Consider the following 55,477-nt stretch of genomic DNA (forward strand, 5'->3'; position numbering starts at 1 on the left):
CGGCGGGGCGCGCTGGCCGGCCTGGCCGGCGGGGCCGGGGGGGGGGGGGGGGGCCCCCCCGCCCCCCCCCCCCCCGCCCCCCGCCCCCCCCCCCGGGGGGGGGGGGGGGCCCCCGCCGCCCCCCCGCCTCCAGGCCGTTGCGGTGTGCGTTTCGGGCGCGCGCCCGGTGACGGGTGCGACCCACGCTCGTCATCCCGGGGAAACACGGGCTGCATAGCGTCCGGAGGACAGGGAAATCCACCACCGGAGGGGACGCCATGACGACCACGAAGACCAGTGCGGACGGGGTGGACTCCGTCCCGCCGCTCGCACGACTCCTGCCGCTCGGCCTGCAGCACGTGCTCGCGATGTACGCGGGGGCGATCGCCGTGCCGCTCATCGTCGGCGGTGCACTCGGCTTCGACAGCGCCGACCTGGCGTTCCTCATCAGCGCGGACCTGTTCGTCGCCGGACTGGCCACGATCGTGCAGTCCGTCGGCTTCTGGCGCTTCGGCGTCCGGCTGCCCCTCGTGCAGGGCGTCACGTTCGCCGCCGTCGGCCCGATGATCGCGATCGGCACCGAGCACGGCATCACCGCCGTCTACGGGGCGACGATCGCGTGCGGTGTCTTCATGGTCGTGATCGCGCCGTGGTTCGCGCAGCTCGTGCGGTTGTTCCCGCCGATCGTCACCGGCACGGTCATCCTGATCATCGGGCTGTCGCTGATGAGCGTCGCCGCTGGCTGGGTCACCGACGGCGGCAAGGACGGTGCGGCCGACCCGCTCGACGTCGCGTTCGCCGCGGGGGTGCTGCTCGCGATCGTCCTGGTCGAGCGGTTCGCGCCGCGGGGGCTCTCTCGCGTCTCGGTGCTGTTCGGGCTGCTGCTCGGCACCGTCGTGGCGCTGTTCGTCCCGGGCATGGTCGACGGATCGGGCATCGGGAGCGCCTCGTGGTTCGCCTTCGTCACGCCGTTCCACTTCGGGCTGCCGACGTTCGACCTCGCCTCGATCGTGTCGATGCTCGTCGTCGGGCTCGTGATCATGACCGAGACCACCGGCGACATGATCGCCGTCGGTGAGGTCACCGGGCGGCCGGTCTCCAAGCGGACGCTCGCCGACGGGCTCCGCGCGGACGGCCTCGGCACGGTCGTCGGCGGGGTGTTCAACACGTTCCCGTACACGGCGTTCGCGCAGAACGTCGGGCTCGTCGCACTGACCGGCGTGCGTTCCCGGTACGTGGCGACGGCGGCCGGCGGCATCCTCGTGGTGCTGGGCCTCGTGCCGAAGGTCGCCGCGGTCGTCGAGGCGATCCCGCACGCGGTGCTCGGCGGTGCCGGCGTCGCGCTGTTCGGCATGGTCGCGGCTTCGGGCATCAGGACGCTGTCGAAGGTGCGGTTCGACAACCGGAACGTGCTCGTGGTGGCGCTGCCGCTCGGGATCGCGCTGCTGCCGACCGTCGCCCCGGAGATCTACGGGCGGTTCCCGACCTGGTTCACCTTGATCTTCGACTCGGGCATCTCGGCCGGGGCGGTCGCGGCGATCCTGCTCAACCTGCTGCTCGGGTCGCGTTCCGTGGCCGAGCGGTACGGCGAGGACCCGGCGGTGGGCTCGTACGACGGGGTGCGTTCCACGGCGCCGATCGCCATCACCCGCGAGTCCGACCCGGTCTGACCCGTTCGGCCACGGCCGGGCGTCCGGTCCTGCGGTTCTGGTCCGCCGGGCACGCGAGTGGGCGGAACATGCCCCCGATCTCATGGCTTGGGCGCATGTTTCGCCCGCTCGCGTGCGTCGAGGCTCGTGCATGCCACGCCAGGCATACGACGCCCCGCGTGACATGAGCGCAGTGGAGCGCGCGGACCTCCGCCGGGGCCGACGCTCGGGTCAGCTCCCTCGGTACGTGCTGTAGGCGAACGGGCTGAGCAGCAGCGGCACGTGGAGGTGCGCGGTGCCGCTGACGGTGAAGGCGACGACCACGAACGGGTGGAACGCCGGGACCCCGACGGCCCGGTGGTACGCGCCGGTGTCGAAGCGGAGCTGCAGGTCGCCGCGAGGCAGGACGTCCGGCCCGAGCGCGGCGCGCCCGTCGGTGTCCGTCGTGCCGGCGGCGATCACGTCACCGTCGACGGTGGTCAGCACGAGGTCGATCCCGGCGGCCGGAGTACCCCGCGTCGCGTCGAGCACGTGCGTGGTGAGGTGCGGGACGGCGAACGTCGCACGGATGCGGTGCACGGCGATGTCGGCGAGGGCTGCAGCGGCCTCGTCCGTCTCGGTCTCGCCGTCGTTGCCGAGCCGTCGTTGGAGTTCGGCGAGGAGTTCCTCGGGCGTCCGTCCGGCAGCCCGCACGAGGAACACTCGTCCGAACCGGCGCTCGTACTCGGCGTTGCCCGCGGCGATCGCCTCGGCGACGTCACCGGCGGCGGACCGCATCGACGACTGCTCCCGAGCCGAGGAGGCATCGACGGCACGCTCACCGATCCGCGGGTGCTGGGCCAGTGCTCCGTCGAGCTCCGTCGCGCCCCACGCACCTGCGGCGGCAGTGGCTCGATCGATCAGCGCCGACACGCTGCCGAACGGCCGCGCGGCCACGAGCGTGTCGACCCACGCGGGCACGTCCGCCCACCCCGCCGCTGTCGCTGCGGCATCGGGGGCGGTCGCGTCGTTGAAATCGCCGAGGTCCATCCCCCCACGCTACGGAACGCCCGTTTCACGGGCATTACGCGGCGGTTTCCCCCGGAACGCGACCAGCGGCCCTGGAACGGGCCGGTCTGCCGGACTGGAGGCGCGGGTCGGCCCCGCCCCGCGCCTCCAGGCCGTCATCCGGTCGCGCTGGGACTACACCTCGGCGGCGAAGGACGCGGCGCGGAGCTGCAGGTCCTCGATCCGCTGGAGGCGGGCGGCCTCGACGTCGTAGCCCTCGTACGCGGGCGGCGGCAGCTTCCGGACGTTCCGGGAGCACTGGAACTCCTGGCAGACGAGCGTGCCGACCGTGTTGCCGTTCCGACCGGCCTTGCCGGACCGCTTGGCGCTGTAGAACACGACGTCGTTCGGGAGCTTCACGTCCTGGCACCACGAGCACTGTGCACGGGACCGCGACGAGGCCTCGGCCTGCCGGAAGAGGATCCCGACGAGGTCGCCCTCGAGCGTGGGCACGACGGCGTACGCGCGCCGACCGATCTTCGGGTCGCGCCAGCCGAGGTAGTCGAGCGCGTCCCAGTCGATCGTCTCGAAGTCGGCGGGCAGGGTGAGGTCGGAGGTCTCCTTGCGGGAGGCGTTCACGAAGGAGGTACGCAGGGTCTTCTCGCTGATGGGCAGCATGGTCGTTCGCTTTCGGGAGGGCCCGGGGCACGCGGACGCATGCCGCACCGGGCGGAGGGTTCAGGGTTCGATGACGGCGGCCACACCGAACGGTGCGACCGGGGGCATCACGCCCTGATGCCGGCGTTACGGGCGCCGACCACCTCCTGGAAGCTCACCCGACCAGCCTACGACGACGTGTCAAGCCGGGCGTGTCGCGGCAGTCGCGGACGGGGTCTCCGGCACCGCGGTGACCAGCACCAGTGCGCCCTCGTACGTCGGCTGCACGCGGAGCGAACCGTGGGCACGGTCCCAGTCACCGGACTCCAGCGCGGTCCGGAGTGCGGCGACGGATCGTCGTGCGGTCATCTCGTCGACGAAGCTCCACGCCGAGTTGGCCTGCCGGGCGCCCGGGTCGAGGAGCCGCTCGGGCCGGGCGTAGTACGCCTCCGAGAACCCGTCGACGCAGGTGAAGGGGATCGGCAGCGGGGTGCTCGTCACGGTGTCCTGGCCGAGCGCGTCGGCGATGCGGGTGCGCGAGGGGTAGCGCCGTGCCTCGGTGGCCATGACCTCGGGCGCGTACTCGGCGAGCCAGTAGTCCTCGACCCGGTCGGGGTCGCAGGTCAGGATGACGATCGGACCCCGGGTCACCCGACGCAGCTCGGCCAGCCCGCGCTCGAGGTCGCCCCACTGGTGCACGGAGAACGTCGTCATCGCGGCGTCGAACGTGTCGTCGGCGAACGGCAGGTCCTCGGCTGTGGCGTCGATCGCCGTCGCGAGGGACTCCGGCCGCTGAGCGCGCATCGACTCCGACGGCTCGACCGCGGTCACCTCGCGGTCGGTCGGCTCGTAGGAACCCGCACCGGCACCGACGTTGAGGACGGTCCGCGCGTCGCCGAGCGCCGCTGCGATGGCCCGGGCGAAGGACGGCTCCGGTCGGCGGTACTTCCGGTAGTCCTGCCCGATCCGGGCGTAGTCGGCATCCCCCGCTGAACCGTCCGTCGTCCTCGTCACGACCCCAGCCTACGGACCGTGGCTGTTACGGTCGGGGCATGGTCTCCGGGGGATTCGCCGTCGTCAGTGTCCTGTACATCGCGTTCTTCGTGGCGCTGGCCGTGCTGACGGTCGCGCTCATCGTGCTCGTGTTCGCCGCGATCCGCGTGCTGCGGTTGTCCGCGACGGAGCGACAGCTGCGCATCGAGCGGCTGCGGTACCAGGCGGTCGTCGACGGCATCGACGACGGCGGTGCCAGCCCGGACACGAGCGGCCCGGACGCGAGCGGTCCGGCGGCGCCCACCGCCTGACGACGGCGGCCACGGCGACGACCGGTCAGTCGACCGGTTCGCTCTCCGACTCGCGGAGCGCCGCGTACTGCTCGGCGCGCTCGGTCGCCGCCCACGACCCGAGGAGGGCCAGGGACCGCTCCGACTCGCTGCCCGGTTCCGCCGAGTACGAGAACATCACGAGACCGGGATCGGCGACGAGCTCGAGTGCCTCGTAGTCGAGCCGCAGTTCGCCGACGATCGGGTGCAGGATCCGCTTCTTGCCGGTGCGGTGGGTCCGGACGTCGTGCGCAGCCCACCAGGTGCGGAACTCCTCGCTCCGCGTCGACAGCTCACCGACCAGCGTCACCAGGCCGGGCTCGCACGGGTTCGACACCGCGGCCGCACGGAGGATCGCCACCGCGTCCCGAGCGGTCTGCGCCCAGTCCGGGAAGAACTCCTTCGCCGCCGGGTCGAGGAACGTGAAGCGCGCGGTGTTCACCGGGCGTCCGGGGCCAGCGAACATCGGCGCGTACAGGGCACGGCCGAGCTCGTTCGTCGCGACGACGTCACCGCGCTCGTTCCGCACCCACGCCGGCGCTCCGGTGATCGAGTCGAGCAGCCGCTGCACGCCCGGGCGCACCCGGGTCGGCACGTTGCGGTGCATGACCTTCACGCCGGCGTTCGCCAGACGCGCGAGGTCCCACAGGTGGACGCGCTCGTCCTCGTCGAGCTGCAGGGCTCCGGCGAGCCCCTCGAGCACGCTGTCGGAGACGCCCTTGAGCGAGCCCCGTTCGAGCCGCGTGTAGTAGTCGACGCTGACGCCGGCGAGCATCGCGACCTCGTGGCGACGCAGCCCCGGCACCCGCCGGACCCCACCGCCGAACGAGGGCATGCCGACCTGCTCGGGGGTGAGTCGTGCCCGCCTCGAGGACAGGAAGTCGCGGATCTCGTTGCGCACGTCGATACCCATGCGACGAGCGTACGTCCCGAGGCTGGTACCGAGGCAGGCCCTGCCCGTACCCGCCACGGGTGGACCGGAGGCGCGGCCCGGTGCGCGAAAGCGACACATCGCGCTCGGGACAACGAGCGTGTGCGCCGAAGCGACAGATCACCGCGAACGGTTCGCGGCGATCTGTCGCTTTCGCGGGATGGCACGGACGGGCGGACTGGAGGCGCGGGGCGGGGCCGCCACGCGCCTCCCGTCCGCTACGCGGTTGCGCTGGCCGTGATGCGCACGCGCGCCACGCGGTGACCGTCCATGGCGGTCACCTCGAGACGGTGGCCGTCCACCTCGACGACGTCCCCCACCTCGGGCACCCGGTCGAGGGCGACCTGCACCAGGCCACCGACGGTCTCGTAGTCGCCGTCGGGCAGGGCCGGGCCGCCGTCGGCGACGAGGTCCTCGAGCACGGTCGCCCCGTCGACGCCGTCGAGCTCTGCCGTCGGCTCGTCGTACTCATCGCGGATGCGTCCGACGAGGTCCTCGAGCAGCGCCTCGAGCGTCACCATGCCCGCGCTGCCGCCGTACTCGTCGACGACCAGGGCGATCTGGTGTCCCTCGGTGCGCATGTCCGCGATCGCACTCGACAGCGACTTCGTCTCCGGCAGCGCGAGCACCGGTCGGACGAGCGTCGACACCGGGGCCGTCGGGTCGGCCGGCCGCAGGAGGTCGCGCAGGTGCACGAAGCCGTCGACGTGGTCCCGTGTGCCGTCGGTGACGAGGTACCGGGTGTGTCCGAGGTCGATGGCGTGGTCGGTGGCCGCGGCGATCGAGGTGCCGGCGTCGATCGTCGACACGTCGTACCAGGGCCGCATCGACTCGCGGAGGATGCGGTCCCCGGCGTCGAGCGCGCTCCGGGCGATCCGGCGTCCCTGCGCGTCGATGGCGTCGTGGTCCTCGACGAGCCCGCGGAGTTCCTCGGTGCTCATCGACTCGCTCCGGGCGTTCGGGTCACCGCCGAGCAGTCGCACGACGGTGTCGGTCGACTTCGAGAGGAGCCAGATGACCGGGCGCATGAGCGTGGCGAACCGTTCGAGCGTCGGTGCGACGGCCATCGAGAAGCCCTCGGCGCGCTGCAGGGCGAGCCGCTTCGGCACCAGCTCGCCGAACACGAGCGACAGGTAGGCGATGACGAGGGTCATCAGCACGAGCGCCACCGTCTCGGCCACACCCTGCTCGAGTCCGAGCCCGGTGAACAGCGGGGCCACGTCGGGGGCGATCGACGACGCCCCGTACGCGGCGGAGAAGAAGCCCGCGACCGTCACGCCGATCTGCACGGCGGACAGGAAGCGGTTCGGGTCCCGTCCGAGCTCGGCGACGCGCATGCCCCGGGAGCCACGACGCTCGAGCTGCTGCAGCTGCGACTCACGGAGCGAGACGAGGGCGATCTCGGCGGCGGCGAAGACACCGCCGACGAGCACGAAGAGGACCACGAGCCCGAAGGCGATCCAGGTGTCGACGCCCATCAGCGGGCTGCCGGGTCAGATCGGCGACGGGCGGGCGGTCTGTGACAGTCGTCCATGCCTGTGACTCTGCACAGGAAAGCTGATCAAGCGGTGAGGGAACGCCCGATGCGCGCTTCGAGCCAGGCCTCGGGGTCGATCGGCGTGATGCCGTCCATCCAGACCTCGAGGTGCAGGTGCGCCCCGGTCGAGACGCCGGAGGACCCGACCTTGCCGATGAACTCGCCCGCCTCGACGGTGTCGCCGACCTTGAGCGGGGAGGACCCCGGGATCATGTGGCCGTAGAGCGTGGAGACCTCGCGGCCGTCGACCACGTGGTCGATGATCACCGCGGTCCCGTACGAGAAGTAGGTGCCCGAGACCCGGACGGTGCCCGCGGCGACGGCGCCGATCGGTGCACCCATGCCGGGGTTGAAGTCGAGGCCTTGGTGCAGCGACGAGCACGCGCCGCACGGTGCCGAGCGGTACCCGAAGCCCGAGCTCATCCGGACCGGTCCGGGGAACGGCGACCGGATCTCGCCGCCGTAGGACACCGACGTGCCCGGTGCTCCGGCGGAGCCGCCGCCGACGGTGAACTCGTCACGATCGAGGGCGCTCGCCGAGATCGCCTTCGTCACGGCGTAGTCCTGCGTGCGGACGGACGGGGCGAGGGTCGCGGTCGCCATCGAGGTCCCGGCGCTGGCGTGCGCCGGCATCGCCGACGCGGCGAACATCGCCAGGGCCGCGAGGGCGCTCGTGAGGGTGATCCGGCTGGCGCGGTACGACCGGGAGGCGCGGGGAGCGCTGGGCGCTCGGGTCACGCTGGGTGCGGGGCGGCGGACGACGTGCTGGATGCGTGCGTCGACGTGCTCGGTGGTGGCGCGGGCGGCGGCGGCGCGACGGCCGGGGCGCTCGGGCTTCGCGGGTCGCTCCGCCGCCGTGCGCTCCGCCTTCGTGGGGCGGTCGCGGCGGGCGGGCTTGCGGGCGGCTGCGCGCTCGGCCTCGAGGGCGGCGCGACGGGACAGGTGCACCACCGGGGTGTCCGGGTGCTGGTCGAGTTCGCGTGCAGTCGTCATGGCCGCCCACCATTCTGCACGACTCTGTCGCTTTGTACAGGTCCTTTCGTGATCTCTTCGTTACCGAGGGCCTGGGAGGGTCCTGATGCGTCCGCCTGCCCCGGCCGCGGACCCTCGGGGATCGGTAGTGTCCGCAGTGAGCGAGCGGAAAGGACCCTCCACATGGCCCGAACGCCGCGAGAGCGGCACGAACCCGTCGACCTGGCGTCGGCGCACGTCGTGCTCGCAGGGACGCAGGAACTCCTGCCGGTGCTCCGGACGGCGGCCGTGCGCGCCGGGGTCGACGCAGCCCGGATGCGCGTGGTCGGTGTCGACGACCTGCCGGATCCCGGCGAGACCTGGGACGCGGAACTCGCCGTCATCGCCATCCGTCGACCGGGCAGCGACCCCGCGTTCCACCGCGCACAGGAGGCAGCGGAGATGATCGATTCGCTGCTCGCCCCGCACGCGGTCCGGATCGTCGTCACCGTGTCCGGCCTGACCCGGCTCGCGCCCAAGCTCGAACGGACGCTGACGTCCGAGGTGCTGCACCAGATCGGCGCGGCGTCGGCGCCGTCCGGCTTCGAGCGGCCGTTCCGGAACTTCCGGATGCGGCTCGGGCTCGCAGCGCTGAAGACCGCCGGGGTCCGGGTCTTCCGCGTCCGCATCGGCGAGTGATCGCGAGCCGCCTGACCCTCAGCGGGCAGGCGCGCCCCTGAGCTCGAGCGCGATCTGTTCGGCGTCGAGGTTCTGCAGCAGGGACTCGAGCACCTCGGCGTCGAAGCTCCCGTCGTCGCGGGCGTCGAGGATGGCGGCTCGCTGGGCCTCGAGCACCGCGAGTCGTCGGGCCTTCTCGCGACCCATCCACGCCCGGAGCTGGGCGGGGTCGGCTGCTTCGAGCTCCTCGCGCGCACGGGGTCCGGCCTCGCTCGTTCCCGGCACCTGCTCCGCCGCCGTCCGCATGAGGTCGAGGAGGCGCCTGCGCTCCTCGGTGTCCTTCGCGGCGGTGTCCGGCGCCGGAGCGGCGATCCGTCGGAGGAGCGGTCCGATCGTGCCGCCCTGGATCACCAGCGACAGCAGCGCGACCGCGAAGGCGATGAACACGAGCAGTGACTTCTCCGGCGTGCCGTCGGGCAGCGTCTGCGCCGCGGCGACCGTCACCGCACCGCGCATGCCCGCCCAGACGACGGCCGTGCCCTCACGCCAGCCGAGCGGTGCCTTCGTGTAGTACGCGATGTCCGCCAGGGTTCGGCGGACCCGTGTGGAGAACCGGTCGAGCTCCCGCTCCGACGGGGCGCGGTTGCCGGGACGGTGCTCCCGGATGACCTCGCTCATGGCGTCGCGGTCACCGGCGTGCATCTCGGCGAAGCGCTCCTGCATGCGCTCCCCGCGCTTGGCGCTCGACGACAGCGCGAACAGCAGTGGCACCACGTACGCGGCCCGGACGGCCACGGTGAGCACGAGCGCGCCGACGGCGATGAGGAGCGCCGGCCCGATGCCGCGGTGGTCGTCCTGGACGTCCCCGAGGATCGACGCGAGTTCGAGTCCCATCGTGAGGAACACTGCGCCCTCGAGCATGAGTTCGATCGTCTGCCAGTTCTGTGCGTCCGACAGACGGTGCCCGGGCGGGAGCTTCCGTGGGCCCACGATCCCGGTGAACAGCCCGGCGACGACCGCGGCGACGAGCCCGGACCCGTGCAGGAGCTCGGTCGGCACGGCGGCGACGAACGGGACCGCGAACGAGAGCGCCGTGTTGACCGCCGCGTTCGGGACCCGGGCGCGGACGTACACGTTCGCCCAGCCGACGAACCAGCCGATCACCACGGCGATGGCCACGGCCTTCGCGAAGTCCCCGAGCGCGCCCCAGAACGAGAACGACGCGGCCGCGGCGACGATGGCGGTCCGCAGGAGCACGAGCGCGGTCGCGTCGTTGAGGAGCGATTCGCCGTCGAGGATCGAGATCGCCCGGCGGGAGATCGAGGTCTGCTTGACGATCGAGGTGGCCACGGCGTCGGTCGGGCTCACGATCGCCCCCAGTGCGATGCCCCACCAGAACCCGAGCCCCGGGATCACCCAGGCGAAGAACAGCCCGAGGACGAGGCTCGACGCGATGACGAGCAGGACCGACAGCCCGCTGATGGCGCCGAACTCGCGCCGGAAGTTCATCGACGGCATCGACACCGCCGACGAGTAGAGCAGCGGCGGCAGGACCCCGGCGAGGATCCACTCCGGGTCGATCTCGGCGTTCGGGATCCACGGCACGAGGCTCGCGACGATCCCGACGGCGACGAGCACGAGCGGTGCGGCGACACCGATGCGCGGACCCAGCACGGCGGCGCCCGCGATGGCGATGAGGGCGATGACGCCGATGACGAGGAATTCGGTCACGCACCCAGACTGACACCGTTCGGGCGGTCAGTCCCGGTCGGGCTCCGCGCTGTGGACGGCCGAGGCGTTCACCGCGTGCTGTGGAGGAGCGATGTGCGCGACGACGGCCACGCTCCCGACGGCGAGGACGAGGGTGAGCGTGCCCGCGGTCACGGCGGTCCCGATCCGCCGCAGCCGCGAGCCCGACCCGCGGTCCCGTGGCGCGAACCGGGCGACACCACGTCGCGGCTCCGGTCCGACCAGCCAAGGTCCCGAGCCGTCCTCGTCGTACGAGAACGGACCGGAGCCGTCGGGCGCGTACCGGTACGGTCCGCTGCCGTCGACGGCGTACGCCGAGCGCAGGTCCTCGGCGGTCCACCCGAAGTCCGACGGTGTCTGCCGTGTCGTGGACATGCGCGCCTCCTGCGGTCGTGTGGTGCGGAAGACCATTGCAGGCGACGTTCCTATGTGTCGACAGTGCGCCTCCAGGAAGAACGCCGAGTACCTGCTCGGCGCAGGCCGCACCATGTATCTTGATGTCGAGACATCCTGCGCCACGAGTACCGTGGACGTACCGACGGTCGAACAAGGGAGTACCCGCCAGCATGGCCAAGATCATCTACACCCTCACGGACGAGGCACCGTTCCTCGCCACCCACTCCTTCCTCCCGGTCATCCAGGCCTTCGCCGGCACCGCAGGTGTCGAGGTCGAGACCCGCGACATCTCGCTCTCCGGCCGGATCATCGCCCAGTTCCCGGAGCGGCTCACCGCTGAGCAGCGCCTGGACGACGCCCTCGCCGAGCTCGGCGACCTGGCGAAGACGCCCGAGGCGAACATCATCAAGCTGCCGAACATCTCGGCGTCCATCCCGCAGCTCAAGGCCGCGATCAAGGAGCTCCAGGCGCAGGGCTACGACCTGCCGGACTACCCCGACGAGCCGAAGACCGACGACGAGCGCGACGCCCGTGCCCGCTACGACCGCACCAAGGGCAGCGCCGTGAACCCGGTGCTGCGCGAGGGCAACTCCGACCGTCGTGCGCCGCTCTCGGTGAAGAACTACGCGCGCAAGCACCCGCACCGGATGGGTGCGTGGTCGTCCGACTCGAAGACGAACGTCGTGACCATGGGCGTCGACGACTTCCGCTCGAACGAGCAGTCCTGGATCGCCCCGGCGGACGACGTCCTGACGATCGAGTTCGTCGGCACGGACGGCGAGACCACTGTCCTCAAGCAGTCGATCCCCGTCCTCGCGGGCGAGGTCGTCGACGGCACCGTGCTGCACGTCCGCGCGCTCGAGGCGTTCCTGAAGGACCAGATCGCCGCGGCGCAGGAGCAGGGTGTCCTGTTCTCGGTCCACCTCAAGGCCACGATGATGAAGGTCTCCGACCCGATCATCTTCGGGCACGTCATCCGCGCGTTCTTCCCGAGCGTCTTCGAGCGCTTCGGTGCCGACCTCGTCGCCGCCGGGCTGAACCCCAACGACGGCCTCGGCTCGATCCTCGCCGGCCTCGACGCCGTGCCGAACGGTGCCGAGATCAAGCAGGCGTTCGCGGACGGCATCGACGCCGGCCCCGAGCTCGCGATGGTCGACTCCGACAAGGGCATCACGAACCTGCACGTCCCGAGTGACGTCATCGTCGACGCCTCCATGCCGGCGATGATCCGCACCTCCGGTCACATGTGGGGTCCGGACGGCGACGAGCACGACACCCTCGCCGTCATCCCCGACTCGAGCTACGCCGGCATCTACCAGGTCGTCATCGAGGACTGCCGCGCGAACGGCGCGTTCGACCCGGCCACCATGGGCTCGGTGCCGAACGTCGGCCTGATGGCGCAGAAGGCCGAGGAGTACGGCTCGCACGACAAGACGTTCGAGGTCCCGGCAGCGGGTCGCGTGCGCGTCGTCACGAGCGGCGGCGAGACGGTCATCGAGCACGACGTCGAGGCGGGCGACATCTGGCGTGCCTGCCAGACCAAGGACGTCGCGATCCGTGACTGGGTGAAGCTCGCGGTCACCCGTGCGCGTGCCTCCGAGACCCCCGCCGTGTTCTGGCTCGACGAGACGCGTGCGCACGACGCGAACCTCATCGGGCTCGTCCGCACCTACCTCGGCGAGCAGGACACCGACGGGCTGCAGATCGAGATCCTCTCCCCCGAGGACGCCATGCGCTTCTCGCTCGACCGCATCCGTCGCGGCGAGGACACCATCTCGGTCACGGGCAACGTCCTCCGCGACTACCTCACCGACCTGTTCCCGATCATGGAGCTCGGCACCTCGGCGAAGATGCTCTCCGTCGTCCCGCTGCTCGGCGGTGGTGGCCTGTTCGAGACCGGTGCCGGTGGTTCGGCGCCGAAGCACGTGCAGCAGCTCGTGCAGCAGAACTACCTGCGCTGGGACAGCCTCGGCGAGTTCCTGGCGCTGGCGGTCAGCCTCGAGCACCTCGCCGGGGTGACGGGCAACGAGCGGGCGAAGATCCTCGGCGAGACCCTCGACCGTGCCACCGGGACGTTCCTCGAGCAGGACAAGTCCCCCGGTCGCAAGCTCGGCTCGATCGACAACCGCGGCAGCCACTTCTACCTGGCGAAGTACTGGGCAGAAGAACTGGCGGCGCAGACCGCTGACACCGAGCTCGCAGCGGCGTTCGCGCAGATCGCGTCGACGCTGGGCGAGCAGGAGGACACGATCGTCGGCGAGCTGAACGGCGTCCAGGGGCACCCGGCGGACATCGGCGGGTACTACCGCCCCGACGACGCGAAGACGAGCGCCGTGATGCGCCCGTCCGCCACGTTGAACCAGGTCCTCGCGGCCCTGTAGCCGCGCGAAAGCGGACGGGAGGCACGGTGCCAGCTGGCACCGTGCCTCCCGTCCGTCGGTGGCGACCACCGCATCGAGTGAGCGGAGATCGTCGGGTCCGGGCCGCGCACCCGACGATTCCTGCTCACTCGATCGTCATCGTCCGGGCGGGCCGACCGCCAGCAGCGCCACGAACACCAGGGCGACCGCCACGACGCCGATGCCGATCGACACGGCGGGGCGGCGCACCACGAAGAACAGCAGGCGGTCCCAGAAGCCCGCGTGGCCCTCGGCACCGCGGCGCCACGGACCCTCGAGCATCCCGCGCCGGGCCACCGCGACCTCGAACGGCACCGTCGCGTACGGCACGACGGCACTCGCCCACCCGAGCACGAGCGCCCCGAACGACCACCGCTGGTTCACCGCGACGACGGTCGTGACGACGAGGTAGGCCAGGAAGACGAACCCGTGCACCCCGCCGCCGATCCGCACGCCCCAGTCGCCGGCGTCGAGTCCGTACTTCACCACCATCCCGGCGATGAGGAGCGTCCAGGTCACGAGTTCGGCCACCGCGGCGGCGCGGAACAGGGATCGGGGAGTCATGCCGACATCGTGACCGAACCGGCCTGGAGAACCCCCGACACTCCGGCGGTCGTATCGATTCGACGCCCCGGGCGGCTAGCGTGGGAGCCATGTCGACGCCGACCGAATCCCGTCCCCTGAACATCGTCGTCTGGAACGAGAACGTGCACGAGACCCGCGGCGACGCGACGGTCATCGGGCACTACCCCGACGGCATGCACACCGTGATCGCCGCCGCACTCCGCGAGCACCACCCCGAGGCGACCGTGAGCACCGCCACGCTGCAGGAGCCGGACCACGGCATCACCGCCGAGCGCCTCGCCACCACCGACGTCCTGTTCTGGTGGGGACACGCCGCGCACGACGAGGTGAGCGACGCCGTCGTCGATCTGGTGGTCGACGCCGTGCACGCCGGGATGGGCCTCGTCGTCCTGCACTCCGGGCACTACTCCAAGCCGTTCAAGCGCCTGATGGGCACGACCTGCTCCCTGAAGTGGCGCAACGACGGCGAACGCGAACTCGTCTGGACCGTCGCTCCCGAGCACCCGATCGCCACCGGTGTCCCGCACCCGATCGTCATCGAGCGCCAGGAGATGTACGGCGAGTACTTCGACATCCCGCGCCCCGACGAGGAGGTCTTCCTGTCGACCTTCGCCGGCGGCGAGGTCTTCCGTTCGGGCGTCGCGTACCGGCGCGGCCTCGGGAAGGTCTTCTACTTCTCCCCCGGCGACCAGGAGTACCCCGTGTACCACCACCCGGACATCCAGCGCGTGCTGTCGAACGCGGCCGCCTGGGCGGCGCCGGTGTCCGAGCGACGCGAGCTCACCGCCGACCCCCACCCGCGGGACTGGTTCCTGGGCGAGGGTGCGGGTAGACAGGACGGGTGACCCACCTCGACGCCGCAGCGCACCGAACGGCAGTGGTCGAGGCGCTCGGCGTCCTCGGCAGCGGCCCCGAGGAACGCTTCGACCGCATCACCCGCATGACGCAGGAGGCCTTCGGCGTCCCGCTGACCTTCCTCAACCTCGTGCACGACGATCTCGTCACGGCGCAGTCCACGCAGGGCTGGCGGCAGGGCGGGAGCGCTCCGGCCGAGCAGGTCTTCTGCTCGACGACGGTCCTGACCGACGAGCCGATGGTGGTGCCGGACGCCACGCTCGACCCGCGGTTCGCGCACCTCGCGGCGGTGACCGAGCAGGGCATCCGGTTCTACGCGGGCGCGCCCCTGTCGATGCTCGACGGGACCCGGGTCGGCACGCTCTGCATCATGGACGCGAAGCCCCGCGACCTGACGGCGGAGGACCTCGACCTGCTCCGGGACCTCGCGCGGTGGGCAGAGCGCGAGCTCGGGCACTCGATCGAACGCGACCGCGTGCGGCGGGTGATCGACGGTCTCGTCCCGGAGCCCATCACGGTGCCCGGGTACGCGCTCGACACTCTGTCCGTCCCTCGGGAGGACTCCGGTGACGTCGCCGACTGGCGACTCGCGGCCGACGGCCGGTTGCACCTCACCGTCGGTTCGGTCCCGGCGGCGGGACGCGCGTCCGCGCTCCTCGCCGCAGCGGTCCGTGCCGCGGTCATCGCCCGCACGGACGTCGCGATGGGTGAGGCGATCGTCGGCTTGGAGGCGCAGGTCGCCGCCGACCTGTCGGCTGCGGACACCGTGGGATCGCTCTTCCACCTGCGGCTCGACCCGACGTCGGGTCACGTCGACCACGGGGACGCCGGGCACGGCCTCGCGGTGCTCCTCCGCGCCGACGGCACGGCCGAGGCGCTGCGGTCGCACGACCTCCCGATCGGCCTGCAGCCGGACACGATCCCGCGGACCCCGGGTTCCCTGGAGCTCGCGAGCGGCGACCGGATCGTGCTGTGCACCGACGGGGTCCTGGCGGAGGTGGGCGACCTCGAGTCCCTGGTCGAGCTGGCCGGGGCCGTGGGCGACGGCACCGACCTGGTCGACCGCGTCCGTGCGGTCGCGACGGGCGGGACGCTCATCGTCCTCACCCGGAACTGAGGCTCAACGCCGCGCGGGCTTCGCGGTGAGCGACACGACGAGCAGGGTGGCGAGCATCCCGAACCCGGCGAGCTCGATGCCGAGGCCGGCGAGCTGCCAGTAGGCGCTGCCCACGACCTGCGGCTGCGTGATCGACTCCGGCCACCAGGGGTCGATGAGCGGGAACGAGCCGGGGAACGGGTCGAGACCGAACACCACGAGGCCGCCGATCAGCAGCACGACGCCGAGCGCCGCCATCGCCCCGCGGGAGCGCCCGAGCATGTGGACGACGAGTGCCGCCGCGATGCCCGCCAACCCGACGACGGCGATCAGGAACGCCAGCACGACGATCGTCTGCGGCGCCAGCGCGACCCAGTCGAGCACGGCGATCGGCAGCAGCAGCCACCGTCCGGTCCGTGCCCACCGTGCCGGGCTCCGCCATCCGTCCATGCCGGGAACCGTACGACAGGCCGCGTGGGAGAACCCCGGTGATCAGCCGGGAGTCCCCCTCGGTACGATTGCAGGATCATGGCGCAGGACGGTCGCACGCGGCAGCAGCGGGCAGTCGCCACGCGAGCCGCGATCATCGACGCGGCAGCGGGTGAGTTCGACGAGCGGGGGTACGTGGGCGCCTCGATGGACGCCGTCGCCGAGCGCGCGGGCCTGACGAAGGGCGCGCTCTACTTCCACTTCACGTCGAAGGCCGACCTCGCGGGTGCGGTGATCGCCCGGCAGCACGAGGTCTCCCGCGCGTACGGCGAGGCCGCGTTCGCCCGAGGCGACACCCCGCTCGAGGTCCTGATGTGGATGTCGCAGGGCCTCGCCTCGCAGATGGTCCACGAGGTCGTCGTGAGCGCCGGCATCCGACTCTCCACCGAGGCGGCGACGGCGGACGTGGCCCGGCAGGACCCCTACACCGACTGGATCGCGGTGGTCACCGACCTCGTGCGCCAGGGCGTCGATGCCGGCGAGGTCGACCCCGCGTGGGAACCGGAGCTCGTCGGCCGCGTGGTGATCCCCGCCTACACGGGCGTGCAGACGGTGTCCGACGTGCTCGCCGACCGTGCCGACCTGTACGAGCGGCTCCGCGAACTCTGGACGGTCCTGCTCGCCGCGATCGTCACCGAACGGGTGCGCCCGGAGATCCCGCGGCTCGTCGGGCTGATCGCCCCGATCACCCCCGGGGACTGAGCCCGTCCGAGCGACGCGGGTCCCCCCAGGGACACCCACGTCACCACTCCCCCTGAGGATACCCAGCGGTCGGTTTCCGCTCTCGCCCCCGTTCACGGGGCTGTACCCACACGGCTGTGCCCGCGGGCCCGGGCGCGGTCGGGCTAGCCTGACCCGATGGCCACCCCCGCTGCCGAGGTCGACGTCGACGTCACGCTCGTCCGGGCACTGCTCCGCGACCAGCACCCCGACCTCGCGGACCTCCCGCTCGAGATCGTCGCGAACGGCTGGGACAACGTCGTCCTCCGGCTCGGTGACCTGCTCGCCGTCCGGCTCCCCCGCCGCGCAGCGGCCGCGGAGCTGATCGAGCACGAGCAGCGGTGGTTGCCGGAGATCGCCCACCGGGTCGCGGCCGTCGTGCCCGTCCCCGATCCGGTCCGCACCGGACGCCCCGCGCTCGGGTACCCGTGGTCGTGGAGCGTCGTCCGCTGGCTGCCCGGGACGCCCGCCGGTGCCCGTCCCGGCGGCGTGCGCGTGGGCGAGGCGCTCGCCGCGTTCGTCGAGCTCCTGCACGTCCCCGCACCGCCCGACGCACCCGTCAACCCGGTCCGCGCCGTGCCGCTCGCGACGCGCAGCGACAGCGTGCTGACGCGACTCGCGACCGCGGACGTGCCCCGGGCCGGAGAACTCGCGGCAGTCTGGCGGGCCGCGGCGGCGCTGCCCGCGTACGCCGGGCCTCCCGTCTGGGTGCACGGCGACCTGCACCCGTTCAACGTGCTCCTCGAGGAGTCGCCGGACGGCGACCGCCGCCTGGCGGCGATCGTCGACTTCGGCGACGTCACGGCGGGCGATCCGGCGGTCGACCTCGCCACCGCCTGGCTGGTGCTCGACCGGGAGGCGCGGCGCACCTTCCGCGCGCACGTCACCGCCGACGACGACACCTGGGAACGGGCGCGTGGCTGGGCCGTGTCCATCGCCTCGGCACTGCACCTGTCCGACGACCGCACGTTCCGTGCCGTCGCACGCCGGACGATCGACGCAGTGCTGGACGGCTGACTCCGCCCGGGGCTATCGTGACCGCACCAATCCGTGCACGTGAAGATCGGAGGGGCCGTCATGACCCTCGAGTTCCGCGTCCAGCACGACGTCGCCACCGACGCCTCTCCCGTCCCGTCCGCCCCCACCCGCACCGGTCTCCGCGGGCTCCTCGACCGGTACGCCGCGCGCCGGGCCGCATCCCGTGTGCGTCGCGCCGAAGCCCGGTTGCAGGAGCTCGGCGACCTCGAACGGCTGCTGTCCGTCGCGCGCGGCGTCATCGAGCGGGGGTGGATCCAGCACGCGTGGTTCGCGTACCTCGACGAACACGGGCGCATGCGCAAGGCGTCGAGTGCCGCGGCCATGGACGTGCAGGGTCGCCCGCTCGTCGCCGCGTGCCTCGTCGGCTCGGTCGTCTCGGCCGCCGGCGGTCCGCACGCCGTGCACTCGCAGCAGGTCCAGCGGGCGCTCGACCTCGTCTGGCACGCCCTCGCCGTCGAGGAGGGTCAGCCGGTCCTCTGGTGCCCGGCCCCGGACGTCCGGATGGGCCGGGTGCGCGACCTGACGAGCTGGAACGACGCGCCGTCCCGGAACTCGGGTGAGGTCGCCGGCCTCCTGCTCACCGCCGAGCGCGTCGCCGTGCAGGAGTCGGAGCGCGTCCGACAGCGTGCGGTGGCACGATCGAGGGCATGAGCAGCGCCGACGCCGTCCCCGAGGTCCACCCCGCAGCGGCGGGTCCGTCGCTGGCGTCCAGCGGCGGCTCGCTGTTGTCGGACGAGGGGTCGGCGCCGGTCCTCGATGCAGCCGCGTACAAGCGGACCCTCCACCGGTACCTGCAGAAGCACCGGGACGCGCTCCTCGCGAAGCTCGACGGCCTGGCCGAACGGCAGGCCCGGTGGCCGGTGACCCCGACCGGGACGAACGTGCTCGGGCTGGTGAAGCACGTCGCCGGCGTGCAGGCCGGGTACTTCGGCGAGGTCTTCGGCCGCCCGCTGCCCGACCCGCCCGCCTGGCTCGAGTCCGAGGACGGCGACGACATGTACGCGACGCTCGACGAGACCCTGGACGACATCGTCGCGTTCCACCACCGCAGCGCCGCGCACGCCGACGCCACCATCGAGGCGCTCGACCTCGACGCCCTCGGGGTCGTCCCGTGGTGGCCGGAGGACCGCCGACAGGTGACGCTGCACCGGATCCTCGTGCACATGTCCTACGAGACCGCCCGGCACGCGGGGCACGCCGACATCGTGCGCGAGATGCTCGACGGGCTCGCGGGCGACGGGGACGGCAACCTCGCCGAGAAGACCCCGGACGAGTGGGTCGAGTGGCGTGGGCAGCTCGTCGACATCGCCGAGCGATCGGGCCTCCGCGACCTCGCGTGATACCCGACCGTTGCTCGTCATCGTTACCGTTCTCCCAGTGATGCCCTGCTCCCTCCCTGAGTAGCCTCGAAGCCACTTGTGCCCCGGCCCGTGGGCACTTCGGCCGACCGGAGAGGAGCGCTTCCGCGTGTTCCAGTACATCGGGGAGCGGTGGGACCAGATCTGGTTCGCGTCGTGGCAGCACTTCTCACTGGTGGTCCAGTGCACGGTGCTCGCGACCCTCATCGCCGTGGTGCTCGCCACACTCGTCTACCGCAGCCCACGGCTCACGTCCGTCGCGAACGGGGTGTCGGCCATCGGCCTGACGCTGCCGTCCTTCGCCGTGATCGGCCTGCTCATCGTCCCGCTCGGGTTCGGCGTCGTGCCGTCGGTCGTGACCGTGGTGTTCTTCGCCACCCTGCCGATCCTCCGCAACGCCGTCGTCGGCCTCGCCGAGATCCCCCCGACGGTCGTCGAGTCGGCCCGGGGCATCGGCATGAGCCGCTTCCGGACCCTCGTCCAGGTCGAGCTCCCGATGGCGTGGCCGATCATCCTCAGCGGCGTGCGGGTGTCGGCGCAGATGGTGATGGGCATCGCCGCGATCGCCGCGTACGCGCTCGGCCCCGGTCTCGGCGGCTTCATCTTCTCCGGGCTGTCCCGCCTCGGCGGCGCCAACGCCCTGTTCTCCGTGACGGTCGGGGTGGTGGGGGTCGTCCTGCTCGCCCTCGTCCTCGACCTGCTCCTCCTCGGCCTCGGCCGCCTGACCATCTCGAGAGGTATCCGTGTCCAGCACTGACTCCGCCACCACCACCGCTCCCGCTGCTCCTGCCGGGGACGTCACCGGCCGCAGCATCCTGCTCGACGAGGTCACCAAGCGGTACCCCGGGCAGACGAAGCCCGCCGTCGACGGCATCACGCTCGAGATCCCGGCCGGCAAGATCGTCATGCTCGTCGGCCCGTCCGGCTGCGGCAAGACGACCACGCTGAAGATGATCAACCGCCTCATCGAACCGACCGAGGGCCGCATCGTGGTCGGCGACGACGACGTCACCGGCATCGACGCCGACGAGCTCCGTCGCCGCATGGGCTACGTCATCCAGGCCGGCGGGCTCTTCCCGCACATGACCGTCGCCGCGAACATCGCGATCGTCCCGAAGATGCTCGGCTGGTCGAAGGAGAAGATCGCGGCGCGCGTCGACGAGCTGCTCGACCTCGTCTCGCTCGACCCCGACACCTACCGCGACCGCTTCCCCCGGGAGCTCTCCGGCGGCCAGCAGCAGCGCGTCGGCGTCGCCCGGGCGCTCGCCGCGGACCCGCCCGTCCTGCTCATGGACGAACCGTTCGGTGCCGTCGACCCGATCACCCGGCAGCGCCTGCAGGACGAGCTCCTCCGCATCCAGGAGGAGTTGCACAAGACGATCGTCATCGTCAGCCACGACTTCGACGAGGCCGTGAAGCTCGGCGACTGGATCGTCATCTTCACCGAGGGTGCGCACATCGTGCAGTACGACACCCCGGAACGGATCCTCGCCGAGCCGGCCAACGAGTTCGTGGAGAACTTCATCGGGTCCGGCGCCGGACTGAAGCAGCTCACGCTGAACCGGGTGCGCGACGTCGAACTCGCCCCCGCGGTGACCTGCTCCCCCGGCGAAGACGCCAAGGCCGTGCTCCAGCGCATGAACGAGGCCGGCGGCCACCAGCACGCGGTCGTCGTCGATCGTCGCCAGCGTCCGATCGGGTGGCCGACCCGGCGCCAGATCGAGCGCCTCGACCGCATCCCGGAGGGCATCGAGCCCGAGCTGCCCGTCGTGGGCGAGGCGGCGACCCTGAACGACGCACTCGACACCATGCTCGTGTCCAGCGCCGGCGCCGCGCTCGTCACCGGACGTGGCGAGGCGTTCCGCGGCGTCATCACCGTCGAGACCGTGATGGAGGCCATCACCCGCTCGCGTGCTGCGGCCGCGGAGGACCAGGCGTACACGCCGGTCGGGACGAACACCAACCCGATCGAGACGATGCCGTCCGGCCCGACCATCGCCTCCAGCGGGGAGGACCTGTGAGCGCGGTCGCCGCCGGACCGGCCACCGGTGCCAGGACCGGCTGGAAGGGGCTGCTGGTCCAGCCGATCGCGATCCTCGTGGTCCTCGCCGCGTTCGCGGTCTGGCTCGCCACCGCGGACCTGACCCCGACCGAGCGGACCACCCTCAACCCGGCCGACATCCTCGCGCTGACCGGGCAGCACCTCGTGCTGACGCTCGAATCGACCGTCCTGGTGCTCGTCATCGGCATCCCGCTCGGCGTCCTGCTCACCCGCGGTCCGCTCCGCCGGGCGAGCGTGTACGTCCTCGCCGTCGCGAACTTCGGGCAGGCGGCTCCGGCGGTCGGCCTCATCGTGCTGCTCGCGGCGTGGCTCGGCCTGAACTCGTGGTCGGCGGTCGTCGCCCTCGTGCTCTACGCCATCCTGCCGGTGCTCCGGAACACCATGATCGGCATCCAGAGCGTCGACTCCCGGCTGGTCGAGGCCGGTCGGGGCATGGGCATGAGCGCGTTCAGCGTCCTGATGAAGGTCGAGCTGCCGCTGGCCGTCCCCGTGATGCTCTCCGGCATCCGCACCGCCCTCGTGCTGCTCGTCGGCACGGCAAGCCTGGCGACCTTCGTCGGCGCCGGTGGCCTCGGGCTGCTCATCACGACGGGCGTGAACCTGTTCCTGCCGAAGGTCCTCGTCTCCGGGGCGCTGCTCGTGGCGCTCCTCGCCCTGTCCATCGACTGGCTCGGCCGCGTGGTCGAGACCGTCGCACGACCGAAGGGACTCCGATGAACCGCCGACTCCGCCGGACGGCCGCCGTCGTGGTGGCCGGCGCCACCGCCCTCGTCCTGGCCGGCTGCGGCCTGCAGCCCGCGACCTCGTTCGTCCCCGCGGCGGACCCCGGATCGATCAAGCGCATCGACGACCTGCCCGACGGCGCGCACATCACGGTCACGTCGAAGAACTTCACCGAGCAGCTCGTGCTCGGCAAGATCGCCGTCCTCGCCGCGAAGGCCGCCGGGTTCGACGTGACCGACGAGACGAACGTGCCGGGCAGCGTCGCCGTCCGCGAGCTCATGACCTCGCACGGTGCGGACTTCACGTACGAGTACACGGGCACGGCCTGGCTGACCTTCATGGGTCACGCCGAGGGGATCCCGGACAAGACCGAGCAGTGGGAGGCGGTCAAGAAGGAGGACGCCGGCAACGGGCTCACCTGGCTGCAGCCCGCGCCGATGAACAACACCTACGCCTTCGCCGTCCGCGACGAGGCCGTGTCGGAGCTCGGGAACATCAAGACCCTCTCCGACATCACGAAGCTCCCCGTCGACCAGCGGACCTTCTGCGTCGAGTCGGAGTTCAACTCCCGTGCCGACGGGTTCAAGCCGATGCTCAAGAAGTACGGCCTGGAGCTCGGTGGCTCCGGCGACAACGGCATCCCGACGAGCAACGTCAGCATCCTCGACACCGGCACCGTGTACACCGCGACCGATCGCGGCAAGTGCAACTTCGGCGAGGTCTTCACCACCGACGGCCGCATCAAGTCGCTCGGACTCACCGTGCTCGAGGACGACAAGGGCTTCTTCCCCGCGTACAACGTCGCCCCGGTGCTCGACACGGCGACGCTGAAGGAGTACCCGCAGCTCGAGGGCGTCTACGACCAGATCTCGCCGAAGCTCACGGACTCCGTCCTGCAGGAGCTGAACCGGCAGGTGGACGTCGAGGGCCGGGAACCGGCCGACGTCGCCTTCGACTGGATGGTCAAGGAGGGTTTCATCACGAAGCCGTGACGGCTCTCGACGTGGGGACACGACGGACTGGAGGCGGGGGGGGGCCGGGGGCCCCCCCCCCCCCGCCCCGGGGGGGGGGGGGGGGCGGGGGGGGCCCCCCCCCGGGGGGGGGGGCCCCCCACCCCCCCCCCCCCCCCCCCCCCCCGCGCCCCCCCCCCCCCCCCCCCCCCCCCGGGGGGGGGCGGGGGGGCCCCCCCCCCCCCCCCGCCTCCAGTCCGTCTGATCGCTACTGGGCCGTGATGCGCGACGCGGTGTCGCGGATGGTCGCGACCACGCGCTCGCGGACCTCCTCGGGTTCCGATCCCTCGTGGCGCGCCGAGCTGCGCAGCCCGGTCATGCACATGCCGAGCAGCATCTCGGCCGCCTGCGGGGTGGCCGCCTCCGGACCCCAGGCGGGGTCCCGCTCGAGGATCGTGCGGACGGCCCCCGTCATCGCCTCGGCCACCGTCGTCATCCGCGAGACCTGCCGGCGCATGAGCTGCGGGAAGCGCACGATGACCTCCTTCCGGGCGAGCCGCTCGTGCTCGTCCCCGAACGAGGAACCGAAGACCAGGAACGCCAGGTCCACGACGGCCTGCGCTGCTGGTTCCCCCGCGACCGCGGCCAGGTGTGCGTCGAGCGTCTCCGGCGTGAGGTCGAGCTCGGTGTGCCCGAGGACCGCGTCCTCCTTGCTCTCGAAGTAGTTGAAGAACGTCCGCGGTGAGACCTCGGCCCGCGCGGCGATCTGTTCGATCGTGGTGTGGTCGATGTCCTGTTCGAGCGCGAGGGAACGGGCGGCCTCGGCGATGCGGAGCCGGGTCTCGAGGCGTTTGCGGTCGCGGAGGCCCATCTCGGAGGCGGGCGCGGTGTCGGGCATGGCCCGACTGTAACCGGAACGTCACATCGTTTACAGCAAACGCAAACTTGCAGTCGTGCAGCGGACAGTACGGTGGGCGCATGACCACTCCCGTGCTCGAGGCGCGTGACCTCGCCAGGACCTACGGCCGCGGCGCGACGCGGTTCGATGCGCTCAAGGGGGTGTCCCTGCAGGTGAACCAGGGCGAGAGCCTCGCCATCGTCGGCAAGTCCGGCTCGGGCAAGTCGACCCTGATGCACCTGCTCGCCCTGCTCGACAAGCCGTCGGCCGGGCAGATCCTGCTCGACGGCACCGACGCCGCGACGCTCAGCGCCCGGCAGGTGAACCGCACGCGGAACAGCACGTTCGGGTTCGTCTTCCAGCAGTTCTTCCTGACGCCGAAGACCTCGGTGCTCGACAACGTCGTGCTGCCGCTGAAGATCGCCGGCGTCACCGGTGCTGAGCGGAAGCGCCGTGGGATGGCCGCGCTCGACGCCCTCGGCCTGGCCGACAAGGCGAAGAACGACGCGAACGACCTGTCCGGCGGGCAGAAGCAGCGCGTGGTCATCGCCCGGGCGCTCGTCGGCGAGCCGAGCGTGATCTTCGCGGACGAACCGACCGGCAACCTCGACACGAACACCGGCCAGGTGGTCGAGGACATGCTCTTCGGGCTCCAGCGGGACCGCGGCATCACCCTCGTGGTCGTCACCCACGACGAGGAACTCGCCGAACGCTGCGACCGGCGCGTCAACGTGCGCGACGGACTCATCGTCGGCGGGTCGGACGACACGCCCACCGCCAGCGCCGCCGTCGACCAGCAGGCCACGCACGGAAGGCACTCCGCATGAACTTCCTCGACCTCCTGAGGACCGCCGTGGCGAACACGTTCCGGTCGAAGCTGCGCACCACCCTCACCGTGATCGCGATCTTCATCGGCGCGTTCACGATCACGCTGACCTCGGCGATCGGCACGGGCGTCAGCAACTACATCGACACCCAGGTCGCCTCGATCGGTGACACCGGGTCCCTGACGATCACGAAGACCGTCGAGTCCTCGACCGACAGCGGTCCGGCGAAGTACGACCCGGACGAGTCGAGCCAGAGCGTCAACCGCGGCCCGGCGTCGTTCGCGTACCTGTCCCAGTCGGACGTCGACAAGATCAAGGACGTCTCCGGTGTCCGGACCGTCCGTCCGGCCGTCGCCCTCAGCACCAAGTGGGTCGAGTACGACGGGAAGGGCAAGTACGTCGTCGACGTCGCGGCCAACGCTGGTGAGCTCGACGCCGACCTCGCCGCCGGCAAGCAGCTGGACGACGCGTCCTCCGCAGGCAACCAGGTGCTCCTGCCGACGAACTACCTGAAGAACCTCGGGCTCGGCAGCGCGAAGGCGGCCGTGGGCAAGCAGCTCACCATCGCCGTCGACGACTACCAGGGCACCGAGCACACCCTGACCGCCACGGTCGCCGGCGTGCAGAACGAGTCGCTGTTCGGCGGCGGGGCCGGTGCGAACGCGACCCTGACCGACGCGATGCAGGCCGCTCAGGAGACCGGGAAGCCGACCTCCATCGCCACGTCGTACGCCAGCGCGACGGCGACGCTCGACTCCGGCGCGTCCGCAAGCACCGTGAAGAGCGCCCTCTCGAAGGACGGCTACACGGGCCAGACGATCCAGGACCAACTCGGCCAGTTCCAGACCGTGATCAGTGGCATCGTCGGCGTCCTGAACGCCTTCGCCGTGATCGCGCTGGTCGCCGCCGGCTTCGGCATCATCAACACGTTGCTCATGAGCGTCCAGGAGCGCACCCGCGAGATCGGCCTGATGAAGGCGATGGGCATGGGCGGCGGCAAGGTCTACACGCTGTTCTCGCTCGAGGCCGTGTTCATCGGGTTCCTCGGCAGCGCGATCGGTGCCGGGGTGGCGATCCTGCTCGGCACCGGGATCTCAAACCTGCTCGCCGGCACCGTCCTGAAGGACCTCCCGGGCCTGCAGATCATGCAGTTCGCACCGTCCTCGGTGATCACGATCATCCTGGTCGTGATGTTCATCGCGTTCCTGGCCGGCACCCTGCCCGCGCGTCGGGCCGCCCGGCAGAACCCGATCGAGGCGCTCCGGTACGAGTAGGCGCTCGCGTGCCTAGGCTCTGAGGGGTGGCGGCGTTCGGGCGGGACCTCGGGGACGGGTACACGCTCACCCTGCGCGACCTGACGACCGTCCGGCCGCTGCACGAGCTGGTGGTGGCGAACGCCGAGCGGCTGCGGGCGGCCGAACCGTGGGCGTGGCAGGAGCAGACCGTCGAGACGATCGGCCTGCACACCGAGCACCTGCTCGGCCAGTACGCGATGGACCGTGCGCTCCCCTGCGTCATCCGCCAGGACGACCGCATCGTCGGAGCCGCCTCACTGGCCTTCGACCCCTACCTCGGGCAGGCGTCGCTCGGCTACTGGGTGGACGCCGGCCTGGAGGGACGGGGTGTCGTCCGCCGCGCCGCCACCGTCCTCGTCGGGGTCGCCCGGGCGCGGGGCGCGGCGCGCGCCGAGATCCGGACGGCGGTCGACAACGTGCGGAGTCGCGGCCTCGCCGAGCGGCTCGGCTTCACGCACGAGGGCACCCTGCGCAGCGCGATGCCCCTCGGGCCGGTGCGGGTCGACGTCGCCGTCTACGGCCTGGTGCTCTGACGCGGTCGCTGCTGCTGCTGCTGCTGGCGGTGCTGCCGCTGCTGCGGGTGCTGCGGGTGCTGCGGGTTCGCGCCCGGGTACGGACATCGCGCCCCGGTGTGACGGGGCGCGATGTCCGCCCGGGGGCGCGACGAGCGGGTCCTGCGTCAGGAGCTCTGCGTCGCGCCCTGCCACACCGCGAAGACACCGCCGACGACGAGCAGTGCGAGCACGAGGATCCACACCGCCAGCGCGACGAGGTTGAGGAAGATCCCCCACCCGGCACGCCCACGGGCGAGCGGCTCACGGCTGCGCGACGCGACACCGAGGCAGAGCCCGATGACCGGCGCGACGAACGTCCACCCGGCGAGCAGCGAGCAGATGCCGAGGACGAGACTCGCCGTGCCCAGTCCGGTGCGGGGGGATTCCGAGTACGTGACCATGCACCTGACGCTACGGGCCCGTGGGAGGCGGGTCGTCCCTCCAGGGCGTGATCCGGGTCCACCTGCGGACGGATGGTCACCGGACGCCGGTATCGTCGACTGCATGGCCTTGTTCGGACGACGCAGCAAGCACGACGTGCGCGACCGCCCCGTCAGCCAGGTCGAACTGAAGCGCGCCGTCGACGAGGGGTTCCTCATCGCGAAGGCCGCGGTCACCATCGCCGTCGGCAACCGGATCATCACGAACGCCCTCCGCGACGAGGGGTACTTCGACCACGCCCTGATCGCCGAGGTCGCGCGCGAGGAACTGCACCGGATGGCCGACGAGCAGCGCGGCGACGCTGCCCGGATGCGGGACATCCGGTCGAGGTCGAGCAAGCAGAAGGGCCGCTCGCGGCACCAGCACGACTACCGGCGCGGCGACGACCTCAAGCTGCGCACGCGCGAGGCCACGTACGAGCAGCTCGCCGAGATGCTCGACCGCCGCAGGGAGGACCAGGGCTTCGTCGACGGCATCGTCCTCGCCGCCCGGGCCCGCGCCTGGGACGACATCGGCACCACCGTCGTGGGGCGGCTCGGATGGGCGCAGCGACCGGCCGACGACTACGAGGTCGGCCGGGACGACCGCCTGCAGCAGATGCTCGACGAGGACTTCGCGGCGCTGCTCGCCGAGCACCCGGTCGGTGCGGGCACCCCGTCGGCCACCCCGGCGGACGCGGACGAGCCGGATGCTGCGGACGCCGGCGACGACGGGACGGACCCGGCGGACCCGGACGCGTCGCGCGCCTGACGGCGTCGCACGCGGGGCGTCGGTGATCTGACCGGGACGCCGTGCAGCCGGGGATCCCTAGGCTCGGGGACATGGTGGATGCGGTGGTCGTCGGGGCCGGACCGAACGGACTCGCGGCAGCGGTGACACTCGCGCGCGCGGGCCTCAGCGTCGAGGTCGTCGAACGGAACGACACGATCGGCGGCGGCGCCCGGACGTCGGAACTCACGCTGCCCGGGTTCCTGCACGACGTCTGCTCCGCGGTGCACCCGATGGCGCTGCAGTCCGAGTTCTTCCGACGCTTCCGGCTCGAGGACCGCATCGACCTCCGCCTGCCCGAGGTGCAGTACGGCCATCCGCTCGACGGTGGCCGTGCCGGGATCGCGTACCGGGACCTCGCCCGCACCGTCGACGAGCTCGGTGCGGACGGGCCGGCCTTCCACCAGCTCATGGCACCGCTCGCGAGGAACGCCGACGACGTCGCGGACTTCGCCACGGATGCGCTGCTGAACGTCCCGCGCCACCCCCTGAACGTCCTGCGCTTCGGCTTGCGGGCGCTCGAGCAGGGGTCGCGCGCCTGGAACCTGCGCTTCCGCGAGGACGTCGCTCCCGCCATGGTCTCCGGCGTCGCTGCGCACTCCATCCAGCACATGCCGTCCCTCGCCACCGCGGCCGCAGCCCTGTCGCTCGGCGCGTACGCCCACGGGCGGGGGTGGCCGGTGCCGATCGGGGGGAGCCAGGCGATCGTCGACGCGCTCGCCGCGGACCTGGTCGCGCACGGCGGGCGGATCGAGACCGGCCGCGAGGTCCGTTCCCTCGGCGACCTCACCCCGGCGAAGGCGGTGCTGTTCGACACGAGTGTGCCGGGCATGCTCCGGATCGCCGGGAAGCAGATCCCGACCCCGCGACGCGGTGCCCTCCGACGGTTCCGGTTCGGGAACGCGGCGGCGAAGGTCGACTTCGCGCTGTCTGACCCGGTGCCGTGGGCGAACGAGTCGCTCCGGAAGGCGGGAACCGTGCACATCGGTGGCACGCGTGCCGAGATCGCGGCTGCCGAGGGCGCCGTCGCGAACGGTCAGCACGCGGAGCGGCCGTACGTCCTCGGTTCGGAGCCCACGGTCGTCGACCCGACCCGGGCACCGGAGGGCAAGCACGTGTTCTGGGCGTACGCGCACGTCCCCTCGGGTTCCGACGTGGACCAGACCGAGGCCGTCACGCGGCAGATCGAGCGGTTCGCGCCGGGGTTCCGCGACACGGTCCTGCAGTCGAGCAGTCGCACGGCCCTCGACCTGGCGGCGTACAACCCGAACTACGTCGGCGGTGACATCGCTGCCGGCGCCGCGAGCTTCTGGCAGCTGGTCAAGCGGCCGCTGCTGTCGTCCGACCCGTGGCGGATGGGCGGCGGCATGTACCTCTGCTCGGAGGCGTCCGCGCCCGGCCCGGGTGTGCACGGCATGGCCGGGTGGCACGCAGCCAGGAGCGCACTCCGTCACACGTTCGGGCTGTCCGAGCACGTCGATCTCGCACCGGAGGACTGAACATGTCGAAGAACGTCCGCATCCTGCACTGCCGCCCGGAGGACGTCTTCGACGTCCTCGCCGACGGCTGGCTCTTCACGACCTGGGTGGTCGGGGCGTCGCGCATGCGCGGGCAGGACATCGGGTGGCCCGCAGTCGGCACCCGGCTGCACCACTCGTTCGGCTCGTGGCCCTTCGTGATCGACGACGTCACGACCGTGCACGAGTGGGATCCGCCGCACCGCATGGTCATCCAACCGCAGGGGTGGCCACTCGGCGAAGCACGCGTCGAACTGACGGTCGAGGAGCACCGACGCGGCTGCAAGGTCACCATCGTCGAGAACGCGATCGCCGGGCCCGGGTCGTGGGTGCCGGGCTTCCTGCTGCAGCCGGTGCTCTGGGTACGGAACCGCGAGACGCTGCGACGGCTCGGGTGGGTCGCTGCGGGTCGCGCCGCGACCGACTGACGTCCCTGACGGACTGGAGGCGCGGGGCGGGCCCGCACCGCGCCTCCAGTCCGATGGCCGCCCGGTCCGTCGGCTGCCACCGCCGCTACTCCGCGCGGCTGAACTCGCTCGCTCGGCGGACCTGGTCGTCCGTCAGCGCGACGCCCGTGTACCGCTCGAACTGGCGCGCTGCCTGCAGTGCGATCACCTCGGCGCCCGTGATGACCCGCTTGCCCGCCGTGCGTCCGGCGAGGACGAGCGGGGTCTCCGACGGGAAGGCGACGACGTCGAACACCGTGTGCGCGGCCTCGATCCGGTCCTGTCCGAAGGCGAGTGTGTCCTGCTGGTCGCCTCGCATACCGAGCGGCGTGACGTTGACGACGACGTCGGCCGCCGACGCCTCGCGCTCGTCCGCCACCCAGTCGTAGCCGTACTGCGACGCGAGTGCCGGGCCCGCCTGCTCGTTGCGGGCGACCACCGTCAGCCGCTCGAAGCCGGCACCCCGGAACGCCGCCGTGACCGCCTTCGCCATGCCGCCGGAGCCGCGGAGCAGGACACTCGACGTCGGGTCGACCGCGTGCGACGCGAGGAGCGACGCCACGGCTTCGTAGTCGGTGTTCGACGCGGTGAGCACGCCGTCGTCGTTCACCACCGTGTTGATCGACTCGATGGCCGCCGCGGACTCCTCGACGACGTCGACGAGCGGGATGATCGCCTCCTTGAAGGGCATCGAGACCGAGCAACCACGGATCCCGAGCGCACGGATGCCGGTCACCGCGCCGACGAGGTCCGTCGTCGTGAAGGCCTTGTAGGCGAAGTTCAGGCCGAGTTCGTCGTAGAGGAAGTTGTGGAAGCGGGTGCCGATGTTGCTCGGTCGAGCGGCGAGCGAGATGCAGACCTGCATGTCCTTGTTGAGGATGGGCATGCCGCAAGTCTCGCATCTCCATGCCGATGGAGCGGTCCACATCGCGAGCTGTGGACGGGGGGTGGGGTTGTCCCCACCCCCGATACGGGAGTCCCCCGTATTCGAACCGGAGCGCCGTGTCCGTACCGTCGATGACATGAACGCACTCACCCGCCCCCGCAACGGCCGCCTCCTCGCCGGGGTCTGCGCCGGCATCGCCGACCGCTTCGGCTGGTCCCGCACCTTCGTCCGCATCGCCTGGGTCATCCTGAGCTTCTTCCCCGGCCCGCTCTGGATCGCCTACGTCGTGCTCTGGATCCTCATGCCGAACCAGGGTTCGCGCCGCTGATCCCCCACCCGTCCGGACGGGTTAGTGTGGCGGGGTGCCGGTCTCCGTCTTCGATCTGTTCAGCATCGGGATCGGTCCGTCGAGTTCCCACACCGTCGGACCGATGCGCGCCGGCGCGGCCTTCGTCGCCCGTGCGACGCACGCCGCACGTGCCGCCGGGGCGACGATCGCGTCCGTCCGTGTCGACCTCTACGGCTCCCTGGCCTCCACCGGGCAGGGACACGGGACGCTCGGTGCCGTCGTCGCGGGGCTGATGGGCTCCGACCCGAAGACGGTGGACCCCGATGCGATGGCACGTGACCTCGCCGAGGTCGAGGACACCGGATCGCTCCGCCTCGCGGGTGGGGACGCGGTGCCGTTCCGGCTCGCGGACATCGTCCTGCACCCCCTGACGATGCTCCCCCGGCACCCCAACGCCATGCGGCTCCGAGCAGCCGACGCGTCCGACGCCACGATCGCCGAGGAGACGTACTACTCGATCGGTGGCGGGTTCATCACGAGCGACACCGGCGGCGACGTCGCCGAGGCCGCGATCCCCGTCGACGACGCCGTGCCGCACTCGTTCTCCAGCGGTGCCGAACTCCTCGCCGCCTGCGCCGCCACCGGGCTCCCGGTCAGCGGCGTCGCCCTCGCGAACGAGACCGCGACACGGTCGCTCGAGGACGTCCGGGCCGGCCTCCTGCGGATCCACGACGTCATGGAGTCCTGCGTCGACCGGAGCGTCGAGCGGTCCGGAACCCTGCCCGGCGGGCTCACCGTCCGACGACGGGCGGCGAACTGGTACGAGCAGCTCACCCGTGACGACCCCGAGCACGACCCCCTCTTCGCGATGGAGTGGGTGAACCTCATCGCCATGGCCGTCAACGAGGAGAACGCCACCGGTGGCCGCGTCGTCACCGCTCCCACCAACGGCGCCGCCGGCATCATCCCGGCGGTCCTGTACTACGCCCTCACCTACGTCCCGACCGTCACGCCGGACACCCGTGACGATGCCGTCGTCCGGTTCCTCCTCACTGCGGGTGCGGTCGGGTCGATCTACAAGGAGCGCGCATCGATCTCCGGCGCCGAGGTCGGCTGCCAGGGCGAGGTCGGGTCCGCCGCGTCCATGGCAGCGGCCGGACTCGCCGAGGTCCTCGGTGGCACGCCCGAACAGGTCGAGAACGCGGCGGAGATCGCGATGGAGCACAACCTCGGGCTGACGTGCGACCCGATCGGCGGCCTCGTCCAGATCCCGTGCATCGAGCGGAACGCCATCGCCGCGAACAAGGCGATCAACGCCGCCCGGATGGCACTCCGCGGCGACGGGGTGCACCACGTGTCGCTCGACCAGGTCGTCGAGACGATGCGGCAGACGGGCGCCGACATGTCCACGAAGTACAAGGAGACCGCGATGGGCGGGCTCGCGGTGAACGTCCCGCTCTGCTGAACCGGCTCTGCTGACCTGGCTCTGCTGACTCGGCCGCTCGGCTGGCCGGTTGCTCGCGGTCAGCCGTGCAGCAGCATGAGCAGCCGTGCCGTCTCGCCGGCGATCGCGTCGCGCCCTGCCGACACGTACTTCCGGGGGTCGACGACGTCCGGGCGTTCGTCGAGTACCTCGCGCAGCGCCCGTGTGAACAGCCCGTTCAGGTGCGTCGAGATGTTGATCTTCGTCATCCCTGCCCGAACGGCGCCGCGGAGCTCGTCGTCCGACAGGCCCGAGGAACCGTGCAGCACGAGCGGCACCGGCACCGCCGCACGCAGTCGTCCGACGAGGTCCCGGTCCACCGAGGCCTCCCGCGTCTGCATCGCGTGCGACGTCCCCACGGCCACGGCGAGGGCGTCGACCCCGGTGTCGGCGACGAACGAGGCCGCGTCGTCCGGGTCGGTCCGCACCCCGGGAGCGTGGACACCGTCCTTCCCGCCGACCTCGCCGAGTTCGGCCTCGATCGCCACACCCGCGTCGTGACAACGCCGCGCGAGCCGTCGGGTCGCCTCGACGTTCGCGGCGAAGTCGAGGTGCGAACCGTCGTACATGATCGAGTCCACGCCGAGCTCGATCCCCGCGAGCACCAGGTCGGTGTCCTCGATGTGGTCCAGGTGCACGAGGACCTCGACGTCGGCGGCACGGGCGATCGCCTGGGTCGCAGCGGTGATCGGTGCGAGGCCACCGTGGTACCGGACGCAGTTCTCGCTGATCTGCAGGATGACCGGGAGACCGGCGAGCTCGGCCCCGGCGACGATCGCCTCGGCGTGCTCGAGGAGGACGACGTTGAAGGCCCCGACGCCACGGTGGGCCGCGCGGGCAGTGTCCAGCAGACCCGTCAAGGCGAGGTCGGTGATCATACGGGGCTCCCGGTTCGGTCGTCGTGCGGTGCTGAGTCGGTGTCTGTGTCGGTCTCGGTGGTCGTGAGGAACCGCCTGACGTCGTCGGGGTCGACCTCGCCGGCGACCGGGCGGAGGACCGCGGCGGCTCCGAAGGCGGCGGCGGCACGCAGCGCGGACTCGTCGACGACGGGCACTGCGGCGCCGCTCGCCTCGGTCAGCTGAGCTGCCAGGGCGCTGACGAGCCCGGCCGTCGCGGCGTCGCCGGCTCCCGTCGGGTTCCCGGTCACCCCCGCGATCGCCGGGACCTCGACGACGTGGTCGACCGTGTGCGCGGCGATGCCGTCGGCCCCGCGGGACACCACGACCACGGAGGCGCCGCGATCGAGCAGCAGGAGCGCGCCGGTCCGCTCGTCCGGCGCGCCGGTGGCCTCGAGCAGTTCGCCGCGGTTCGGCTTGCAGATGGTCGCCCCCGCGTCGGCCGCGGCGAGGAGTGCGTCGCCCGAGCAGTCGACCAGGCTCAGGACACCGCGGGCACGGGCGGCGGCGACCCAGGCACCCACGACCGCCGGATCGGTGCCGCTCGGCAACGACCCGGACACCACGAGCGCCGAGGGCTCGGCGTTGTCGAGCAGCCGCTCGACGGAGGCGGTCACGGCGTCCCACTCGTCCGGCGTCACGCGGGGTCCGGGTTCGCCGAACATCGTCGGGTGCTCGCGGTCGTCGACGACGGTCACGGTCGTGCGGGTCTCCCCCGTCACCGCGACGTCACTGTGTGGGAGTCGGAGCGCGTCGAGTGCGTCGGCGACCCAACGACCCGAAGGACCGCCGAGCGGCAGGACGGCGTGCGTCCCGGTGCCGGTCGCAGCGAGGACGCGGCCGACGTTCAGGCCCTTCCCGCCGGGGCGTCGAGCGACGTCGAGGACGCGTTGGGTCTCACCGATGCGCTGTTCGGCGACGCGGTAGGTCACGTCGACCGCGGGGTTCGGGGTCACCACGATGATCACGGGACCACCACCGGTGTCGAGATCACGCCCGCGTCGTCGAGGACGACCAGGTCCGCCGGGGCACCGATCGTGAGCGGAGTCGGACCGCCGAGGAGCCGTGCCGGTCGGGTCGACGCCGCGGCGACGACCTCGGTCAGCGGCGCCCCGGAGTCGAGCAGGCGGCGGACGGCGTCGGCGACGGTGATGGTGCTCCCCGCGAGGGACGAACCGTCGCGCAGCATCGCGACGCCGCCCCGTACCGACACGGCCGAGCTGGCGATCGTGTGGTCGCCGTCCGGGCAGCCCGTCGCGGACATCGCGTCGGACACCAGGACCATCCGGACGGGCGCCGCTCGTCGGACGAGGTCCACGGCGACGGGGTCGAGGTGGTGGCCGTCCACGATGCACTCCACCATGAGCCGGTCGTCCGTCAGCGCGACGCCGACTGGGCCGGGTTCCCGGTGGTGCAGCGGCGGCATCCCGTTGAACAGGTGCGTGACCAGTGTCGCGCCGGCATCGACCGCCCGACGTGTCTGGTCGGCGGTGGCGTCGGTGTGCCCGATCGCGACGACGATGCCCTCGGCGACCAGCCGCTGGACGGTGTCGAGCGCACCCGGGAGCTCCGGCGCGAGCGTTACGACCGCGAGCGCCCCGTCCGCGGCATCGAGGAACGTGTCGACCTCGGCAGGGGTCGGCGGGTGCAGCAGGTCCGCACGGTGGGCTCCTCGGCGCGCGGGGCTGAGCCAGGGTCCCTCGAGGTGCAGTCCGGCGAGCGTGCCGTCGGTGACGAGTGGACGCAGTCGGCGGAGGGCCGCCACCGTGTCGTCGACCGTGCCCGTGGCGATCGAGGCCACGAGGGTCGTCGTCGCGTGGGTGCGGTGGTGCGAGGCGGCCGCGACCGCGTCGTCGACGGTGCAGGCGGCGAAGTCGTGTCCGAGGGCCCCGTGGGCGTGCAGGTCCACCATCCCGGGGATGATCGTGCCCGCGACCGTCGTCGCGGAACCCGTGGTCGGCGGTGTCCCCGTCCCGACGGCGACCACCACGCCGGAGCGGTCGGCTCCGGCCGAGCCGTCGACGACCATCCACGCGTCGTGCAGGTCCTCCGTCGCCGTCACGATGCGGTCGGCGCGGAGCAGTGTCGTCATGCGGCCACCTCGGTGCGGACGACGCGGCGCGCGAGCAACCCGGCGCCGATGGCACCGGCCGCGTCACCGTGGCGCGCGGGGACGAGCGACGGGACGCGCAACCCCGCGAGGCGTTCGGAAACGGCGGCTCGGAGCGGTTCGAACAGCAGCGGTCCGGACTCCGCCAGTCCCCCGCCGACGATGATCGTGTGGCACCCCGACACCACGGTGGTCCACACCAGGGCGTCGGCGAGCACGTCGACGCTCTCGTCCCACACGGTCGTGGCGACGGGGTCTCCGGCGCGGACGCGGAGCATCGCCTCGTGCGCTGAGGCTGATCCGGAACGGCGGGCGACTCCCCCGGCCGAGGCGATCTCCTCGACCCGGTGTCCGGCGTGCGGACCGGTCGGGATGCGGACCTGTCCGATCTCCCCGGCCCAGCCACCACCCGTGACGACGTCGCCGTCCACCACCAGGGCACTCGCGAGCCCGGTACCCACGGGGACGAACGCCACCGAACCCCGGGTCAGCGAGGCATCCGCCGTCGTCGTCTCGGCCAGGGCGCCGGCGCGGACATCGTGCCCGAACGCGAGCGGGACGTCGATGCCGCGACGGGCGAGCTCGGTCCGGACGCGGTCGCGCACCGGCAGGTCGCGCCACCCGAGGTTCACGGAGAGCACGACTGTCCCGGCGTCGTCGTCGACGACCCCCGGGGTGACGAGTCCGATCGCGTCGAGTGGACCACGGTCGAGCGCGTGTGTCGCGAGGTCGGTCACGAGACCCGCGAGCCGAGTGGCATCCGGGTCGTCGCGCGGCGTCGGGACCCGGGTCTCGTCGAGGACGAGTCCGTCGGCACCGGTCAGCCGGGCCTTGATGCCCGTACCGCCGACGTCGACCCCGAGCACCGCGCCTACGCCGGGCATCAGGTGAGGATGACCGAACGGGTGAGCGACCGCGGGTTGTCCGGGTCGAGCCCGCGGCCCTCGGCGAGCGCGACCGCGAAGCGGTGCACGACGACGAGTCCGGCGATGGGGTCGAGGTCGTGTGCGACGAACCGGGCACCGGTGGCCGCGACCTCGTCCGCGAGGCCGTCCGGTGCAGCGCCGAGCGACCACACCAGCCGCCCGGGCTGCGCGATCGCGATCGGGCCGTGGCGGTAGTCCATCGCCGGGTACGACTCGGCCCAGAACTGCGCGGCCTCACGCGTCTTGAGGGCCGCCTCGAACGTGAGGCCGACCGCAGCCCCGCGACCGACGAAGCTGACCTGCTCGGCATCGAGGAGATCGTCGATCGGCAACGCGAGTGCGATCTCGGCCTGTGCCGCGAGTGCGTCGACGTCGTCACCGATGGACGCCCGCAGGAGCGCCAGAGCCGTCGTGGCGAAGCGTGTCTGCACCACCGAGCGCTCGTCGGCGAAGGGCAGCGCGACGACGTCGTCGGCCACGGCGGCAGCCGGGCTGTCCGGAACGGCCGTGATGAGCACGGTCCGCTGGTCGGGCAGCGCCTGCAGCAGGTCGACGATCTCGGTCGTCGTGCCGGAGCGGCTGATCGTCACGACGCGGTCGTACTCGCGGCTCGCCGGGTACTCGGAGCCGGCGAAGGCATCGGTGACGCCGAGGCCGGCCTGCTCCCGGGCGACGGCGTAGCTCATGGCGATGAACCAGCTCGTGCCGCACCCGACGACCGCGACGCGTTCGCCGGGCTGGGGGAGCGCGTCGGTGAACGACGGCAGCAGGGCCGCGGCGGCGCGCCAGGTCGCCGGTTGGGACGCCAGCTCTGCGCTCACGAAGGTGTCGGTCATGGGTGCCTTCCGGTCCGGTTCGATCCGGGTGATCGATGATCAGGAAGCGTAGCGAGCGATCGTGCGCGATGGAAGAGCAAAACGTCATTTCCGATCAACTAGGGCGTCAGCCGACGCCCTAGGATTGCCGTCATGACTCCGCAACAGCGGCTCAACGCCCTGCTCGAACTCGTGAGCGAACGCGGCAACGTGTCGATCGCCGAGATCGGGGAGATGCTCGGGATCTCGGCGGCGACCGCCCGCCGCGACCTCACGACGCTCGCGGACCAACGGCTCGTCACCCGGACGCACGGCGGAGCAGCAGCACTCGGCGCCGGTTACGAACTCCCGCTGCAGTACAAGATCGCCCGGCAGGCCGAGGCGAAGACCGCGATCGCGCGCGCGGCCACGCGGCTCATCCAGCCCGGCGACACGGTGGGGCTCAACGGCGGCACCACGACGACCGAGGTCGCTCGGGAACTCGGCAAGAGCGAGCGGTTCACCCGGGCCGACGGCGAGTACGGCGTGACCATCGTCACGAACGCACTGAACATCGGCTACGAGCTGTCCGTCCGCGCCAACGTCAAGATCGTGGTGACCGGCGGTGTCGCACGGCGGCAGTCGTACGAGCTGGTCGGACCCCTGGTCCGGGACACCCTCGACGAGTTCGCGCTGGACGTCGTCGTGCTCGGCGTCGACGGTCTCAGTGGCCAGTACGGCGCCACGACCATGCACGAGGGCGAGGCCGAGGTGAGCCGGCACTTCGCGTCCGTCGGTCGCCGGGTCATCGTGGTGGCGGACTCGACCAAGATCGAGCGTGCGACCTTCGCGCGCATCTGCCCGCTCGACCGCATCGACGCGCTGGTGACGGACCAGCCGGTCCCTCCGGCCTTCGCCACGGACCTCGCCGGCGCCGGCGTGGAGCTCGTCGTCGCCGACTGAGCCCCTCCTGTGCCGGGGGACTCGTCCTCCGCTCCCTGTGGACGACGTTTCCATCGTGTAAAACCCTCCACGGCCTCCCCATGAGCGTTCGTTGAGCGCCTATTGTGCATTCATGATCGATTCGGCATCATGGGCGTCACAATCACGCAAGGGAGCGAGATGAGCATGGGTGACGCAAGGACGGCACGACCCCTCCGGGTCGGCATCGTCGGCATGGGACAGCGCGCGGCGATCGCCCGCCACGTGGCAGAGGCGGCTGCCGCCGCGACCGACCTGGAGGCGGGGCCCACGACGGCCGGTTCCGATTCGTCGCGGAGCCTGCGGAGCGACGAAGCGGCCGAGCCGTTGGGGAGGGTCGTCGCCGTCGCGGACGTCACCGACCAGGGGCGCGAGCGAGCACGGGTCGAGTACCCCGATGCCCTCGTCGTCGCGCGGCACGGCGACCTCGTCGGAGCGGTGGACGCGGCGATCGTCACGACTCCGGACTGGACGCACGCCGCCATCGCGATCGACCTGCTCCGCGCGGGGATCGCGGTCTACCTCGAGAAGCCCCTCGCCATCACGGTCGAGGACGCAGATGCCGTCCTCAACACGGCAGCGGAGACCGGCACGCCCCTGTACGTCGGGCACAACTTCCGGCACGCCGCCGTCGTCCGGCTCATGCGCGAGATCGTCGACCGTGGCGAGATCGGCCAGGTCAAGGCGGTCTGGTGCCGCCACTTCGTCGGCAACGGCGGCGACTACTACTTCAAGGACTGGCACGCCGACCGCGCGAAGGTGAACTCCCTGCTCCTGCAGAAGGCCAGCCACGACCTCGACGTCATCCACGCCCTCGGCGGCGGCGACACCGCCCGCGTCGTCGGGATGGGATCGCTCTCGGTCTACGGCGACGTCACGGACCGTCGCGATCGCAGCGGCGAGCTCATGGGGGACTGGTTCTCGCTCGACAACTGGCCGCCGCTCGAGCAGACCGGACTGAACCCGGTCGTCGACGTCGAGGACGTCTCGATGGTGATGATGACGCTCGACAACGGCGTCCAGGCGAGCTACGAGCAGTGCCACTTCACCCCGGACTACTGGCGGAACTACACCGTCATCGGGACGGAGGGGCGCCTCGAGAACATCGGCGACACCGGCGGCGGCGTGGTGAAGGTCTGGACCCACCGTCGTGGCTGGGACGTCGCGGGGGACCGTGAGTACCCGATCGCCGGTGTCGAGTCCGGCCACGCCGACGCCGACCTCGTGACCATGACCGAGTTCCTCCGCCACGTCGCACTGGGGGAGCCCACGACGCTGTCGCCGATCGCGGCCCGCGCCGCCGTGGCGGCCGGCGCCCTCGCGACCCGTTCGCTCCGGAACGGTTCCGTCCCCGTCGACGTCCCGCCGCTCCCGGCGGCGACGATCGCCCACTTCAGCACCCCCACCCCGGCCGTCACCCGCTGACGGACTCGCGAAAGGACACCCGATGCCCGCAACCACCCCCGCGAAGGGCCGCGGCCGTCGCCGCGCGATCCTCGGCGCCGTCGCAGCGATCGGTGCCGCCGTGCTCCTCGCCGGCTGCAGCACCTCCTCCGGCGCCACCGGCTCCGGCGGCGACTACGAGAAGGCCGCCGAGGACACCAAGGCGACCTTGACGTACGCCGTCTGGGACGAGAACCAGGTCAAGGCGATCAAGGCGAACCTCGAGGGGTTCAACGAGGAGTACCCCGACATCAAGGTGAACGTCGACGTGACGCCGTTCGCGAGCTACTGGACGAAGCTGCAGACGCAGGGGTCGAGCGACACGCTGCCCGACCTGTTCTGGATGAACGGCCCGAACTTCCAGCTGTACGCGGCGAACGGCAAGCTGGCACCGATCACCGGTGAGGTCAAGGCCGGGGCGATCGATCCCGCGAAGTACTCGTCCGCGCTCAACGACCTGTACACGTACGACAAGACCCAGTACGGCGTCCCGAAGGACTTCGACACCATCGGCGTCTGGATGAACAAGGCGCTGTTCGAGAAGGCCGGGGTCGCCATGCCCTCGAAGGACTGGACCTGGGACGACTTCCAGAAGACCGGCGCCGAGCTCTCCGAGAAGCTCAAGGCCGACGGCGCGTACGGCGCGGCCGGCGGCATGGACGGCCAGACCACCTACTACGACACGATCTTCCAGGCCGGCGGCAGCGTCGTCGGCGACGACGGCACGAAGTCGATGTACGACACGAAGGCCTCCGAGGCCGGTCTGCAGTTCTGGACCGACCTCATCGCCTCTGGAGCGTCACCGTCGATCAAGCAGCTGACCGACACCACTGCCGACCAGTGGTTCACCTCGGGCAAGCTCGCGATGTACCAGGGCGGCAGCTGGTTCCGTTCCGCACTCACCGGCACCGACCTCGAGAAGGACGTCGTCGTCTACCCGCTGCCGAAGGGCAAGGAGCAGGCCACGGTCATCCACGGCGTCTCGAACGTGGTCTCCGCGAATACGAAGCACAAGGCCGCGGCGCAGGCGCTGCAGGTGTACCTCGCCGGCAAGCAGGCCCAGCAGCAGCAGGGCGACATGGGCGCGGTGATCCCGGCGTACGACGGCACGCAGAGCGCCTTCACGAAGACGATGCCGGACGCCGACCTGCAGGTCTTCCTCGACGCCGTGGACTACGCGAAGCCGCTGCCCGTCTCGAAGAACACCGCCGCGTGGAACACCCTCGAGACGAGCCTCCTGCCGAGTGCCTTCGACGGCTCGACGCCGGTCGACGACGTCGCGAAGGAGCTCGCGCAGAAGATGGACGCCGCTCTCGCCAAGGAGCAGTGACCCGAGTGACGATCCACACCGAGCGGCACCCCACCGCGAACACCCCGGCCCGAGCGCAACGCGCGTCCGGGCCGGGGGCCCCGGGGGCTGAGCGCCCCGACGACGGCCGGTCGGGGCGCCGACCCCGACGGACCGACGGCTTCTGGCCGTGGTTGTTCGTCCTCCCGCTGCTCGTCGGCGTGGGCACGTTCTACATCTGGCCGATCATCCAGACGTTCTGGTACTCGTTCACCACGTGGGGGGTCTTCGGCGGGGCGACGTTCAGTGGTGTCGCCAACTACGTCCGGCTCGTCTCCGACCCGCAGCTGTACCAGTCGCTGCTCAACACCGTGATCTACACGGTCATCGTCCTGCTCGGCATCCCCGTCGCGGTGTGGCTCGCGAGTCTCCTGAACACGCCGGGCCTGCGGTTCGCCCAGTTCTACCGGGTGCTCTTCTTCCTGCCGTACGTCGCCATGCCTGCTGCGATCGCGCTCGTCTGGCGCATCATGTTCAACGGCGACTACGGGATCGTGAACTGGTTCCTCGGACGCTTCGGCATCGACGGTCCGTACTGGATCTCGACGCCCGGGTTCGCCCTGGTCGCGGTGTCCCTCGTCGGTCTGTGGTCCTCGCTCGGCTTCTCGATGATCATCCTCGGCGCCGGCCTCAAGGACATCCCACCGGAGCTGTACGAGGCCGCCGAACTCGACGGCGCGAGCCGCTGGCGGCAGTTCCGCTCCGTCACGGTCCCGCTGCTCAGTCCGAGCATCTTCTTCGTGGTCATCGTCACGACGATCTCGAGCTTCCAGCTGTTCGACCTGCTCTACGCCATCCTCGGCAGCACCAACCCGGTCATCCCGAAGACGATGTCCCTCGTCTTCTACTTCTACAGCGCCGGGTTCATCGACAACGACAAGGGCTTCGCGGCCGCGATCGCCATGGTGATCTTCCTGCTCATCGGCATCGTCACGCTCGTGCAGTTCCGCGTGCAGAAGAAGTGGGTGCAGGCATGACCGCAACCGTCACACCGCCACGGGCCGCGCGCCGGCCCGGCCGTCGCGGCGGCAGCCACTGGTGGATCCACGTCGTCCTCGGCGTCGGCGGGTTCCTGATGGCGTTCCCGTTCCTCTGGCAGATCATCATGTCGCTCTCCACCAACGCGCAGGTGCAGTCCGTCACACCGACGTTCTGGCCGGGGGAGCTGCAGTGGCAGAACTACACGCAGGTGTTCGAGCGCCTGCCGTTCCTCAGCCAGCTCGGCACCTCGGTCATGGTGACCGTCATCCGCACCATCGCACAGATCGTGCTCTGCACCCTCGCCGGCTACGCCTTCGCCCGCATGCGCTTCCGCGGCCGCGCGATCCTGCTCGCGATCGTCCTGTCGATCCTGCTCGTCCCCTCGCAGGTGTACCTGATCTCCCAGTACCAGATCGTGCAGGGCTTCGGGTGGCTCGACACCCTGATGGGCATCGTGGCACCGGGGCTGTTCAGCGCGTTCGGCACGTTCCTGATGCGCACGGCGTTCCTGAACCTGCCGCCCGAGCTCGAGGAAGCCGCGCGGATGGACGGTGCGAACCCGTTCCAGACGTTCTGGCGGATCATGCTGCCGCTCGCCCGTCCATCGATCAGCGTGCTGGCGATCACGACGGTGCTCTGGTCGTGGAACGAGCTGCTCTGGCCGCTCGTGGTGTCCACCCGCGCCGAGGACATGCCCCTCGCCGCCGGCCTCGCCACGCTGTCGGGAGATCGGACGATCGACTACCCGGTGCTCATGGCCGCGAGCCTGATGGCGATGGCGCCGGTCCTGATCATGTTCGTCGTGCTGCAGCGCCGGGTGATGGACGGCCTGGCTTCGTCGGGTCTGAAGTGACCGTCCTGGAGGCACGGCCCGCCTCCGTCGCGCTCCTCGCCGACGCGGTGGGTCGCCTCCAGGACCCGGCTGCGCTCGCCGCGGAGCTCGCGGCGAGCGTCGCGGACGCACCGCCGGAGGACCGCGACGACCTCACCCTTGCGGCCGTCCGAGCCGTGCTCCCGCGCACTGCGACCTGGCTCGTCGAGCACGGTGCGACCCCGGAACAGGCGGCCGCGAGCATCGCCGACGTGGAGCGGAAACGCGACCGGTACGGTGTCGCGACCACAGGGGTGGACTGGTTCTGTGCCCTGGCGACCGCGCGCGTGGTGGCCGTGGGGCGCCTCCAGTTCGAACTCGGCACGCACCTTCCGGACGGGACCCGCGCGTGGGGCGTGCACGTCCCGGAGACCGGGCCGCTCGATCCCGCCGCGTGCGCGCGGTCCTTCGCCGCCGCTCCGGAGCTGCTCCGGCGGCTCGCTTCGGAGCACGCTGCCGCCGTCTGGACCTGCCGCTCCTGGACCCTGGACCCGGGGCTCGCGGTCGCCCTCGGGCCGGAGTCGAACCTCGTCCGCTTCGCCGCCCGCTTCGCACTGCTGCCGCCGGGGCCGCACGACGACGTCGAAGGGGATGCCAGCGTCGCGAAGTTCGTCTTCGGGACCGACCTCCGGGCCGCACGACGGGCGACGGCCTCCGGCAGGGTCCAGCGGGCCGTGCTCGATCGGTGGCGGGCCGGCGGGCACTGGACGGAACGGACCGGGATCGCCGCGGTCGGATGAGCACGGTGGAGTGAGGCCGTCCGCGTCCAGCGCTCGCCGGGTACCGTCGCGCACATGACCGAGCACGACCGCGACCACCTCGACGACGGTGTCGACATGTCCTTCGAAGCACGACGGCAGGACACGTTCCGCCGCATGTCCGGATCCGACGAGCACGATGCCGACCCGCGCGTCGAGGTCTCCCGGGCCGAAGACGGCGACGTCCGCATCGACGTCGCCGACACCGCTGCCGTCCGTCCCGGTGGCGTGACCCGGAAGACGACCGACCAGTAACGTGTGCCTCGAGCCGCGCAGAGTGGACACCGAGCACCATCGGATCGACACGAGGAGTCGACATGGCTGGGAAGTTCGAGATCTGGACCGACGCCAAGGGGGAATACCGCTTCCACCTGAAGGCGGGCAACGGCGAGGTCATCGCCACCTCGGAGGGGTACACCTCGAAGGCGAGCGCGAAGAACGGCATCGCGTCGGTGCAGAACAACGCCCCTGGTGCGGAGATCGTCGAACTCGACTCCTGAGCGCGCACGGGTGACCGTGGCGCACGGCATGATCGTTCCGTGCACCTCGTCCTCCGCCGTGTCGACGGCGGCGTCCTCGCGACGCCCCTGACCGACGCGGGGACCGCGTACGGCGAGCCGATCCGGGTGGCCGAGTCGCGCCTCCCGGCCTTCATCGCGTCCCGGGACGCACCCGACGTCCGGTGGGTGTGGGACGACACCACGCGCTGGTACCCGGCCGTGCTCGCGGCGGGCGGTCGCGTCGGTCGCTGCACCGACCTCCGACTGTGCCGCCGGATCCTCCGCGCGGCGCTGGCTGCGCGGGGCTCCGCGCTCGCCGCTGCGCCAGCCGACGCGTGGGATGCTCCTGCCCAGGAGCCCCGGGTCGTCCGCCCGACACAGGCGCAGCTCTTCGACGACGCGCTGTTCCAGGTGGTGCTGGCGGACGACGCCCTCGACCCGGTCGTCGAGCTCCGGGCGCAGCTCGACGCCGTCGCGACGTCGAGTGCGCCGGGCGCGCTGCGCCTGCTCCTCACGGCGGAGTCGGCCGGTGCGCTGGTGGCCGCGGAGATGTTGCACGCCGGGCTGCCGTGGCGTGCCGACGTGCACGAGCGCCTGCTCGAGGACGCCCTCGGCCCGCGGGTGCAGTACGGCGTGCGCCCCCGACGGCTCGAGGAGATCGCCGCCGTCGTCCGGGACCGCCTCGGCGACCCGGCGCTCAACCCCGACTCGCCCGCCGACGTCCTGAGGTCGCTGCGCCGCGCTGGCCTCATGGTCACGAGCACCCGCAAGTGGGAGCTGCAGGAGATCGAGCACCCGGTGATCGAACCGCTGCTCGAGTACAAGCGGCTCGCGCGGCTGCTCACGGCGAACGGGTGGACCTGGCTCGACGAGTGGGTGCGGGACGGCCGGTTCCACCCGAAGTACCTGGTGGGCGGGGTCGTCACCGGGCGCTGGGCGGCGGACGGCGGGGGAGCGATGCAGCTGCCGAAGCTCGTCCGGCCCGCGGTCGTGGCGGACGACGGGTGGAAGCTCGTCGTGGCTGACGCAGCCCAGCTGGAGCCCCGCGTCCTGGCAGCGATGGCCGGTGACCGGGCGATGGCGTCCGCGGGTGACGGGCGCGACCTGTACGACGGCGTGGTCGCCTCCGGGGCGGTCGAGAGCCGGCAGCAGGCGAAGGTCGCGATGCTCGGCGCGATGTACGGGGCGACGCAGGGCGAGGGCGGCCGGCTCGTGCCGCGGCTCGCACGGGCGTTCCCCGACGCGATCCGGCTCGTCGAACGGGCCGCGCGCGCCGGAGAACGCGGGGAACCCGTCACGACGCTGCTCGGACGGACGTCGCCGGTGCCGGAAGGCTCCTGGTTCGAGGCGCGCAACCAGGCCTACACGGTGGAGGGGACCCCGGCGATGCAGCGTGCCGTGGAGTCCCGCGCGCGGAGCTGGGGGCGGTTCACCCGCAACTTCGTGGTGCAGGGGACCGCGGCCGAGTGGGCGCTGGCGTGGATGGGATCGCTGCGGTCTCGCCTGGCCGAACGGTTCCCGGGGCCGGTGACGGACGGGCCGCACCTGGTGTTCTTCGTGCACGACGAGATCGTGGTCCACACACCGGCCGAGCACGCCGACTGGGTGGCCGAGCAGGTCCGGGCAGCTGCCACCGATGCCGGGCGCCTGCTGTTCCGGGACTTCCCGGTGGTGTTCCCGCTGTCGGTCGCGATCGTCGACGACTACGGCGCCGCGAAGGACTGATCGCTGCTCGACGGCTGTGCTGGCGCGGGCGCGCTCGGCTGCCGTCGGGCAGGGTGGTGCGATGCAGACCGATCGCCCGGAGGGGCCCGACCACCACGTCGGCGACGTCGACCTCACGACGTGGCGCACCCGTGCGGGGAGGGTCGGTGCCGATCGGTGGGCGGCCCTCGGTGACCGGTGGGGTGCGCTCCCGCTCCTGATGCTGACGCTCGCGATCGGCGTCGGGGTCGCCGTCGTCGGCACCTGGGCGGCGTCCGAGGTCTACGACGCCGTGCGCGAAGCCGACGACGTCGCCGTGCTCGACCGTCCGGTGCTCGACTGGATGCTCACGCTCCGCTCGCCGGTCGCCGACACCCTCGTGACGTGGTGGACCGACGTCGCGGGCACCATCGGGATGCCCATCGTGGCGCTGGGGTTCCTCCTCGGGTTCACGATCCAGCGTCGGGCGTGGACGCCGCTCGTGCTGCTCGTCGCAGCGAGCGGAGGATCGCTGCTCATGACCGTCGCGGGCAAGGACCTGATCGGCCGAGCACGTCCGCCGCTCGGCGACGCGGTCCCGCCGTACGAGCACTCCCCGTCGTTCCCGTCGGGCCACACCCTCAACGCGACGGTCATCGTCGGCACGATCGTGTACCTCCTGCTGCTCCGGCAGTCGCGGCTCGTCACACGGGTGTGGACGATCGTCGCGGGCACGGCGTTCGTCGTGTCGGTCGGGATCTCGCGCGTGTTCCTCGGACACCACTGGCTCACCGACGTACTGGCGGCGTGGGCGCTCGGGCTGGCGTGGCTCGCCCTGGTGATCACCGCGCACCGGCTCTACCTGACGGCGCTCCGCCGTGGTGCGCGACCGGTGAAGCCGCTGCGCGACCGCCGCGCAGCCTGAAGAACGGGCTGCGCGAGCTGAGGGATGCGAGCGATGTCCACAGGGCTTCGTGCCGCGCACCGGATCACGGAAGGATCGGAGCGCCGGCCGGGACTCCAGGCGAAGCCCGGCCGGACTCGATGAAGCACGAGAAGAGCCCCCGGCGGCAACCGGGGGCTCATCTCACCTCGTGAGAGGTCAGTGGTCTGAGTTGCGTAGAAACTCGAACCGCACGGTGTCGAGTCTACGCGACCCTCCCGGCCATCCGGAAGGGGAGCTCGGACCGCGGTCTCCTGCCCTGGGAAGGGAGGCCGACGATGGCGAGACACCGGCATCGTTGCGGCGACCGCAGGAGGTCCGTCCTCGTGCTCGAGGCACTCGGGCTGGCGACGGCGATCGTGACCCTCGTGGCCGCGATCCTGCAGCTGCTGTAGGTCCGCGGGGTGGTCGCGCCGAACGGTCGCGACCACCCCGTCCTCCCGACACCCGTCAGGTCCTCCCGGTAGGTTGCCCCGCATGGAAGAACGGGTCTTCGGCGGTCGGTACCGCGTCACGGGCACGCTCGGGCACGGGGGCATGGCCTCCGTCTACCGCGCGGTCGACGAGCAGCTCGGCCGCGAGGTCGCCGTCAAGGTGTTCCGCATCGGGCCGGTCGACCACGGCGAACGAGCCCGAGCAGAGGCCGAGATCCAGACGCTGGCGGCCCTGCGGAGCCCGTCGCTCGTCACGCTCTACGACGCTGCACTGGACGACCTCGACGGCGACTCGTACCTCGTGATGGAGCTCGTGCCGGGCAGCGACCTCGCCACGCGGCTGCGCGAGGGGCCGCTGGACCGGGCGACGACCGCGCGCGTGGGGGCGCAGGTCGCCGACGGCCTCGCCGCGGTCCACGCGCAGGGGATCGTGCACCGTGACGTGAAGCCGGCGAACGTGCTCCTGGAGGCCGACGGCTCCCACGTGAAGCTCGCGGACTTCGGCATCGCCCTGCTCCGCGACGCCGCACGGGTCACCGGAACGGGCACGGTGATGGGCACGGCCGCGTACCTCGCTCCCGAGCAGGTCCTCGCGCAGGGCATCACGGGCAAGGCGGACGTCTACGCCCTCGGGCTGGTGCTGCTCGAGTGCCTGACCGGGCGGCAGCCGTTCCCCGGGAGCGCGGTCGAGTCGGCGACGGCGCGGCTGACCCGGAGCCCGGAGATCGACCAGCACCTGCCGACCGCTTGGCGGACGCTCTTGCACGTGATGACCGCGCAGGACCCGGCCGACCGGCCCACTGCCGAGGAAGCCGCGCAGCGCCTCCGGGCGCTCCAGTACGACGACGCGGCGCCCGCGACCCAGCTCCTGCCCGGCGGTCCGGGCACCGTGACGCAGGCCGGCGGCGCTGCCGCGGCTGCTGCCGGAGCAGCTGCAGCCGGCGCTGCGGGAGCTGCCCACGCGGACGACGCGACCCGCGCGATGCCCGTGAGCAGCGCCTCCAGTCCGACGACCGGCGACGGCGGCCGACCCGACGCCGACGCGACCCGTGTGCTCAACGCGCAGCAGCCCGCGAGCGACGACGTCGCGACCACCGTCCTCGGCGCCCAGCGCGGCGCACCCAGCGCCGGTGTCCCGCGCGGACCGGTCGGCGCACCCCCGGCCCAGGCCCCCGATGAACCGAAGCGGCGCCGTCGGGGTCCGATCATCGCGGCGGTCGTCGTCGTGGTCCTCGTGCTGATCGGCATCGCGGTCGCGGTGTTCGCCCTGGGTGGCGACCGCACCCCGGCGCCGACGGACTCGAGCACACCGTCGACCTCGTCCGAGCCGGAGCAGCAACCGTCCGAGGAGCAGCAGCCGAGCGAGCCCGAGCAGCAGCCGAGCGAGCCGGAGCAGCAGCCGAGCGAGCCCGAGCAGCAGCCGTCCGAGCCGGAGCAGCCCGAGCAGCCGAGCGACCCGGCGGACGACCCGTCGGTGGGGCCGCAGCCGAGCTCCCCGGTGACGAACCCGGTGCAGGACCCGCAGAGCGGCTCGGGCTCGGCGGCGGACGTCAGCGCGCCCGGCAACTCCGGGAACGCCCCGGGGCACACCAAGTCGGGCGGCTGACACGCCGGAGGTTTTCCTCCAGACACTGGACCAAATAGGGTGACAGCGTGCGAGAGCTGCAACGGAGCGGTGGGCCGACGACGGCCGTCGCGGCCAGGAACCAGGCTGGATTCGAGTCCCCGGAGGGGTACCTCGTCGAGCGCGGAGCGGGGGAGACGACCGTCACGGCGATCGTGCCCGGGTTCGCCGGACGGACGATCGAGGCCGGACACGAGCTCTCCTGGGTGTGGTTCCCCGAACGCACACTGCCCGACGGTGCCTCGGAGCCGACCGAGGCCGACCTCCCGCACTTCTGGGACGCGACGGCGTTCTCGCTCGACGTCGTCTTCGCGGACGGCTCCCGGCTGAGCGACACCCCGAGCGACGGTGCAGGACCGGCACGTGACCAGTACGGCGACGCGCTGACGCCCGCAGCGCAGGACGCGGCACGCAAGCAGTGGGTCGACCAGTGGAACCGCCGCGCAGTCGACCTCACGCCGTTCGCTGGTCGCGTCGTGGACCGCCTGGAGGCACGGCTCGGCTCCGCCCCGCAGCACGCGCCGGACGACGGCGAGCGTCCGCCACTGCGCGGCTGGCTCGACGCCGTCCGCATCGAGGCCGCACGTCCGGCCCCCACGACGCCGCTCGGCCACGTCCGCACCGCCCGCGGCACCCAGGCGTCGTCCCGGTTCTCCCGCGGCAACAACGCCCCGCTCGTCGGGCTCCCGCACGGCGGGGTGTTCGGCCTGCCGATGACCGACGCGTCGAGCAACCGGTGGCCGTACGCGTACCAGGAGCACGCCCGGACCGGGGCCGACGGCCGGGTCCGAGCGGCGATCCAGGCCTTCGCGACGAGTCACATCCCGTCGCCGTGGATGGGAGACCGCGGGGTGTTCCAGGTCATGCCGTCCCCGCTCGGCACCCCCGATCCGGACCGCACTGCGCGGGCGCTCGGGTTCGACCACGACCACGAGGACGACGGGCCGCACCGCTACCGGGTCGACCTCGACGGCGGCGTCACCGCGGAGATGACCGCGGGGGAGTTCGCCCTCGGCTTCCGGTTCACGGGAGTGCGCAGCATCGTGCTCGACCACCACGGCCTGGTGTCGGACGTCTCCGTGACGGTCACCGACGACACCGCCGTCGTCGAGGCCCTGCTCGACGACCGTCCGGGCACGCCGCCCCACTTCGTGCACGTCCGGGTCCCCGGGGTGACGGCCGACCACACCACCGTCGGTGAGCGGGAGCTGCGCGGCTGGCTGTCGGTCGCGGGCGACACCGACGTGCTGCTCGGCATCTCCACGGTCTCGTTCGAGGACGCCCGCGCGAACCTCGACGCCGCCGGCACGTTCGCCGCGATGCGGACCCGTGCCGAGGCGCTCTGGACGGAGAAGCTCGACACGCTCTCCTTCGACGGTGCGACCCCCGATCAGCTCACGAGCCTGTACTCGGGGCTGTACCGCTTGTTCCTCTACCCGAACCGGGCCGGCGAGACCGCGCTCACCGGGACGCCGCGCCACCGCTCCCCGTACGGTGCCGTGCAGGCCGAACCGATCCGCGACGAACCGGGACCCGAGATCGTCGAGGGCCCGTTCACCACCACGAACGGGTTCTGGGACACCTACCGGACCGCCTGGCCCCTCCTCGCACTGCTCACCCCGGACACGGCGGGCGAACTCGCGCAGGGCTTCGTCGAGCACCACCACGACGGCGGGTGGACGCCGCGGTGGAGTGCACCCGGCGCCGAGGACTGCATGACCGGCACCACGAGCGACACCGTCTTCGCGGACCTCGCGGCGAAGGGCGTCACCGGGTTCGACCTGGCGGAGGCGTACCGGAGCGCACTGCGCAACGCGACCGTCCCGCCGCGTGACGAGCGTGTCGGACGCAAGGGGAGCCTCCCGGGCGCCTTCCGCGGCCACGTCGACACCGGGACCAGCGAGGGCATGTCCTGGACCCTCGATGCGGCCATCAACGACTGGGGGCTCGCCGTCATGGCGGGCCTGCTCGCCTCGTGCGCCGAGACGCCGGCCGACCTCGCCCGGTACGAAGCCGAAGCGGAGTGGTTCGCACGTCGCTCCCTGCAGTACCGGAACGTCTTCGACTCCGAACGCGGGTTCTTCATCGGGCGCGACCCCGACGGCTCGTGGCGGGTCGGCACCGAGTTCGACCCGCGGGACTGGGGCGACGACTACACCGAGACGAACGCGTGGGGCACGGCCTTCACCGCGCCGCACGACGGTGCCGGGGTCGTCGACCTGCACGGCGGACCGTCCCGGTTCGACGCCCGGCTGGACGAGTTCTTCAGCACCCCCGAGACCGGAGCGACCGCGCACGCCGGGTCGTACGGCGTCCCGATCCACGAGATGACCGAGGCCCGCGACGTCCGCACGGGCATGCTCGGGCTCTCCAACCAGCCCGCGCACCACATCCCGTTCTTCCCGATGTTCACCGGGCGGCACGACGACGCCCACCGGATCGTCCGCTCGGCTCTGGAACGACTCTTCGTCGGTTCGGACCTCGGCCAGGGCTACCCGGGCGACGAGGACAACGGCGAGATGAGCGCCTGGTACGTGTTCGCGACGATCGGCCTGTACCCGCTGGCGCCGTCCACGGGTTCCTACGTGCTCGTGCCGCCGTCGGTCCGCAGGACGGTGCTGCAGCAGCCGGGAGGCACGCCCACCGTCATCGAGGTCGCCGCCGGCTCCGCGGGCGCGTACGTCGCGTCGGTGACGGTCGACGGCTCGCCCTGGACGTCGGTCAGCATCCCGCACCGCGTGGTGGTCTCGGCGTCGCGCATCGTCTTCACGCTGTCGTCCGAGCCCCGGGGCTGGGCGTCGGACACCCGGCCCGTCTCGGCGTCCGAGGTGCACGGGTACCGGGACACCCCCGTCGACCTGCTGCCCGTGGGGCTCGCACCACTGAGCGACGACACCGGTCGGACCGTCACGGCGTTGACCGCCGGGACGTCGGTGTCGTTCGAGGTCGCACCGGTGCCCACGTCGCTCTACACGGTCACCGTGTCCGAGCCCGGCGTCCACTCGTGGGACGTCGCGCTCGGCGACACCCGCGTCGCCGTGCAGGACGCCGTGTTCGACTGGGCCGGGCAGACCCGGGTGTTCCGGCTGCAGGGCACCGGCACCGACTTCACGTTCACGGCGGTGTCGGACCTGCCGCTCACACAGCTCGAACTCATCGCGGCGACACGCCGGCGGCCTGATCGCGCGTTCTCCGGAGGCTCTTGGGCGATTGCCAAGCACGACGGGCATGCTCGTCTGCATGTCGATTGCGAACTCGTTCGATCCGTCCGGCGGCCGTGCCATCCCGGAGGACCAGGTGAAGCAGGACGGGCTCGAGCTCGACGAGGACCCGGCGATGCTCGGGATCTCCTTCGACGTCGTGGGCGGGGCGTCCGCCGATCCCGCAGCGGTCTCGCCCGTCGACGTCAGCGTGCCGAGCGCCCCGACCTCGTCGGACTGACCGGCGTCAGCCGATCTTCGCGGGGTTCGGCTCCTCGACGTCGCGCTTCACGCCGACCATCGCGTGGTTCCCGGGCTTGGCCCACCGCAGGCGCAACGGCGTCTCGACGTACCGGTAGGACAGCCACGAGACCAGCACGAGTCCGGCGAGCCAGAGGAGCAGGTACTTCGAGTACCCGGGCCAGTGTCCGGCGACCTTCACGAACGCGAACACCGCGAGCAGGTTCCAGAGGTACAACCCGTACGAGAGCTTGCCGAGGAACACCAGCGGACGGATCGAGAGGAACCGCGCGAGGAACCCGCGGCGCTCCAGCACGAGCCAGGCCACCACGGCCGCCGCGGCGAGTGCCGTCTGCCCGAACCCGGCGGAGTCGAAGATCCGCACGCCGCGCACGCCCTGCGGCACGACGGCGACCCAGCCGAGCAGCGCGACGCCGATCGGACCGGCGATGACCACGAGCCGCTCCAGCCAGCGCGAACCCGCCCACCGCTCGAGCACGATCGCCAGGATGCAGCCGAGGATGAGTGCGTCGGCGTGCGAGATCGGCCCGTACATCTGGGCCTCGTGGGTCGGGCCGCCCTTGTCCTGCAGGTACCGGAGCACCCAGAAGCCGACGTAGACGACGCCGAGCACCCAGAGGGTCACCGTCGACGACCGGAACTTCAGCAGCAGCACGAGCAGGAGCGGCCACACGAGGTAGAACTGCTCCTCGAGGCCGAGCGACCACGTGTACTGGAAGTAGAAGCTCACGGAACCGTTGCCCGCGAAGTACTGGATGAGGTTCGTCGTGTAGGTCAACGCGCCCACGGGGCCCGCCCACCAGGTCGCGATCGGTTCGCGGATGACGAGGAGCCACGCGACGGTCACGAGGACCACGAGGACGAGTGCGGGTGCCAGGCGTGCGAAGCGGCGCCGGAAGAACCGGCCGAGGGCGATCCGACCGGTCTGGGCGTGCTCGGCGGTGAGCAGGCTCGTGATGAGGTAGCCGCTGATGACGAAGAAGACGGTGACGCCGTGGTACCCGGCGATCCGTCCGCCGAAGTGGGCGTGACCCGCGATGACGCCGAACACCGAGATGGCCCGCAGCCCGTCGAGCGCGGCGTTGTAGCCGAAGCGCGCGCGGCTGGCCGGTTCGGCGACGATGTCGGCGTGGGTCAGTCGTTCTGTCACGGGGAGACCCTAGCCGACACGCGCGGGTCGCGGTCGGTTCGGCTGGGGTGTCCAGTGAGCAGAAATGGTCGGGTCCGTTCCGCGGACTCGACCATTTCTCCTCACTCGACGGTGCCGGGCTCAGGGAACGGTGTGTCCTGCCGCCGTGAAGATCCGGTACCACTCTTCGCGCGAGAGCTCCACGTCGGAGCCGGCCGCCGAGTCCCGGACACGCTGCGGGTTCGTGGTGCCGAGGACGACCTGGAAGTGGGCGGGGTGCCGGGTGATCCAGGCGACGGCGATCCCGGTCGGGGTGACCCCGTGCGCAGCAGCGAGCTCGTCGAGCAGGTCGTTCAGCTCGGCGTAGTGCTCCCGGTCGCCGAGGAAGACGCCGTCGAAGAAGCCCTTCTGGAACGGCGACCAGGCCTGCAGCGTGACGTCGTTGCTGCGCGAGTAGTTGAGGATGTCGTTGTCCCGGTCGATCGACTGGTCGAGACCGCCCATGTTCGCCGTGACGCCCTGCGAGATGACGTTCGCGTGCGTGATGCTCAGCTGCACCTGGTTGAACGCGAGGGGCTGCTGCACCGAGCGACGCAGCAGCTCGACCTGCCCGGGGGTGTGGTTCGAGACGCCGAAGTGGTGCACCTTGCCGGCGGCGTGCAGTTCGTCGAAGGCCTTCGCGACCTCCTCCGGCTCGACGAGGGCGTCGGGCCGGTGCAGGAGCAGCACGTCGATGAAGTCGGTGCGGAGTGCTGCCAGGGACTCGTCGACCGACTCGATGATGTGCTCGTACGAGAAGTCGAAGTACGCGCCGTGCTCCGTCGGGCGGATGCCGACCTTGGTCTGCAGCACGATCTCGGCCCGCTCGGACGGCGAGAGCGTGACGGCGGAGCCGAACCGCTCTTCGCAGCCGTGCCAGCCGCCGTAGACCGCGGCGTGGTCGAACATCGTCACGCCGGCGTCGCGGGACGCAGCGTAGAGCGCGCGGATGTCCTCGTCGCTCATGTCGTTGATCCGCATCAGTCCGACGATCACGTCGGAGGCGGTGAGGTCCGTCTGTGGCAACTCCAGTGTCTTCACACCCTCGATCCTGCCACCGGCACCTCTGGACAGGCAGGCCCTGCTCGTACCCGCCAGGCCCTCGGACTCAGCCAGGCCCCAGGCCCCGCCGGGACCTACGACGGCAGGACTGCGAGCACGGCGGACCCGCCGGACCAGGTGCCTGTCAGGGTCTCGCCCGACGGCAGGTCAGCGCCGACGATCCGTGCGATGACGAGCGACCCGTGATCGGTGTCGATCGTGGTCGTGTCGTCAGTGCTGCGCGCCACGACCGAGGACACCGTCGGCGAGTCAGGCGCGGTGCCGCTGCCGATCGCCGTGCCCTCCTTCTCCCACGTTCCCGGGGCGCCGTCCCGGGTGAGCTCGGCCTCGTGGCCGCCGGTCACGATCGCGCGGCGCAGGACGTCCGCGTACACGGGGTCGCCCGCGGCGTCGTACACCCAGCGACGTCCGAGCACGGAGTGGTCCATCTCGGTGACGAGGAAGTCCTCGGCACCGGCCAGCGGCGCCCCACGGTAGGTCAGCGGTGCGTGCAGCGTGCGTCCGTCGGGGGTCCGCACCAGGATCGTCTCGACGCCCACTTCGCCCTCGGGGTCGTCGAACCGGAACTTCCCCGCGATCGTGACGTCGTCGCCGTCGGACAGCCCGCTCCAGGGCTGCATCGGCAACCAGGCGGCGAGCGCCTCGGCCTTGGACGGACGGAGTTCTGCCTGGTGGATGACGGCCATGCCCCGACCGTACCGAGGTTCAGCGGACAGAGGTGTTCAGTGCACGGAGAACCCACCGTCGACCGCGATCGACTGCCCCGTGACGTACGCCGATCCGTCCCCGGCGAGGAACACCGCCGCGGCGGCGAAGTCCGACGCGAGCCCGTTCCGCCCGACCAGGGTCCGTGCCGCGAGCGCGGCGACGGTCACGGGGTCGGCGCTCAGCCGCCGGTTCAGCGGTGTCTGCACGAACCCGGGGACGAGGACGTTGGAGGTGACCCCCTGCCCGGACCAGGCCTCTGCTTGGGACCGGG

At 71.7% G+C, this 55,477-nt stretch carries 55 protein-coding genes and 2 pseudogenes (1 of these 57 cut by a window edge); 34 read left to right on the forward strand and 23 right to left on the reverse strand.

The genetic code is table 11. The features are described 5' to 3' along the window. The first annotated feature begins 257 nt into the window (after window positions 1-257). A complete protein-coding gene (locus ABIC61_RS02650; RefSeq protein ID WP_354028722.1) occupies window positions 258-1,649 on the forward strand; it encodes a nucleobase:cation symporter-2 family protein in 1,392 nt (463 codons plus the stop codon). A gap of 210 nt (window positions 1,650-1,859) precedes the next feature. Here ABIC61_RS02650 and uraH read toward each other — a convergent pair whose 3' ends face one another. The 4 genes and pseudogenes from uraH to ABIC61_RS02670 form a co-directional block, all read right to left on the reverse strand. Then, a complete protein-coding gene (gene uraH / locus ABIC61_RS02655; protein ID WP_354028843.1) occupies window positions 1,860-2,198 on the reverse strand; it encodes a hydroxyisourate hydrolase in 339 nt (112 codons plus the stop codon). After that, window positions 2,199-2,657 (reverse strand): annotated as a pseudogene (uraD, locus tag ABIC61_RS02660) (2-oxo-4-hydroxy-4-carboxy-5-ureidoimidazoline decarboxylase); the annotation flags it as partial. A 153-nt stretch (window positions 2,658-2,810) separates the two neighbouring features. Further along, window positions 2,811-3,293 carry an FBP domain-containing protein gene (locus tag ABIC61_RS02665; RefSeq protein WP_354028723.1) on the reverse strand — a complete coding sequence of 161 codons (483 nt, stop codon included), beginning with the start codon at window positions 3,291-3,293 and terminating at the stop codon, window positions 2,811-2,813. Between the two features lie 180 nt (window positions 3,294-3,473). Further along, window positions 3,474-4,286, reverse strand: coding sequence for a class I SAM-dependent methyltransferase (locus tag ABIC61_RS02670; protein ID WP_354028724.1), 813 nt, complete (start codon window positions 4,284-4,286; stop codon window positions 3,474-3,476). Window positions 4,287-4,324: 38 nt separating this feature from the next. Here ABIC61_RS02670 and ABIC61_RS02675 point away from each other — a divergent pair, with 38 nt between their 5' ends. Continuing rightward, window positions 4,325-4,576 (forward strand): hypothetical protein, encoded by a 252-nt coding sequence (locus ABIC61_RS02675; protein ID WP_354028725.1) that lies wholly within the window; start codon window positions 4,325-4,327, stop codon window positions 4,574-4,576. A 25-nt stretch (window positions 4,577-4,601) separates the two neighbouring features. Here ABIC61_RS02675 and ABIC61_RS02680 read toward each other — a convergent pair whose 3' ends face one another. The 3 genes from ABIC61_RS02680 to ABIC61_RS02690 form a co-directional block, all read right to left on the reverse strand. Beyond that, window positions 4,602-5,507: a helix-turn-helix transcriptional regulator gene (locus tag ABIC61_RS02680; protein ID WP_354028726.1), complete on the reverse strand. Its 906-nt coding sequence runs from the start codon at window positions 5,505-5,507 to the stop codon at window positions 4,602-4,604. Between the two features lie 236 nt (window positions 5,508-5,743). Next, a complete protein-coding gene (locus tag ABIC61_RS02685) occupies window positions 5,744-7,003 on the reverse strand; it encodes a hemolysin family protein (RefSeq protein WP_354028727.1) in 1,260 nt (419 codons plus the stop codon). Between the two features lie 83 nt (window positions 7,004-7,086). Beyond that, window positions 7,087-8,055 carry a M23 family metallopeptidase gene (locus ABIC61_RS02690; protein ID WP_354028728.1) on the reverse strand — a complete coding sequence of 323 codons (969 nt, stop codon included), beginning with the start codon at window positions 8,053-8,055 and terminating at the stop codon, window positions 7,087-7,089. Between the two features lie 162 nt (window positions 8,056-8,217). Here ABIC61_RS02690 and ABIC61_RS02695 point away from each other — a divergent pair, with 162 nt between their 5' ends. Next, on the forward strand, window positions 8,218-8,712 hold the full coding sequence (locus tag ABIC61_RS02695; RefSeq protein ID WP_144753677.1) for a hypothetical protein: 495 nt from the start codon (window positions 8,218-8,220) through the stop codon (window positions 8,710-8,712). Window positions 8,713-8,730: 18 nt separating this feature from the next. Here the strand turns inward: ABIC61_RS02695 and ABIC61_RS02700 are convergent, their stop codons facing one another. Next, on the reverse strand, window positions 8,731-10,422 hold the full coding sequence (locus ABIC61_RS02700; protein ID WP_354028729.1) for a cation:proton antiporter: 1,692 nt from the start codon (window positions 10,420-10,422) through the stop codon (window positions 8,731-8,733). 27 nt (window positions 10,423-10,449) lie between these two features. After that, a complete protein-coding gene (locus ABIC61_RS02705; protein ID WP_354028730.1) occupies window positions 10,450-10,815 on the reverse strand; it encodes a hypothetical protein in 366 nt (121 codons plus the stop codon). A gap of 191 nt (window positions 10,816-11,006) precedes the next feature. Here ABIC61_RS02705 and ABIC61_RS02710 point away from each other — a divergent pair, with 191 nt between their 5' ends. Beyond that, window positions 11,007-13,217: an NADP-dependent isocitrate dehydrogenase gene (locus ABIC61_RS02710; protein ID WP_354028731.1), complete on the forward strand. Its 2,211-nt coding sequence runs from the start codon at window positions 11,007-11,009 to the stop codon at window positions 13,215-13,217. 135 nt (window positions 13,218-13,352) lie between these two features. Here ABIC61_RS02710 and ABIC61_RS02715 read toward each other — a convergent pair whose 3' ends face one another. Then, on the reverse strand, window positions 13,353-13,799 hold the full coding sequence (locus ABIC61_RS02715) for a DUF3817 domain-containing protein (protein ID WP_354028732.1): 447 nt from the start codon (window positions 13,797-13,799) through the stop codon (window positions 13,353-13,355). 89 nt (window positions 13,800-13,888) lie between these two features. Here ABIC61_RS02715 and ABIC61_RS02720 point away from each other — a divergent pair, with 89 nt between their 5' ends. Both ABIC61_RS02720 and ABIC61_RS02725 read left to right on the forward strand, forming a co-directional pair. Further along, the gene (locus tag ABIC61_RS02720; protein WP_260852640.1) at window positions 13,889-14,665 is read left to right on the forward strand and encodes a ThuA domain-containing protein; all 777 of its coding nucleotides are present in this window, start codon (window positions 13,889-13,891) and stop codon (window positions 14,663-14,665) included. Then, a complete protein-coding gene (locus tag ABIC61_RS02725; protein WP_354028733.1) occupies window positions 14,662-15,792 on the forward strand; it encodes a PP2C family protein-serine/threonine phosphatase in 1,131 nt (376 codons plus the stop codon). The genes ABIC61_RS02720 and ABIC61_RS02725 overlap by 4 nt, the downstream gene beginning before the upstream one ends. Window positions 15,793-15,795: 3 nt before the next feature. Here the strand turns inward: ABIC61_RS02725 and ABIC61_RS02730 are convergent, their stop codons facing one another. Further along, complete coding sequence (locus tag ABIC61_RS02730) at window positions 15,796-16,221, reverse strand: hypothetical protein (protein ID WP_079237497.1); 426 nt, start codon at window positions 16,219-16,221, stop codon at window positions 15,796-15,798. 78 nt (window positions 16,222-16,299) lie between these two features. On the opposite strand from ABIC61_RS02730, the gene ABIC61_RS02735 reads away from it, so the two are divergent. From ABIC61_RS02735 to ABIC61_RS02770, 8 genes are all read left to right on the forward strand, one after another. Beyond that, a complete protein-coding gene (locus tag ABIC61_RS02735; protein WP_354028734.1) occupies window positions 16,300-16,962 on the forward strand; it encodes a ScbR family autoregulator-binding transcription factor in 663 nt (220 codons plus the stop codon). A 156-nt stretch (window positions 16,963-17,118) separates the two neighbouring features. After that, entirely contained in the window at window positions 17,119-17,997 is an 879-nt protein-coding gene (locus ABIC61_RS02740; RefSeq protein ID WP_354028735.1) for an aminoglycoside phosphotransferase family protein, read from the forward strand. Window positions 17,998-18,057: 60 nt separating this feature from the next. Then, on the forward strand, window positions 18,058-18,669 hold the full coding sequence (locus ABIC61_RS02745; RefSeq protein ID WP_144753658.1) for a DUF6197 family protein: 612 nt from the start codon (window positions 18,058-18,060) through the stop codon (window positions 18,667-18,669). Beyond that, entirely contained in the window at window positions 18,666-19,358 is a 693-nt protein-coding gene (locus tag ABIC61_RS02750) for a DinB family protein (protein ID WP_354028736.1), read from the forward strand. The genes ABIC61_RS02745 and ABIC61_RS02750 overlap by 4 nt, the downstream gene beginning before the upstream one ends. A 127-nt stretch (window positions 19,359-19,485) precedes the next feature. Then, window positions 19,486-20,133, forward strand: a complete 648-nt coding sequence (locus tag ABIC61_RS02755) for an ABC transporter permease (RefSeq protein ID WP_097181359.1) — start codon at window positions 19,486-19,488, stop codon at window positions 20,131-20,133. Continuing rightward, the gene (locus ABIC61_RS02760; RefSeq protein WP_144753652.1) at window positions 20,120-21,397 is read left to right on the forward strand and encodes an ABC transporter ATP-binding protein; all 1,278 of its coding nucleotides are present in this window, start codon (window positions 20,120-20,122) and stop codon (window positions 21,395-21,397) included. The genes ABIC61_RS02755 and ABIC61_RS02760 overlap by 14 nt, the downstream gene beginning before the upstream one ends. Further along, window positions 21,394-22,155 (forward strand): ABC transporter permease, encoded by a 762-nt coding sequence (locus ABIC61_RS02765; RefSeq protein ID WP_144753649.1) that lies wholly within the window; start codon window positions 21,394-21,396, stop codon window positions 22,153-22,155. Before ABIC61_RS02760 ends, ABIC61_RS02765 begins: the two co-directional genes overlap by 4 nt. Next, window positions 22,152-23,153 carry a glycine betaine ABC transporter substrate-binding protein gene (locus ABIC61_RS02770; protein WP_144753646.1) on the forward strand — a complete coding sequence of 334 codons (1,002 nt, stop codon included), beginning with the start codon at window positions 22,152-22,154 and terminating at the stop codon, window positions 23,151-23,153. Before ABIC61_RS02765 ends, ABIC61_RS02770 begins: the two co-directional genes overlap by 4 nt. A 226-nt stretch (window positions 23,154-23,379) precedes the next feature. Here ABIC61_RS02770 and ABIC61_RS02775 read toward each other — a convergent pair whose 3' ends face one another. Then, window positions 23,380-24,009 carry a TetR/AcrR family transcriptional regulator gene (locus ABIC61_RS02775; protein WP_354028737.1) on the reverse strand — a complete coding sequence of 210 codons (630 nt, stop codon included), beginning with the start codon at window positions 24,007-24,009 and terminating at the stop codon, window positions 23,380-23,382. Window positions 24,010-24,089: 80 nt separating this feature from the next. Between ABIC61_RS02775 and ABIC61_RS02780 the strand changes: the two genes are divergently transcribed. Genes ABIC61_RS02780 through ABIC61_RS02790 form a run of 3 tightly spaced genes read left to right on the forward strand, consistent with a single transcriptional unit; the run spans window position 24,090 to window position 26,664 of the window. Continuing rightward, on the forward strand, window positions 24,090-24,836 hold the full coding sequence (locus tag ABIC61_RS02780; RefSeq protein ID WP_354028738.1) for an ABC transporter ATP-binding protein: 747 nt from the start codon (window positions 24,090-24,092) through the stop codon (window positions 24,834-24,836). Next, entirely contained in the window at window positions 24,833-26,110 is a 1,278-nt protein-coding gene (locus tag ABIC61_RS02785) for an ABC transporter permease (protein ID WP_354028739.1), read from the forward strand. The genes ABIC61_RS02780 and ABIC61_RS02785 overlap by 4 nt, the downstream gene beginning before the upstream one ends. A 26-nt stretch (window positions 26,111-26,136) precedes the next feature. Further along, window positions 26,137-26,664, forward strand: coding sequence for a GNAT family N-acetyltransferase (locus tag ABIC61_RS02790; RefSeq protein WP_097181352.1), 528 nt, complete (start codon window positions 26,137-26,139; stop codon window positions 26,662-26,664). Between the two features lie 146 nt (window positions 26,665-26,810). Here the strand turns inward: ABIC61_RS02790 and ABIC61_RS02795 are convergent, their stop codons facing one another. Then, window positions 26,811-27,086: a hypothetical protein gene (locus tag ABIC61_RS02795; RefSeq protein ID WP_354028740.1), complete on the reverse strand. Its 276-nt coding sequence runs from the start codon at window positions 27,084-27,086 to the stop codon at window positions 26,811-26,813. A 103-nt stretch (window positions 27,087-27,189) separates the two neighbouring features. On the opposite strand from ABIC61_RS02795, the gene ABIC61_RS02800 reads away from it, so the two are divergent. The 3 genes from ABIC61_RS02800 (at window position 27,190) to ABIC61_RS02810 (ending at window position 29,839) form a co-directional block, all read left to right on the forward strand. Further along, a complete protein-coding gene (locus ABIC61_RS02800) occupies window positions 27,190-27,876 on the forward strand; it encodes a hypothetical protein (protein WP_144753628.1) in 687 nt (228 codons plus the stop codon). Window positions 27,877-27,947: 71 nt separating this feature from the next. After that, window positions 27,948-29,393: a phytoene desaturase family protein gene (locus ABIC61_RS02805; protein WP_354028741.1), complete on the forward strand. Its 1,446-nt coding sequence runs from the start codon at window positions 27,948-27,950 to the stop codon at window positions 29,391-29,393. Window positions 29,394-29,395: 2 nt separating this feature from the next. Beyond that, on the forward strand, window positions 29,396-29,839 hold the full coding sequence (locus tag ABIC61_RS02810; RefSeq protein WP_354028742.1) for an SRPBCC family protein: 444 nt from the start codon (window positions 29,396-29,398) through the stop codon (window positions 29,837-29,839). Window positions 29,840-29,924: 85 nt separating this feature from the next. Here the strand turns inward: ABIC61_RS02810 and ABIC61_RS02815 are convergent, their stop codons facing one another. Further along, window positions 29,925-30,743 carry a shikimate 5-dehydrogenase gene (locus tag ABIC61_RS02815; RefSeq protein ID WP_354028743.1) on the reverse strand — a complete coding sequence of 273 codons (819 nt, stop codon included), beginning with the start codon at window positions 30,741-30,743 and terminating at the stop codon, window positions 29,925-29,927. 136 nt (window positions 30,744-30,879) lie between these two features. Here ABIC61_RS02815 and ABIC61_RS02820 point away from each other — a divergent pair, with 136 nt between their 5' ends. After that, entirely contained in the window at window positions 30,880-31,071 is a 192-nt protein-coding gene (locus ABIC61_RS02820) for a PspC domain-containing protein (RefSeq protein ID WP_144753615.1), read from the forward strand. Window positions 31,072-31,105: 34 nt separating this feature from the next. Further along, window positions 31,106-32,497 (forward strand): L-serine ammonia-lyase, encoded by a 1,392-nt coding sequence (locus ABIC61_RS02825; RefSeq protein ID WP_354028744.1) that lies wholly within the window; start codon window positions 31,106-31,108, stop codon window positions 32,495-32,497. 59 nt (window positions 32,498-32,556) lie between these two features. Here ABIC61_RS02825 and ABIC61_RS02830 read toward each other — a convergent pair whose 3' ends face one another. Genes ABIC61_RS02830 through ABIC61_RS02850 form a run of 5 tightly spaced genes read right to left on the reverse strand, consistent with a single transcriptional unit; the run spans window position 32,557 to window position 37,283 of the window. After that, entirely contained in the window at window positions 32,557-33,393 is an 837-nt protein-coding gene (locus ABIC61_RS02830) for a class II fructose-bisphosphate aldolase (RefSeq protein WP_354028745.1), read from the reverse strand. After that, entirely contained in the window at window positions 33,390-34,379 is a 990-nt protein-coding gene (locus tag ABIC61_RS02835) for a 1-phosphofructokinase family hexose kinase (RefSeq protein ID WP_354028746.1), read from the reverse strand. Before ABIC61_RS02835 ends, ABIC61_RS02830 begins: the two co-directional genes overlap by 4 nt. Then, window positions 34,376-35,503: an N-acetylglucosamine-6-phosphate deacetylase gene (nagA, locus tag ABIC61_RS02840; RefSeq protein ID WP_354028747.1), complete on the reverse strand. Its 1,128-nt coding sequence runs from the start codon at window positions 35,501-35,503 to the stop codon at window positions 34,376-34,378. Before nagA ends, ABIC61_RS02835 begins: the two co-directional genes overlap by 4 nt. After that, window positions 35,500-36,405, reverse strand: coding sequence for an ROK family protein (locus tag ABIC61_RS02845; RefSeq protein ID WP_354028748.1), 906 nt, complete (start codon window positions 36,403-36,405; stop codon window positions 35,500-35,502). The genes nagA and ABIC61_RS02845 overlap by 4 nt, the downstream gene beginning before the upstream one ends. Continuing rightward, window positions 36,405-37,283: an SIS domain-containing protein gene (locus ABIC61_RS02850; RefSeq protein ID WP_354028749.1), complete on the reverse strand. Its 879-nt coding sequence runs from the start codon at window positions 37,281-37,283 to the stop codon at window positions 36,405-36,407. Before ABIC61_RS02850 ends, ABIC61_RS02845 begins: the two co-directional genes overlap by 1 nt. 132 nt (window positions 37,284-37,415) lie before the next feature. Between ABIC61_RS02850 and ABIC61_RS02855 the strand changes: the two genes are divergently transcribed. The 12 genes and pseudogenes from ABIC61_RS02855 to ABIC61_RS02910 form a co-directional block, all read left to right on the forward strand. Beyond that, the gene (locus ABIC61_RS02855) at window positions 37,416-38,204 is read left to right on the forward strand and encodes a DeoR/GlpR family DNA-binding transcription regulator (RefSeq protein ID WP_354028750.1); all 789 of its coding nucleotides are present in this window, start codon (window positions 37,416-37,418) and stop codon (window positions 38,202-38,204) included. A gap of 165 nt (window positions 38,205-38,369) precedes the next feature. Beyond that, on the forward strand, window positions 38,370-39,647 hold the full coding sequence (locus ABIC61_RS02860; protein ID WP_354028751.1) for a Gfo/Idh/MocA family protein: 1,278 nt from the start codon (window positions 38,370-38,372) through the stop codon (window positions 39,645-39,647). 22 nt (window positions 39,648-39,669) lie between these two features. Further along, window positions 39,670-40,995 (forward strand): ABC transporter substrate-binding protein, encoded by a 1,326-nt coding sequence (locus ABIC61_RS02865; RefSeq protein ID WP_354028752.1) that lies wholly within the window; start codon window positions 39,670-39,672, stop codon window positions 40,993-40,995. Further along, complete coding sequence (locus ABIC61_RS02870; RefSeq protein ID WP_260852639.1) at window positions 40,992-41,990, forward strand: carbohydrate ABC transporter permease; 999 nt, start codon at window positions 40,992-40,994, stop codon at window positions 41,988-41,990. Before ABIC61_RS02865 ends, ABIC61_RS02870 begins: the two co-directional genes overlap by 4 nt. After that, window positions 41,987-42,847, forward strand: a complete 861-nt coding sequence (locus ABIC61_RS02875; RefSeq protein WP_354028753.1) for a carbohydrate ABC transporter permease — start codon at window positions 41,987-41,989, stop codon at window positions 42,845-42,847. Before ABIC61_RS02870 ends, ABIC61_RS02875 begins: the two co-directional genes overlap by 4 nt. Beyond that, entirely contained in the window at window positions 42,844-43,605 is a 762-nt protein-coding gene (locus tag ABIC61_RS02880) for a hypothetical protein (RefSeq protein WP_354028754.1), read from the forward strand. The genes ABIC61_RS02875 and ABIC61_RS02880 overlap by 4 nt, the downstream gene beginning before the upstream one ends. A gap of 54 nt (window positions 43,606-43,659) precedes the next feature. Further along, window positions 43,660-43,878 carry a hypothetical protein gene (locus ABIC61_RS02885; protein WP_144753590.1) on the forward strand — a complete coding sequence of 73 codons (219 nt, stop codon included), beginning with the start codon at window positions 43,660-43,662 and terminating at the stop codon, window positions 43,876-43,878. Window positions 43,879-43,940: 62 nt separating this feature from the next. After that, entirely contained in the window at window positions 43,941-44,123 is a 183-nt protein-coding gene (locus tag ABIC61_RS02890; protein ID WP_354028755.1) for a YegP family protein, read from the forward strand. Between the two features lie 39 nt (window positions 44,124-44,162). After that, entirely contained in the window at window positions 44,163-45,848 is a 1,686-nt protein-coding gene (locus ABIC61_RS02895) for a bifunctional 3'-5' exonuclease/DNA polymerase (protein ID WP_354028756.1), read from the forward strand. 61 nt (window positions 45,849-45,909) lie between these two features. Next, a complete protein-coding gene (locus ABIC61_RS02900) occupies window positions 45,910-46,731 on the forward strand; it encodes a phosphatase PAP2 family protein (protein WP_354028757.1) in 822 nt (273 codons plus the stop codon). 495 nt (window positions 46,732-47,226) lie between these two features. Continuing rightward, window positions 47,227-48,789, forward strand: a complete 1,563-nt coding sequence (locus ABIC61_RS02905; RefSeq protein ID WP_354028758.1) for a serine/threonine-protein kinase — start codon at window positions 47,227-47,229, stop codon at window positions 48,787-48,789. A gap of 494 nt (window positions 48,790-49,283) precedes the next feature. Then, window positions 49,284-51,581: pseudogene (locus tag ABIC61_RS02910) on the forward strand (GH92 family glycosyl hydrolase); the annotation flags it as partial. A gap of 673 nt (window positions 51,582-52,254) precedes the next feature. On the opposite strand, the gene ABIC61_RS02915 reads toward ABIC61_RS02910, so the two are convergent. From ABIC61_RS02915 to ABIC61_RS02930, 4 genes are all read right to left on the reverse strand, one after another. Next, the gene (locus tag ABIC61_RS02915; RefSeq protein WP_354028759.1) at window positions 52,255-53,418 is read right to left on the reverse strand and encodes an acyltransferase family protein; all 1,164 of its coding nucleotides are present in this window, start codon (window positions 53,416-53,418) and stop codon (window positions 52,255-52,257) included. A 120-nt stretch (window positions 53,419-53,538) separates the two neighbouring features. Then, window positions 53,539-54,477, reverse strand: a complete 939-nt coding sequence (locus ABIC61_RS02920) for an aldo/keto reductase (RefSeq protein WP_354028760.1) — start codon at window positions 54,475-54,477, stop codon at window positions 53,539-53,541. 95 nt (window positions 54,478-54,572) lie between these two features. Continuing rightward, a complete protein-coding gene (locus tag ABIC61_RS02925) occupies window positions 54,573-55,184 on the reverse strand; it encodes a CG0192-related protein (RefSeq protein ID WP_354028761.1) in 612 nt (203 codons plus the stop codon). A 36-nt stretch (window positions 55,185-55,220) separates the two neighbouring features. Further along, a protein-coding gene (locus ABIC61_RS02930) for an SDR family NAD(P)-dependent oxidoreductase (protein ID WP_354028762.1) crosses the window boundary here: on the reverse strand, window positions 55,221-55,477 show its final stretch. It continues 499 nt past the right edge of the window; the window shows 257 of its 756 coding nt (coding positions 500-756); its start codon lies off the right edge, out of view; its stop codon occupies window positions 55,221-55,223.

Source organism: Curtobacterium sp. 1544 (assembly GCF_040544915.1).
In the GTDB taxonomy this organism is placed as follows: Bacteria; Actinomycetota; Actinomycetes; order Actinomycetales; family Microbacteriaceae; genus Curtobacterium; species Curtobacterium pusillum_C.

Excerpts from the sequence above, each read along its gene's own strand:
- ABIC61_RS02650 (WP_354028722.1), top strand. The coding sequence starts at position 258 with ATGACGACCACGAAGACCAGTGCGGACGGGGTGGACTCCGTCCCGCCG.
- ABIC61_RS02665 (WP_354028723.1), bottom strand. The coding sequence starts at position 3,293 with ATGCTGCCCATCAGCGAGAAGACCCTGCGTACCTCCTTCGTGAACGCC.
- ABIC61_RS02675 (WP_354028725.1), top strand. The coding sequence starts at position 4,325 with ATGGTCTCCGGGGGATTCGCCGTCGTCAGTGTCCTGTACATCGCGTTC.
- ABIC61_RS02680 (WP_354028726.1), bottom strand. The coding sequence starts at position 5,507 with ATGGGTATCGACGTGCGCAACGAGATCCGCGACTTCCTGTCCTCGAGG.
- ABIC61_RS02685 (WP_354028727.1), bottom strand. The coding sequence starts at position 7,003 with ATGGGCGTCGACACCTGGATCGCCTTCGGGCTCGTGGTCCTCTTCGTG.
- ABIC61_RS02690 (WP_354028728.1), bottom strand. The coding sequence starts at position 8,055 with ATGACGACTGCACGCGAACTCGACCAGCACCCGGACACCCCGGTGGTG.
- ABIC61_RS02695 (WP_144753677.1), top strand. The coding sequence starts at position 8,218 with ATGGCCCGAACGCCGCGAGAGCGGCACGAACCCGTCGACCTGGCGTCG.
- ABIC61_RS02705 (WP_354028730.1), bottom strand. The coding sequence starts at position 10,815 with ATGTCCACGACACGGCAGACACCGTCGGACTTCGGGTGGACCGCCGAG.
- ABIC61_RS02710 (WP_354028731.1), top strand. The coding sequence starts at position 11,007 with ATGGCCAAGATCATCTACACCCTCACGGACGAGGCACCGTTCCTCGCC.
- ABIC61_RS02715 (WP_354028732.1), bottom strand. The coding sequence starts at position 13,799 with ATGACTCCCCGATCCCTGTTCCGCGCCGCCGCGGTGGCCGAACTCGTG.
- ABIC61_RS02720 (WP_260852640.1), top strand. The coding sequence starts at position 13,889 with ATGTCGACGCCGACCGAATCCCGTCCCCTGAACATCGTCGTCTGGAAC.
- ABIC61_RS02730 (WP_079237497.1), bottom strand. The coding sequence starts at position 16,221 with ATGGACGGATGGCGGAGCCCGGCACGGTGGGCACGGACCGGACGGTGG.
- ABIC61_RS02735 (WP_354028734.1), top strand. The coding sequence starts at position 16,300 with ATGGCGCAGGACGGTCGCACGCGGCAGCAGCGGGCAGTCGCCACGCGA.
- ABIC61_RS02740 (WP_354028735.1), top strand. The coding sequence starts at position 17,119 with ATGGCCACCCCCGCTGCCGAGGTCGACGTCGACGTCACGCTCGTCCGG.
- ABIC61_RS02745 (WP_144753658.1), top strand. The coding sequence starts at position 18,058 with ATGACCCTCGAGTTCCGCGTCCAGCACGACGTCGCCACCGACGCCTCT.
- ABIC61_RS02750 (WP_354028736.1), top strand. The coding sequence starts at position 18,666 with ATGAGCAGCGCCGACGCCGTCCCCGAGGTCCACCCCGCAGCGGCGGGT.
- ABIC61_RS02770 (WP_144753646.1), top strand. The coding sequence starts at position 22,152 with ATGAACCGCCGACTCCGCCGGACGGCCGCCGTCGTGGTGGCCGGCGCC.
- ABIC61_RS02775 (WP_354028737.1), bottom strand. The coding sequence starts at position 24,009 with ATGCCCGACACCGCGCCCGCCTCCGAGATGGGCCTCCGCGACCGCAAA.
- ABIC61_RS02780 (WP_354028738.1), top strand. The coding sequence starts at position 24,090 with ATGACCACTCCCGTGCTCGAGGCGCGTGACCTCGCCAGGACCTACGGC.
- ABIC61_RS02785 (WP_354028739.1), top strand. The coding sequence starts at position 24,833 with ATGAACTTCCTCGACCTCCTGAGGACCGCCGTGGCGAACACGTTCCGG.
- ABIC61_RS02795 (WP_354028740.1), bottom strand. The coding sequence starts at position 27,086 with ATGGTCACGTACTCGGAATCCCCCCGCACCGGACTGGGCACGGCGAGT.
- ABIC61_RS02800 (WP_144753628.1), top strand. The coding sequence starts at position 27,190 with ATGGCCTTGTTCGGACGACGCAGCAAGCACGACGTGCGCGACCGCCCC.
- ABIC61_RS02805 (WP_354028741.1), top strand. The coding sequence starts at position 27,948 with ATGGTGGATGCGGTGGTCGTCGGGGCCGGACCGAACGGACTCGCGGCA.
- ABIC61_RS02810 (WP_354028742.1), top strand. The coding sequence starts at position 29,396 with ATGTCGAAGAACGTCCGCATCCTGCACTGCCGCCCGGAGGACGTCTTC.
- ABIC61_RS02815 (WP_354028743.1), bottom strand. The coding sequence starts at position 30,743 with ATGCCCATCCTCAACAAGGACATGCAGGTCTGCATCTCGCTCGCCGCT.
- ABIC61_RS02820 (WP_144753615.1), top strand. The coding sequence starts at position 30,880 with ATGAACGCACTCACCCGCCCCCGCAACGGCCGCCTCCTCGCCGGGGTC.
- ABIC61_RS02830 (WP_354028745.1), bottom strand. The coding sequence starts at position 33,393 with ATGATCACCGACCTCGCCTTGACGGGTCTGCTGGACACTGCCCGCGCG.
- nagA (WP_354028747.1), bottom strand. The coding sequence starts at position 35,503 with ATGACGACACTGCTCCGCGCCGACCGCATCGTGACGGCGACGGAGGAC.
- ABIC61_RS02845 (WP_354028748.1), bottom strand. The coding sequence starts at position 36,405 with ATGCCCGGCGTAGGCGCGGTGCTCGGGGTCGACGTCGGCGGTACGGGC.
- ABIC61_RS02850 (WP_354028749.1), bottom strand. The coding sequence starts at position 37,283 with ATGACCGACACCTTCGTGAGCGCAGAGCTGGCGTCCCAACCGGCGACC.
- ABIC61_RS02855 (WP_354028750.1), top strand. The coding sequence starts at position 37,416 with ATGACTCCGCAACAGCGGCTCAACGCCCTGCTCGAACTCGTGAGCGAA.
- ABIC61_RS02860 (WP_354028751.1), top strand. The coding sequence starts at position 38,370 with ATGGGTGACGCAAGGACGGCACGACCCCTCCGGGTCGGCATCGTCGGC.
- ABIC61_RS02865 (WP_354028752.1), top strand. The coding sequence starts at position 39,670 with ATGCCCGCAACCACCCCCGCGAAGGGCCGCGGCCGTCGCCGCGCGATC.
- ABIC61_RS02875 (WP_354028753.1), top strand. The coding sequence starts at position 41,987 with ATGACCGCAACCGTCACACCGCCACGGGCCGCGCGCCGGCCCGGCCGT.
- ABIC61_RS02885 (WP_144753590.1), top strand. The coding sequence starts at position 43,660 with ATGACCGAGCACGACCGCGACCACCTCGACGACGGTGTCGACATGTCC.
- ABIC61_RS02890 (WP_354028755.1), top strand. The coding sequence starts at position 43,941 with ATGGCTGGGAAGTTCGAGATCTGGACCGACGCCAAGGGGGAATACCGC.
- ABIC61_RS02900 (WP_354028757.1), top strand. The coding sequence starts at position 45,910 with ATGCAGACCGATCGCCCGGAGGGGCCCGACCACCACGTCGGCGACGTC.
- ABIC61_RS02905 (WP_354028758.1), top strand. The coding sequence starts at position 47,227 with ATGGAAGAACGGGTCTTCGGCGGTCGGTACCGCGTCACGGGCACGCTC.
- ABIC61_RS02925 (WP_354028761.1), bottom strand. The coding sequence starts at position 55,184 with ATGGCCGTCATCCACCAGGCAGAACTCCGTCCGTCCAAGGCCGAGGCG.